The sequence below is a fragment of the Burkholderia cepacia genome (assembly GCF_001039005.1).
Classification (GTDB): Bacteria; Pseudomonadota; Gammaproteobacteria; order Burkholderiales; family Burkholderiaceae; genus Burkholderia; species Burkholderia theae.
In genome coordinates this window covers 1-55733 of record NZ_LDWR01000010.1, presented here as the reverse complement: position 1 = coordinate 55733, position 55733 = coordinate 1, and the positions used below count along the sequence as shown (strand labels likewise).

Genomic DNA, 55733 nt, shown 5'->3' with positions numbered 1-55733 from the left:
CCGGACGGGATGACGGGCCTGCTGTCCGAACTGCTCGTCAACGGGCTCGCGCAACGCGACGCGTAACCGCCACGTATCTCGAAATTGCCGTTGACATCGTCGCGCTGCCACGACACACTCGTTCGCATGCCTATGCTCAAGCCCGTCGCCATCGCGCATAAAACACCAGTGAACGCCCATGCAGGGCGATCACCGGTGGCGCTTGTGCGTTAGCATCGAGATTCAGACACGCATGTCACAAGGCCTCGCCGGAAACGGATGAGGCCTTTTTGTTCTGGTGCGCGTCATCCTGCCCGGCTCAACGGATGGAGATGACGATGGACCAAGCAAGCCGCCTGATTGTTTGCCCCGATCGATGCCGCACCGACTCGATCGCGTTGCCGAGCGTCACGATGCGTTTCACGATCGCGCCGCGCAAGGTACTGACGTGGCACGCGCAGCGCGACGCCGAGATCCGTGTGCACGACGCGACGCTGTGGATCACGCGCATCGGCAGCGTCGACGATTACTGGATACGCACCGGCGACGTGCTGCGCGTGCGGCGCGGCGATCGCATCTGGATGAGCACCGACGACGACAGTCCGGCCGAGGCGTCGATCACGACCGCGTACGCGATGAAGCGCGACGCGTGGCGTCAGCGTGCGCTCGAATGGATGCGCGGCATGCTGCGCGGACGATGCCGAAGTCGCGCATGACGAGCGCGTCACTACGCACGCGATCCGGGTGCGCGGCGACATCACGCAACACCGAAGGCGCGCGGCGACGACTCTCCGCGCGTATCTCGAAAATTGTCATTGACAACGCCGCACTGCGGCGACAAACTCGTTCGCATGCCTACGTACAAGCTCATCGCCATCGCGAATCATTGCCCGGTGAACATTCGAAAGAATGGATCACGGGAGGCACTTGTGCGTTAGCATCCAAGCAGTACTCGCATGTCACACAAGGCCTCACCGGAAACGGATGAGGTCTTTTTGTTCTGGTGCGCGCCATCCGTCCTCCGGCTCAATCAATGGAGAAGACGATGGACCAGGCAAGTTCGCTGTTTGACCGTCCCGATCGGCGCCGCGCCGGCACGATCGCGTTACCGACTGTCGTGATCCGTTTCGCGGTCGCACCGCGCACGACGATGACCTGGCGCGCGCCGCAAGACGCGGAGATTCGCGCGCACAACGCGGCGCTGTGGATCACGCGTCCGCCGAGCGTCGACGATTACTGGGTGCGGCCCGGCGACGTGCTGCGCATCGCACGCGGCGACCGCATCTGGCTCGGCACCGATGGCGACGGACCGGCCGAAGCGTCGATCACGACCGCCTACGTGCGGCGCGGCGAGCGGTTCAGACGCACGCTCGCGCAAGTGCAACGTTTGCTCGTCGGGGTATGGCGAAGAAGTGGATAAGCAAGTGAATGCGCGACGCGCCGTCACGCACGCGAGACGCAGAACGATCGCGACCGGAAACGGACGCACCCGCGGCGCAACGCGCCGCAGGTGCGCATCGAATGACGCGGCACGCCGGTGCGTGCCGCGAGCGATCGCGCGCCGTGCGCAGCCACCGGATACAGCAGGTGCATCAGGTGCTGGCGGCGAGACGCGGGCCCGTGCTTCGGGGAGTTGAATCGAGCTCGGGTCGTTGCGAAGCCTGCGAGGTCACCCACGGATCGATGCCCTGCTTCTGCACCTCTTCGAGAAATGACACACGTGCGCGCCAGTAATCCGCCTGTAATTTCGCATCGATGACGCGCTGTTCGGCTGAGAACAGTTCCATGCGCGCCGCCACAAGCATCGACGCAGCGGTTTTTTCCGGCGTGGGGGCGTGTCGCATCGCCCAACGGCTGATCCAGTTCAACATGCTGACCTCCGTGATTACGGACGAACCCGCATCGGGCAATCGCAATCGGCCGTGCCTGCCCGAACGCGCAACGGCCTTGACCGCCATTCACCGCCTGGCCTGCACGGACTGCGACTCCCCCGCGTCGGCAATTACCGGCCGGCGTGTGCATGCGCGGTGTATCTATCCTAGAAAGACTTGCCGGTTTACGCGATGGGGTCTTGCAATCTTTTACACAGAAACCACAGTCGCCCGCGCATCGCGATATGACAGTTGCGGACGGAACGGCTTCGGCGCACGATAGCCCGATATCTGAAACCGCCTGGACTGACGAATGGCCGCTGCAAGGCGCTGTGCATCCGCACCGGCCACGCATGCGCGTTCGCACGCACGCGATGACTGCACCGCGTTCGTGCAGCATGCGGGCGCTCCGTTTCAGTCCGATGTCATTGCCCACCCGCCACGCGCGACGCGGCCGACACGCCGTTGCGCACGCATCGGCCGGCTTCGCCCGTTTCTCCCGCTCCCCTTCCTGCCGTTTCTACCGTTTCCGACGGCCCGTTCCGTCCGAACCGGTAAAATGCGCGCCTTCGCCGCGCGACCGGGCTGCCAGACCGTTCGCGCGCAGGCAGCCGATCATGCCCCAACTATATCGTCCGAGCTATCCGCGCTATTACAATCCGCCGATAGCCGGGCAATAGTGGCTGGTTACAGTTAGCCGGCCGCGCGCTGCCTTTACAACAATTCGGCACAACAAGCAACACGACAACCCGACCGGAGAAACGCCTTCATGGAATCCATCAAGCGGTATTTCGGCTTCGCTGAAGCCGGCACCGACTTCCGCACCGAAATACTCGCGGGCGTCACCACGTTCCTGACGATGGCCTACATCATCTTCGTCAACCCCGCGATCCTCGGCGACGCCGGCATGCCGAAGGAATCCGTGTTCGTCGCGACGTGCCTCGTCGCGGCGTTGGCGTCGATCATCATGGGGCTGTACGCGAACTACCCGATCGCCTGCGCGCCCGGCATGGGCCTGAACGCGTATTTCGCGTACACGGTGGTCAAGGGGATGGGCTTCACGTGGCAGGCCGCGCTCGGCGCCGTGTTCATCTCGGGCTGCCTGTTCCTGCTCGTCACGCTGTTCCGCGTGCGCGAGGCGATCGTCAACGGCATTCCGAAATCGCTGCGGATTTCCATCACTGCGGGTATCGGCCTGTTCCTCGGCATCATCTCGCTGAAGACATCCGGCGTGATCGTCGGCAGCCCGGCCACGCTCGTCACGCTCGGCGACCTGCACAAGCACGACACGATCCTTGCGATCGTCGGCTTCTTCACGATCGTCACGCTCGACCACCTGCGCGTGCGCGGTGCGATCCTGATCGGCATCATCGGCGTCACGGTCCTGTCGTTCTTCTTCGGCGACAACCAGTTCCACGGCGTGTTCTCCGCGCCGCCGTCGATCGACGCGACGCTGTTCAAGCTCGACATCCGCGCCGCGCTGTCGACCGGCATCATCAACGTGATCCTCGTGTTCTTCCTCGTCGAGCTGTTCGACGCGACGGGCACGCTGATGGGCGTCGCGAATCGCGCGGGCCTGCTCGTCGAAGGCAAGATGAACCGCCTGAACAAGGCGCTGCTCGCCGACAGCACGGCGATCGTCGCGGGCTCGGTGCTCGGCACGTCGTCGACCACCGCGTATATCGAAAGCGCATCGGGCGTGCAGGCCGGCGGCCGCACGGGCATGACCGCGCTGACCGTCGCGGTGCTGTTCCTCGCGTGTCTGTTCATCGCGCCGCTCGCCGGCGTCGTGCCGGCGTACGCAACCGCGCCCGCGCTGCTGTACGTGTCGTGCCTGATGCTGCGCGAAATGGTCGAGGTGCCGTGGGACGACGCAACGGAAGCCGTGCCGGCCGCGCTGACCGCGCTGCTGATGCCGTTCACGTACTCGATCGCGAACGGTGTCGCGTTCGGCTTCATCGCGTACGGCGGCCTCAAGCTGCTGACGGGCCAGGCCCGCACGGTCAAGCCGATCGTGTGGGTCATCGCGGCCGTGTTCCTGTTCCGCTTCTTCTATCTCGGCAGCGAGTGATCGAAGCGCTGCACCGCATGACGAACAACGCCACCCCCGGGTGGCGTTTTTTATTGCCGCGTGATTTCTTCCGCGATCCTCACGAACCGGCGTGTCCGATCATGCAGATGCACGAGCAGCCGGCGCGGCCCGCATACGAAAATGCCGCCCGGTTCCGCCGAACGGCATTGCATGGACGGCAACGTCTCCGCGCGCATCGTCCGCGACGCGCGCCGTCAGTCGAGTGTCGTTTCGTCAGCGCCAGTTGGCCTCGTAGAAGCGCACGTAACCGCTGCGCAGCGTCACGCATTGCGCACGTGTTTCCGACAGCAGGCGCCGTGCGGCCGCCTCGATGCGATCGCGGTGCTGGTCGAATGCGCCGACCATGTCCTCGAAACGCGGCGATGCCGCGCCGAAGTGATCTTCCAGCGCCTCGGCGGTGATCTGACATTGGACGCGCTCGCCATTGACCATCGCCGTGAACGCAAGCATCAGGTCGCGCCCCGAATACTCGGGCTTCTCGTTCGTGAAATGGATCTGCATGGAAGCCGCCTCAACCGGTAGAAAACGAATGACCGCGTCCGTCGTCCCCTACCGGCTGGACGAAATGTACGCGGGCTCGCCAGCGGAGGCACGGTCCACGGGGTGGTGGCGCGGACAATGCATGCCGGTTGCTTTCCACTTTAGACGGTTTCGCGCAGGAGACAAATTTTCCGGTGTGCGTCGTTCCGACGCGCATTTCGTCTGATCAGCGCGGCATCCGGCACCCTTTCGGAAACGGGCGTCAGTGCGGATCGGTCGGCCAGACGTTGAGCGCGACCGCGGCCGTCGTGACGCCCACCGCAATCGCGGCCGCCCCGTATCGCACCGCATCGGTCAAATCGAACAGCAACCCGTGGATCGCCACGGCAATGCCGCCCAGCATGATGAATGTGGCGATGGCCGCCAGCACGACTCTCAGTTCCGTCCGAACCATGATGCGTCTCCCGAACGGATGCATGTCGCGTCGCATGCATGTTGCAATGCGGAACACGGCGCGTGCGTGCTCCATTTCCATCATTGCAGGCGGGTGCTTAAAAGCAAGGGGATTTTGTTCGCGGTCGCATATCGCACGTGGCGCTTGTATGATGATGCGTACCCGGATGGTCGGCCTTCGTGCACCGATGGTGCGCCGCAAGCGGAACGTGGATTCCGCAGACGGTTTCGGTGCAAGCGCTTCGGCACGTGGCGACGCACTGGATGGGCCGATCGAGGAGCATGGGGTCCGAGTAAGCGCTGAAGCGCTAACTCCGATCGACAGGAGACAAGTCATGCCGCAACCCTTCGTGCTGCCCGCCACCGCGGGTCGCACCGACCTGCTCGCGCAGGCGCATGCGCGTTCGACCGCGGTCGGCCTGCGCGCGCACGAACGCCCCGATTTCTCGCCGCTGTCGCGCATCGCGCTGCGCGAACTGCTCGACACGAACCACGCGCTGTTCTCGCACGCGCGCCCGGTCATGGAGAACCTCCACGCGCAAATCGCCGATACGCAAAGCCTCGTGCTGCTGACCGACGCCAACGGCGTGATCCTGCACAGCATCGGCGACGCGGACTTCATCGAGAAAGCCAACCGCGTCGCACTGTGCACGGGCGTGTCGTGGGCCGAAGGCGCGCGCGGCACCAACGCGATCGGCACCGCGCTCGCATCGGGCCAGGCCGTCGCGGTGCATGGTTCCGAACACTTCCTGCGCGCCAACCACATCCTCACCTGCTCGTGCGCGCCGATCTTCGATCCGTTCGGCCGCACGCTCGGCACGCTCGACGTCAGCGGCGACCCGCGCGGCTCCAGCCCGCATACGCTTGCGCTCGTGCGGATGTCCGCGCAACTGATCGAGAACCATCTGTTCGCGAACCAGTGCGCGGATGCATTGCGGCTGCGTTTTCATGCTCACGAGGAATGCGTCGACTCGCTGTTCGCCGGGCTCGTCGCGTTCGGCCCCGACGGCGGGCTGATCGCCGCGAACCGCAGCGCACAATTCCAGCTCGGCGCACCGTTCGATGCACTGCAACATCAAGGCAGCGACGCGCTGTTCGGCATGCGCTTCGGCCAGCTCGCGCAGCAGGCGGCGCGCGCGCCCGGCGCGACGTTCCGCCTCACGCTGCCGACCGGCGTACGCGTGCTCGCGCGCTGCGAATTCGCGGAAGCGCACCGGACGGCCATCGCGGTCACGCCGCCCGCGCCGGCCGCACGCGTGCGCGCGCCGGACCCCGACGCGATCACGTTCGCGACGCTCGACACCGGCGATGCGCGGATGGCCGCCGTGCTCGAACGCGTCGCGAAGATCCGCGGGCGCGACCTGCCGCTGCTGATCCTCGGCCAGACCGGCACCGGCAAGGAATGGCTCGCCCGCGCGCTGCACCAGGCATCGCCGCGCGCGGACGGTCCGTTCGTCGCGGTCAACTGCGCGGCGCTGCCCGATTCGCTGATCGAGGCCGAACTGTTCGGTTATGAGGACGGCGCATTCACGGGCGCGCGCAAGCGCGGCAGCCCCGGCAAGATCGTGCAGGCCGACGGCGGCACGCTGTTTCTCGACGAGATCGGCGACATGCCGCTCGCGCAGCAGGTCAGGCTGATGCGCGTGCTGCAGGAGCGCGCGGTAATGCCGCTCGGCGGCGCGCGCGCGGTGCCGGTCGACGTGCGCGTGGTCTGCGCGACCCATCGCGACTTGCGCGCGATGATCGCGGAAGGCACGTTCCGCGAAGACCTGTTCTACCGGATCAACGGGCTCGCGGTCACGCTGCCGGCGCTCGCCGCGCGCACCGACCTGCCCGCGCTAGTCGACCGGATTCTCGCGCGGCTCGCCCGCAGCGAACCGATGCCGCGCCGCCTCGCGCCCGACGTGCTCGACGCGTTCGCGCGCCACCGCTGGCCCGGCAACCTGCGGCAGATGACCAACGTGCTGCGCACGGCCGGCATGCTTGCCGAAGACGAAGCCGAAATCACGCTCGCGCATTTGCCCGACGATTTCTGGCTCGACTGCGCCGACGCACCGGCGGCGACAACCCCCGCCGCATCGGCCGACACGCGCGAAGGGACGACGCTGCAAAGCCATCAGGCCGCGGTCATCGACGCGGTGCTCGCGCGGCACGGCGGCAACGTGTCGGCGGCCGCGCGCGAGCTTGGTCTCGCACGCAATACCGTGTACCGGTACCTGCGCCGCCATTGACGCCCGCGGCCGGCGGACGCCGGCCGCATGCGGGTTCGGGTATGCTTGGCGCGTATCCGCAGAACCGCCGCCCGCTTCACTCATGACCGATCCAGAACACCCGCCCGTCGTGCGCATCGAGCCGCTCGGCGCGACCTTCGACGCGCCCGATTCGCTGACGCTGCTCGAAGCCGCCGCATTCGCGCGCGTGTCGCTGCCGCGCTCGTGCCGCAACGGCACGTGCCGCAGTTGTCTTTGCCGGATCGTCAGCGGCAGCGTACGCTACACGATCGAATGGCCGGGGCTGAGCCGCGAGGAAAAGGCCGACGGTTATACGCTGCCATGCGTGGCCGTCGCGACGTCGGACATCGTGCTCGACATCCCCGACGCGGTCATGCTCGACTAGACGCGGCGCGCGGTCGTGCGCGCCGTCCTGCAATGGTTGATCCTGCGTGGAGAACGTCATCCGCATGCGCGCATGCCCGTGCTGCGACGTGCGTGGCATAATCCGCTCCATCGTCGCCCACACGCCGCTGCGCATCGCATGCTGAGTCGTCGTCTCCGGAAGTTCGGCAGTCTGATCGGGATGCTCGCCATCCTGATGACGGCGCTCGCGCCGACGATCTCGCAGGCGCTGACGACGCAAGGGCGCGTCGACGCGCTGCTGGCCGGCTACTGCACGGCCGCACCGGCCGCCGCCGGTCACGCAACCGATGCGTCGTCGAAAAGCCTGCAGGCCCATCTCCAGGCATGCGGCTATTGCAGCCTGCTTGCCCATACCCCCGCACTGCCCGCGCCCGAACTGACGTTCGCGGCCAACGTGCGCGTCATCCAGCACCGCGAAGCCACCCGCTTCGAAAGCCTGCGCCGTGCGCAGCCGCTCGCGGCCGCGCAACCGCGCGCCCCTCCGCTCGCGTCCTGAACCGTCGTCGTCACGCGTGATGCCCTAGCGCATCGCGCGATCCGCGCACGCCGCCGGCGTGCGTGACGTGTCACGTTTCGAAGGACGATCATGTCTCACCGTGTTGCGCGCGGCGCCCTGCCGCGCGTGCGGTCGGCCGCTTCCGGTTCGTACCACCGCACCGACATTCGCTCACGGGCGAACGTCCGGCAGCGCACGTCCGTGCCGACGGCAGCCGGCATCGCAGCCGTTGCGATGCCGCTCGCGCATGCGTCCGTCGAATCCGTCTTTCTCCATCCGATTCGCCACTCGCAGATCCAGCCATGAAAACCACCTCGTTCGTTCGCGGCGCACTCGCCGCACTCGGCTTCGTCGTCATCCAGGCCGCCCATGCCCACGCGCATCCGAAGACGCAGGAACCGGCCGCCAACGCCACGCTTTCGAGCGCACCGCACGCGGTCACGATCGATTTCAGCGAAGCGCTCGAACCGGCCTTCAGTTCGATCGCCATCACCGACAGCCACGGGCAGTCGGTCGCCGACGGGAAATCCGCCGTCGACGCCGGCAACCGCAAGCGGATGCACGTCGCGCTGGCCAACCTGACGGCCGGCGCGTACACGGTCGCGTGGATCGCGGTGGCCAGCGACGGCCATCGCACGCAAGGCCACTACACGTTCACGCTGAAGTGATGCACGCGATACTCCCTGTATCCATCCATAAGGAGAACCAACCATGAAACGCTCGATTTCGACCAGCCTGCTCTTCACATTGCTGGCGCTGCAAGCTCCCGTCACGTTCGCCGCGCCCGCCGTGCAGGCCGACGCGTGCTGGATCCGCGCGATGCCGGCGACGGTGCCGTCGTCCGGCTACTTCACGCTGAAGAACGACGGCGACGCACCCGCCACGCTGACGGGCATCGACTCGCCCGTGTACGGGATGGCGATGGTGCACGAAACGCAAACGAACGGCAGCACCGCGAAGATGGTCCACGTCGACGCGGTCGCGGTGCCCGCGCACGGCACGGTAACGTTCAAGCCGAAGAGCTATCACGTGATGCTGGAGCAGCCGCGCCAGGCCGTCGCGCCCGGCGCGAAGGTGCCGCTCCGGCTGCATTTCGCGGGCAGTTCGACCGTGTCCGTGACCTGCGACGCCAAGGCGCCGTCGTATAGCGGCCAGTAGGCCGCATCCACCACGACCGATGGAGACGAACATGAAGAACCGCGTGCCGCTGGCCGACCTGATCGTCCGTTACCGGACGCCGCTCAATATCGCCGTGCTGATCGCGTGCGGGTTATGGGCCGCGTGGATCGCGTGGATGACACGGCCGGCCGCGATCGATACGCCGCCGTCGATCCCCGCGTACTGCATGCGCGACGCAAGCTGACGCGCCGCGACGGCACGGTTCCGGCGGCGGCCCGCGCCATTATTGGCGTGGCATCATCGGCTCATCCCGCCCGCCGGAACCGCCTCTCGGAGCGATGCATGCCGATTCAGACCTGGATGCTGTTTGTCGCAGCGTATCTCGCCACGACACTGTCGCCGGGGCCCAACGTGCTGCTCGTCATCCGCAACACGGTGCGCTACGGCACGCACGGCACCGCCGCGACGATCGCGGGCAATCTCGTTGCGCAGGGCGTGGTCGTGCTGCTCGTCGCGCTCGGCGTCGGCGCGGTGCTGGCCGCGATGCCGCCGCTGTTCGTCGCGATGAAGATCGTCGGCGCCGCGTACCTGATGTTCCTCGGTGTCCGGCAACTGCGCGGCGACCGGAAGACCGCCACGTCGAACCGCGAAACGGAACTCGCCGTGCCCGACCGCCGGAAGCTGTTCCGCGAAGCGCTGTTCGTGTCGGGCAGCAATCCGAAGACGATGATCTTCCTGTCGGCGTTCATGCCGCAGTTCATCGTGCACGATCGCCCGCTCGCGCTGCAGTTCGTCGTGATGTACGCGACGATCGCGTGCACCGTCGTGGTGGTTCACAGCGTCTATTCGGCCGGCGTGCGCCGGTTCCATCGCGGCTTCGGCATGAGCCGCGCGATGCGTGCGCTCAAGCGGGCCAGCGGGCTGCTGTTCGTCGGGCTCGGGATCAAGCTGCTGACTGCGCGTCAAGCGTAAGCAGGCGCGCTCCCTTCACGGCCGGTGCGCGGCCAGCGCGGCCGTGATGTTGTCGAACGACGGCCGGGCGTCGACGTCCTCGTTCAGGCAGGCTGCCGCAAGCGCGTCGAGCGCGCGCCTGCCGGCCCAAGCACGCGGTTCGCAGCGCTCGAGCAACTCGCCGAGCAGATAACCGAACGCCCTTACCTCGAGCCGCTCGAACCGGGCGCCGCGCATGCGGTCATTCGCGTCGTAGAGCGACGCCGCACCGAAATCACCGAGCAGCGCGCCGCCTTCGCCGTCGTGCAGGATATTGTGCGCATACAGGTCGCCATGCATGATGCCGCGTGCGTGCAGATGGCCCGCGACCGACGCGATGCCGTGCGCGATCCGCACGGCTGCCGTCGGGTCGAATCTCGCGTCGGCCGCATACACGTCACGCGTGCAGGTCGCGAAGCTCGGCGGCCCGGCGAGATTCGTGAGCGCGGGATCGACCAGTTCCATCACGAGGCCGTGCGTGCCGTCCGGATGCCCGCGCACCTTGCCGATCACCGGGATCATGTTCAGGTGGCGACCCGCGTGCAGGCACGCTGCCATTTCGCAATCGGACAGCCCGTCGCTCGTCACCGAACCCTTGAACAGCTTGACCGCAACCGTCCGCGGCGCATGGCCTACCGCCGTCCATTGCGCGCGGTAAATCACACCCGATGCGCCTTCGCCCAGCTTCTGCCCGCACGCGAGCGACGCCCAGTCGACGTCCGCCACGTCCGGCCCGGCGGACGCCGCGGCCTCCGGCGCCGCGCCGAACGGATTGCCGGCAGCGGCGAGCCACGCGAGTCGCGGCAGGCGCAGCAACCAGTCCGGCAAGTCGTCCAGCCGGTTCGCCGACAGGCGCACCAGTTCGAGCGAACGGCACGCGGCCATCTCGGCCGGCAGCGCGCGCAGCCGGTTGCCGGCGAGCATGAGCTTCTGCAAGCGCGTGCAGTCGCCGATGTCGACGGGCAAAGCGTCGATTTCGTTGTCGGTCAGAATCAGCCAGCGCAGCGCGCGCGGAAGCGCGCCGCGCGGCACCGTGCGGATCCGGTTCGCCTTGAAGCCGATCATGTCGAGTTGCGGGCACGCGCCGAGCACGTCGGGGAATGCGGTGAAGCGGTTGCCGGACGCGAACAGCACGCGCAGGCGATGCAGCCGCGGCAGGTCGTCCGGCAGTGCGGACAGCGCGTTGCCAGTCAGGTCGAGCACTTCGAGCGTGTCGGCGAGGTCGAAGATCTCGCGCGGAAATTCGGTCAGCCCGCATGCGAGCTTCAGTTGCCGTGCGCCCGACAGTTGTCCGGCCTGCAGTTGTTCGAGGGTAGATATCACGGTGGATAGCGGGTGGCGATTGCGATGGTCGTCGGACCGATCGCACGAATTTTACCGGGATCGCTTTCGCGTACACCGCAATCGTGTCACACCCCCTTCACAAACGCGCAAGGTGGCGCTAGAATTGCGCCCCTTGCAGTGCCGACGTGGTGAAATTGGTAGACACGCTATCTTGAGGGGGTAGTGGCGAAAGCTGTGCGAGTTCGAGTCTCGCCGTCGGCACCAGACGCGGTTTTACCGTGTTTCGAGCCTATTCAAAGACCCGCGACAGCGCACGGCTTCGCGGGTTTTTTGTTGTCATCGCGTTCGATACGATGTCGTTGCAGTCCGGGGTAGAGATGCAATTCGCGCTTACCGCTGCATATCGACGAGGATCTTTGCGTTCGCGCCGGACTCGACGCGCTCGTGGGCCTTCGCGATGTCCGACAGCGGAAAAATCTCGACCTGCGGGTGTTGCAGCACCCCTCGCTCCAGCAGCGGGGTGAGCGCATCGATGGCCGCCTGCCTGACGGCGACCGGCAGGTTGTAGACGATAAAGAATCGCAGATTCGCGAAACCGACGATCATCGGCCTGAACGGAACCTCGATCACGCTGGCGCCCGAGCCGTAAATGATCACGTCGCCGCCAAACTTCAACAGCTCGCCATATTTTCCGGCATTTGCCGCGGCGTCGACTTCGATGATGACGTCCACGCCTTTGCCCGACGTCATCTCGCGCACCGTGGCAGTCACATCCTGCACGTTGCGATTGATGACCCACTCGGCACCGAGCCGGGACGCGAGCCGGCACTTCTCGTCGCTGCCGACTACGCCAATGACCCGCGCGCCCGAAAACGCGGCCAACTGGGTCGCGTAGCCGCCTACCGCGCCGGTCGCACCGTAGACCAGCACCGTCTTGCCGAGCAGCCCGCCGCACGCGTACACCGCATACCAGGCCGTCAGCAGCGGAATGCCCAGCGAGGCGCCCGTCTCGGTCGAAACATTGTCGGGCAATAGCGCAACCTGGTCTTCGGGCAACGCGATCAGCTCCGCTGCCGTACCGAACGGCCGACGCCACTGGCCATTGATCGTCCAGACGCGCCGCCCGATCCACTGTTCCGGGACGCCGGCCCCCACCGCCTCGACAATGCCGGCGCCGTCACTGTGAGGAATGACGCGCGGAAACTCCATCGCAGGGCTCGTCATGCCCGATCGCGATTTGACGTCGGAAGGATTCACGCCCGAGTGCGCAATGCGGACGAGGACTTCGCCCGTGCCAGGGGTGGGATCCGGTTCGTCGCCGACGACGAGAACGTCGCGAGCCGGGCCTTTTGACGAATAGTGGGCAGCCTTCATATCGATCGACCTCCAAGCTGGTTCGGTGAAGCGCAGTCGCATCCCTGCCCTGCGGCTCAATGCAATATTGAGCGCACTGTGTGATCCTTTGCTCGTGGACGCGCTTGCAGAAAATTGACGATACCGGCGATCCGCTCCAGACTCGCCGGCTACGCCACTGTACCAATATTGCGCGTGGCCTCGCGCGCCGGTTCGACGAACTGCGTCACGCGCACGTTCGGATCGCGTCGCGGTTTGATATCAGTGGGAAATGGTTTCGCAGGCTGCGCAGGGCGTTGCCTGACCGCGCATCGCGACGGTCCGGCTCACGTCGAATATATTTCGGATAACGATATATTATGTGACGGAAGCACACGCTGCGTCACGGGTAGTGACGACACGTTTCAGGCGTCGGGCATGCCGGCGCCGATCACCCCCGCGCGGAAAGCATCGTGTCGCCAAGCTTCACTTCGCGACGCTTGCGTGGATCTCGGCGATGTAGCCGCCCGGGAACTGGACGATTGCCGCGTTACGTCCGTCGGACGCGAACGGCGGCACGAGCACGGTGACACCGGCCGCCTTGGCTTCCTCCAGCGTGGCGGACAGGTCCGGCACTTGATAACCGGTCATTTCGTGCCCGAACGGGTAAGGCAGGTGGCCATTGGTCACGAGCACGGTGATCTTGCCGAATCCCGATTCGATCCGGACACGGCGATAAGTGCCGTTTGGCTGCCCGATCTCGATACCGGGTGCGTTGGGCACGTCGGACACGACCTTGCCGTTCGACACGAGCCTGCCGGCCGCCTTCACCAGCAGTTCGAGAATCTCGAATGCCCGCGCGCCGATATACCGGGGCTGCCCGTCGACGCAGACTTCGCGGCATTCAAAGGAAACCGTCATCCGCCCGAACGTGTACATGATTCGCACTCGCTTATGCAAGTTGTTAACCTCGGGCTTCTGAAAAAAAGCCGGCCCGTATCGGGGCCGGCGAAGAGGTTCCGGGCAATCCGGGGAGGATAAGTGCCGGAACCAGGGCAACCGCTTATGATCAAAAATCCACGTTACTGTCGCTGGTCCTGTTTCGTCGCGTTTTTCATACGCATGATCCGTTGAGGGGTCCGTTCCGACATGAATCGCAATACGTCGTCGAGTCGGACGTATCCGGTTCCAGCACGATCGATCTCCGAAAAATGGTCGCTGACCAAGCCCCAGCCAGCAGCCTTGGCTTGCTGCCGCGACAAGAGCCCGTTGGGATTGCCGTTGGTCGCGGCGGTGAATCGTTGCGCGATTTGGCTCTCCACGTCCCGCGTAACGGAGTTTTCCGATTGTTTGGGCGGCTGGACCCAGTCTTCTGGCGGGGGCGGCGGTTTCGGCAAATCGTCATAGGCAAATGCCACGCCGATGCTCGACATTGCGACGACAATGGCCGCCGTGCTGGAAACAAGGAAAGTCACGATTTTCATAGCTATCCTCGCTTCGCTTACAGTAGGGAGCCGTCTGCGATACGCGCCGGCGACTGGTAATAGTTGTCGATCGCCTGTTTCAGTGGCACGCGCGACATCTCCGTGTTGTAAATCATATGCCCGCCTTCGAACCACTTGATGGGGATTCGATCAGCCAGATTGACCCCTTCGAGGTCAAGCTCGGTTTGGAAGCCCGGCGTCGCAAGATCCTCGTAGCCGTGGAGAATCAGCAGTTTGGCGTCCGGGTTGGCGGTCAGCACCGCCTGAATGTCCGTAATACTCTGCGGATTAGAAGATTTGCTTCCCGCCCGCTGCCATGTCCAGTTGCGGATCGTTGCGTTGTTGAGCGGTTCGTAGCTTGACCTGGTCTTGTAGTTGACGAAGTCAGGGAAGTACGTCTTGAGTTCGTTGAGGAAGGCTACGTTAATGTAGTCGTCCGCCTCGAAGCTGTTCCCGTTCGGCACCTTCATGCGGGCATCATAGCGGCCGAGGTTATAGCCCGAAACCAGCGTTCCCCTGAACGGCCCCGGCGTATAGTTGAAGCTGCTGCTCCAGGTCGATGCGGGAATGCCGGTATAGTCCGCAATTCGATTCAGTATCGCCTGGCCCGCAGGACTTGCCGCGTACGCATTCCACTTGCCGTTCGGCTTGCCGTTTGAATTGAAGTACGTTTTGAAGGTAGCCTGGAACGTTGTTTTCGCCAGCGCGCGCAACTCGTTGAGATACTGCTCCTGGGTCTGTCCAGCACGCTTCACGGATTTTTTGAAGTAATCGGCCGTCATCGCGTAGGACGGGATATATCCCTCACAGGTCCCCTTGCCGCCCGTCATTTCGCAATTGGAATTGTAGTCAACGAGCGGCGAGTTGAGGATGAATCCCGCCAGGACTTTGGCTGGCTTACCGGATGGGTCGGAAGCATAACCACTGGTACCCGCCTGCTCCAGCAGGTTGGCGACGATTGGCGTGCGGATGCCACCATAGGATTCGCCGTACAAATACTTTGGCGAACTCTGCCGATTGTATTTGTTCGTATAACTGGTGATGAAATCCGCGACCACCTGTGCGTCGATGTCGGTACCCCACAGGTCACCGTTCTTGAATGGGCCGATCGCTGTGGAAAGACCCGTACCCGGCGGATCGACGAAAACGATATCCGACTGATCGAGCAGGGAAATCGCATTGTCCTCAAACGGGAAACCATCGGGCTGCTTTGTCGGGTCAGCCATGTTTGGCGCGTCAGACTTCAGGCGTTTCGGTCCCCACGAGCCCATGTGCAGCCAGATCGAGGCTGATCCGGGCCCTCCGTTCCATAAAAACGTGACCGGGCGATTCTCCTTGGGCAACGCGTCTCGCGTATACGCCGTATAAAAGATCGCCGCTTCAGCTTTCCTGGCAGTTCCGTTTCCGTGATAGGCGATCAAGTGTCCAGCGCGGGCGACATACGGCAGGACCTTGCCGTTGATCGTAATGGTGTGCCGCTTGACCGACGCGTCCTCGTTGATCGCGGATAGCGCGATCGAACCGCCTCTTTTCGTATCGTAGATGTTGGCATCGTCCAGCACCTTGTCGGCAGGTGCGACCTTCGCAAATACAGCCAGCTCGGATTCCACTGACGCGGTGGTCGGGCTCGGCAGCGCAGTCGTCGGTGATGACGGAGCGACAGGCAGTGTGGTCATGCTGCCCAGGGTCGTAGACGATGTGTCATCGCCACCGCATGCGACCAGTGTTGCGGCTGCAAGCGTTGCGATCACGCTCCATGCCGGCATTCTTTTAGTCATTAATTGATCTCCACAACGATTCGATTTAGTTGAAATCTAATCAGTACTCCAAACTATAAAGATCCTCCTCAAAAACCTTCACCATGAACCCCATCGATTCGAGCGTGCCCGAATCGGTTTCCCCTGAGCCTACTGCCGGTAACGCAACCGAATCTTCCGCTACTTCGCCACCATGACCGCCGCAACGTGCGCCTTCGGCACAACCGGCATCTCGAGCGTCGTGTGCGACAAATCGAGCGTAACGAGTGCTGTGCCCTGATAGCCCTCAAGCTTCAACTTGACCTGACTGCCCGGCATCACCGTGAAATCTCGCGGCATCATCTCCAATGAGAAGCCGTAGTCGGTGTTCGGCGCGATTGTTTGCGCGACGTCCAGGCCCTTGTAGAAGCGCGGGTTCGCCCAGCCATATGTGACGTCATGCCCGTCCACCGACAGCGTTGCCTTGATGTTGGTCACCGCGGGTGTGAAGCGACCGCGCATCACCACCCGGATCGCACCCGCGTAGCGGGTCGCGTTCGCGAGGGGTTTCGTCTCATAAGTCACGGCCGCTGCCTTGCTGAAATCGACCGATACAGCCTGCGTGCCGTCCGTCGTGCTCGGCGTCAGCAATCCGCCTACGCGGCCGTTGTCGTGCAGGTAGTAGGACGTATCGACCGTCTTGGGCCATGCGTCTTCCTTGATGAAAAGTTCGCCCGTCGGAATGCAATCCCTCGTGCTGTGATCCGGGTTGTAACAGTGCCCAATCAGTGAATTGCTTGTGTCGCCTGGTTGGGGATTCAGTGTCGCGCCGGACGGGATGTCGCCAGCCGGTGTTTCACGCACGTAGGTGGGTTGCTTCTCGACGCCGTTGTTCACGCCGAACAGATAGCGCGAGTACCACATCAAGATCTGCTTTTGCCACTCCTTCTGCCACGCGGGATCGTTATGATCGCGGCTATGCATCCAAAGCTGAACCGGCTTCCTGGCACGATAGAGCGCGTCGTACAACTGCATCGCGTTCTTCGTCTTCACGTTATTGTCGGCTTGACCCTGCGCGATCAGCGTAGCCGCCTGGATTTGGTCGACGAGCGACAAGGTGTTGCGCAATTTCCAGAAGTCGTTGTACGCGTAAGTGCGGTCGTCGGAATCGGTCACCGCCTTGAGTCGCGCGGGTTCGCAGATCGACGCGCGCGCGGTCGACTGTTGCAGCTGCATGTAGGGACCCAGCTGAATCATGTCCCCCTTGACGCCGTTATAACGGAAATAGTCATAGCCGCTGCTGATGCCGTCCACCGGTACGATGGCCTCGAGCCCCGGCACACCGGTAGCGGCCACCATCGTCGGCAAGGTGCCGCCATAGGAGATCCCTTCCATCGCGACGTGTCCGGTCGACCAGGACGCCGCGACGGGTTGGCCTTGCGCGTCATAGCCCGGTGCAACGGGATCGCCGGTCAACCAGCGCACGACGCTCGCCATTGCCTCGCGCTCGGTGCGATCCATCACTGACCAGCAGCCATCCGATTGGTTGGTGCCGATCGAATCCGCGTAGACGATCGTGAAACCCATCCGCAAGTATTCCGCTTCACCGAGGAATGGCGCACGCTGCTTCGTCGCGTAATCCGGATCAGCGTAATACACCGACGGCCGCACAATGACAGGGGTCTTGAGCCCCTCTGCCACCTCGGCGGGCTGCACGATGCGTAACGCGATCCGGTCCGGCTTGCCATCCTGATCCGTGTCAAACGGCGTTTGCACCATCACGTTCAGCTTGAGCGGCGGGCGCATCGACAGCCAGGGCAGAATCATGCCGTCGTCGACGGTGGGCCCGTCGTGTCCCGGATACAGCGTGGCAAGCTTCGGATAGGGTAGCCCGGTCGGCGAGCGTTCATATTGCGCGCCGACGTCTGCCACCGGCGTAGGTGGCGCAAAGGGTGCCGGCGCGGGTGCCGTCGTCACCGTACCGGGCTGTGTCGTCTGGCTCGGCATGCTTGGCTGATTGACGCCGCTCAACGTGCGCGGCGACGAGGTCTCGTCGTCACCACATCCCGCCAGCTGGACCGCTACCGGTACGAGCAAAATCAGAAGCCGGATGCCACGTATGAAAGATGGATGAATTCCCGCCCGCTGTGTTGTTTCCATATTTTTGTTTAGCGTGTTTATAAGGACTGTTAAATAACATCGATAGAAGCAATGTGAGAATTTGAAGCATTTCAAGAGGAATGAAATGGCATCACATTCGTACGACGCAACCAGCGTCGGCGATGCGTGCCACCAACGTTTCCCGTGCGACGGTGGAGACCCGGATATCGATCTCCTGCATTCCGGCAGTGGCGCGCTGAATGTGGGCAGCTGCGTATATCGGTCACCGCCTTCGTCGCTGCAAGCCCGTCGACGACAGAGCGGAAACCGCGGTACGGCATGCCCGTCCGTGGGTTGAGAGGATTGTAGGAAGCCCAATTCCGCAACGGCGGTAATATTTTGTAATAATATGTCGAGTAACCTTTACCGGATTTCGGAGTGGTCAGTGCAAGTAACGTTCGCGCAAGCGGCTCTCCGCAAACGTTCTTGCCTGAACGACGCCCCGTCAGAGATCCCCGCCGGCGACGCGCCGGATATCGCTCTGAACCATTTCACCCGAACATCGAGCCGTTCGTCGACGACACGATTCCACACTGTCATCCGTTCGCTTTTCCGCTAGTCGGCGATGATTTTCGTGCAGATATGTGCAATGGATGGTGCAAATTTCGTCACATTCCGCCGGAATGTTGCGCAGTATTATCCACTTCGCTTCGGCTACCACGCGTTCGGACTGGGCCTAACCGCGCGCCATTTTCCTGTATTGCCCCTCGTTGACCGATGCCCATCCGAATCCTGCTTGTCGAAGATGACGTCCGTTTATCCGCGCTGATCGTGGACTATCTGCGCAAGCATCAGTACGAGGTGGACACGCTGTTCGGCGGCGCCAACGCCGTCGCCACGATCGTCGCGAGTTGCCCCGATCTGGTGCTTCTCGACATCAACCTGCCGGGCAAGGACGGCTTCGATATTTGCCGCGAGGCACGCACGCACTATGACGGCACCATCATCATGGTGACGGCGCGCGACGAAAAGTTCGACGAGTTGCTCGGCCTGGAACTCGGCGCAGACGACTTTCTCTATAAGCCGATCGAACCACGCATTCTGCTCGCGCGGATCAAGGCGCAATTTCGACGGCTACGAATGCATCCGGACAGTTGCGCGCCCGAAGCGTCCCAGCGATTGGTGTTCGGCAATTTCTCGATCGACCGGACGGATCGCAAGGTTCGCCTTCCTGACGGCAGCGCGCCTCGCCTGACCTCAACCGAATTCGACCTGCTGTGGGCCCTCGCCAGCCGCGCCGGCGAGGTGGTCAGCCGGGAGGACCTGACGCGGCTGTTGCGCCGCATCGAGTTCGATGGCCTCGATCGCTCGATCGACTGTTACATCTCGAAGCTGCGCCGCAAACTGCGTGATGACGCGCTCGAACCGATGCGAATCAAAACGATCCGCTGCAAGGGCTATCAGTTCAGCAAACACGCGTGGGAATAACGCCGAATGCGTGCTGGCGCGTTGCGTCGCATACCACCGGTGCGGCGCACGGCTGCGCACATCGATCGGCTGTCCACCGGCTGTTGCGCGTGTGCCGCCCCTTCCGCGCCGCCGGTCCGCCATCCTCTGCCCTGTGCTCGTACAACGCAGAGGCCTGGGGGTACTGCAAACTCTCGCGGGCTGGCGGACAATGCACGAGCCGCCGCCCAGACGCGCGCGACCCAGCCCGGCCGACCCCGTATCGAGAGCCGGTTCCGCCCTGCGCCACCCAGCGTGCCACCCGACCGTGACCCAGCTCTTGCGTGACCCGGACGATGCGAATCGAATGGATGCCGACTGGCTCGCGCGCGCCAGCCTGTCGAATGCGGTCCGCTCGGGCGACGTGCTGCGGTTCGACCTGATGGACGCCGCGACGGAGCGCGTGTGGTCCGCGTGCCAGACCGGCTGGGAATTCGATCAGCGCTGCCGGCAATTCGAGCACGAATACGCATTGAACGAGACGCTGGAACCCGCGTGGGCGCTTTTGTCGGTTGCGCTGATCCGCGCCGACGGCCCGGTGCTCGTTTATCCGCGCATGGACGTGCATGCGTTCGACTCGCTGGCGGACGGGCAACTGCCGCTCGACCGCTTTCTCGAAGCGGCGATCCATGCCGCGCGCACGCTCGGGGAACTGCACCGGCGCGGCTGGCTGCATGGCGATCTCCAGCCGGCCAGTTTCGTCACCGCACCGGACGGCACGGTGATGCTCCGCTCGTTCGCCCATGCGCGGGAGCGCCGGACGGGAAAAACCGCGGCAGGCACGATGCGCACGGATTTCGCCGTCTACGCTGCGCCCGAAGTGTCGGAAGGCGCATCCGTCGACGAGCGCTCCGACCTGTACGCGTTCGGCATCACGCTGTTCCGCCTGCTGACGGGCGCGATGCCTTACAAGGCCGCGTCGACGTCCGAGTGGGTTCACGCGCACGTCGCCATGCAACCGTCGCCGCCCGCCGCCTTTCGCGACGACGTGCCCGCGATCCTGAGCGACCTGATCCTGAAGCTGATCGGCCGCGAAATTGAAATACGTCGGCTCGACGACGTGTTGGCGGCCGTATCGCAAACCGGCGCGACGGCCATCGTGCTGATCGACGGGCCGGCCGGCGTCGGCAAGACCGCACTGACCGAGCACTTCACGCGCAATGCGCGCGCGGCGTCGCGCACACGAACGTCTGGGCAATTGAAAGCTTCATGGACGAGCTGGCGCACACCGCCGGCATCGATCCCGTCGAGTCCCGGCTGCGGCACATGCAGGATCACCGCGCGCGCCAGGTGATCCAGCTCGTCGCGACCAAGTTCGGCTGGCCGCGGCCGCCGCGCGAACGCAACCGCGGCGTCGGCTTCGCGTTCGGCCGATACAAGAACCTGATGGCCTACGTCGCGATCGCGATCGACATCTCGGTCGTGCCGGAAACCGACCAGGTGACGCTCGATCACGCGGAAGTCGCGGTCGACGCCGGCCAGGTCGTATCGCCGGACGGCATCCGCAACCAGATCGAAGGCGGCATCGTGCAGGCCGCGAGCTGGACACTGTATGAGGCACTGAAATACGATACGCAGCGCATCCGCAGCTTCGACTGGAGCAGCTATCCGATCCTGCGTTTCGGCGCCGCACCGCAAAGCATCAAGGTGCACCTGATCAACCGGCCGGGCGCACCGTTCCTCGGTGCGGCCGAAGCGTCGATGGGGCCGACCGCGGGTGCGCTGGCCAATGCGGTTTTCGATGCGACCGGCCAGCGGCTGCGCGAAATGCCGTTCGCGGGCGACGGGCTCAGGAAGCGCATCGATGCGTAGCGGCACCTCAAAACAACAGCCGCGCCGGCACGCACCGGCGCCGGCAACCAACAGGCTGGAGATTTCCGAACGATGGATACCTTGCTTTCGATGCGCGTATTTACGCGCATCGTCGAGACGGGCAGCTTCACGCGCGCGTCCGACACGACCGGGCTCACGACGCCGCGCGTGTCCGCGCTGCTGAGCGGACTCGAACAGCATCTCGGCTGCCGGCTGCTGAACCGCACCACGCGCCGGATCTCGCTGACCGAGGACGGGCAGGCGTACTACGAACGCTCGGTCGCGGTGCTGCGCGAGATCGACGACATGGAGGCATCGGTGTCGCAAGCGCGCAATGTGCCGCGCGGCCGCCTGAAAGTGAACCTGCCGCCGGCCATGGCGAAGCAGATCATGATACCGGCCCTGCCCGAGTTTCTCGCCGCCCATCCGGGCATCATGGTCGAGCTCGGCGTGACCGATCGCCAGATCGACCTCGTCGGCGAAGGCGTCGACTGCGTGGTGCGGATCGGCGCGCTCGACGATTCGGGCCTGGTCGCGAAACGGATCGGCAGCCTGACGACCTGCACGTGCGCGTCCTCCACGTATCTCGACCGATACGGCGTGCCCGAAACGGTGGACGATCTCGCGCAGCACGTCGCGGTCAGCCACATCTCGGCCGATACGGGCCGGCCGCGCCCGTGGGACTACGTCGTCGACGGCGAAACGCGCATCGTGCAGATGTGCGGCACGGTCGCGGTCAACGATGCCGACGCCTACATCGCGTGCGGCGTCGCGGGCATCGGCTTGATCAGGACCGCGCTGTACCTGGTCGAGCCGTATCTGCAATCGGGGCGCCTGCGCGAGGTGCTGACCGATTTCAACACGCCGCCGCGGCCGATCTCGATCCTGTATCCGCCCAATCGACATACGCCCGTCAAGCTCAAGGTCTTCGTCGACTGGCTCTCGTCGCTGTTCGCGCAGATTCCGACGCTGCAGGGCAAGCGCAGCTGAAGCGCGCAGTCGGAAGGGTCCCCTTGATTTTGCTGCGTTTTACCGGTGTTCGAAGGTCCAGCGGCGACAACGGTTAACGCCCCCAAGCAAGGGGGTTCCGAGTATCGACAAACCCGACAAGACTCGCGCCTGAATTCTAGTTTGCGATTTCCGGCCGCGCCGTTGCTCGTGAAAAGCGATATTCAGTGACCACCATACCCAGAATAATCAACATTGCTCCAATCAAATTTAGACCACTGAGACGATCTCCCGCCAGAAAATATCCGAACAACCCACCAAATACCGGCTCAAGCACGATAATTAGGGCAATCCTACTGGGCGGAGAAGAAATTTGGGCCTTTGTTTGAACGAAAAACCCCAAAGTGGTCCCCAAAACTCCAATTATAACAATCGCCCAAATAGAGGAGCCTGTTTTGGGAAGCGAAAACTCTCCGAACATTACAGACCAGGCGAGGGATGCCAAACCCACTACCAGTATTTGCACCAACGTGATACGACCCGAATGCGCACTCTTGCTTGCTCTCGAAAGAATCACGATGTGGAGTGCAAATGAAGCCGCACAACCCAGAACCAGAATATCCCCAAAATGAACCGACAAGCCTTTTATTGTCAACAACCCAAGCCCGATCGTAGCTATTACTGCACCTATCAACTGCTGCCTCGTCGGATTCAATCTCAAGATCAGAAATGAAAATAACGGCGTGAACACAACCGCCAGGCCTGTGATAAATGCCGCATTAGATGCGGTAGTATATTTAAGACCTGCCGTCTGAAATGCAAATGCACAAAATAGTGCCAATCCGGCATACAGACCGCCAAAAAACTCCTGCTTCGTGAATTTTCCAAGCACCGGAATGACTATAACAACGAGAACAAAGCTCGCCACCAAGAATCGATAGCTATTGAATGCAGACGCACTCAAAGTAGACAGTGCATCATGGATGGCGACGAACGACCACCCCCAAAGCGCCGTTATCCCCACGAGACTGAGCGCCCAAAATCGCTCACTTGATTTCGTTACCGTTCCGGACATTTTTCGCCTCAAAAAAAGTCGAGGTCATCCAATCGAAACCGAGCAGCTCCGGCGAATCGCCCCCACTCACATGGAAGGCATCAACTTGCGCGGCACCTTCAATTTTCCAGTGGCGCTCAACGCGAAGCGGATCTTGTCGAGTATCGCGGCCGACAACCCCATCCCGTCTACCAGTCGCGCGCCTAACGACCGAGTCAGCTGGCGAAGCCAGGCGTGATAGCGCTCTTGGTCGGCACTGCCACCGCCGAAGGCAATCACGGCTCTTCACGCAGAGGGCAAACATTAATCTACTGTTTTATATAAATATTTATTTGAGGCTGCAAGGCAAATTCTGCCAGGCTGAATGGTGTCTAACCGGAAAAACGCACGGGAATCAAAAGCCCCCTCGAAGCCCGCCGTTGAAACCGATCGTCCGCGCCGCCGCGCACACCACATAAATCAAGTGATTTAAGACGCGGTTTAGGACTATTCAGTCGGCTCGATCGAGACTGCTCTCATGGGGCTTCGCTACCCGCGATATCCGCGCCGGAGGCCCGTTTCGAGAGGCGCATCATGAAGATCGCGATCGCCGGCGGCTCCATCACGGGCCTGGCCGCCGCCGTCACGCTGAATTGCATCGGTCACGAGGTCGTCGTCCATGAGCGCCGCGACCGGCGCGTGCCCGATCACGGCGGCGGGGTCGCGGTCCTGCGCCGCATGACGGCCTTTCTCGACGCGCACGGCGGCCAACGACTGTCGATCGCGACAGTCCCGACGCGCCGCCGGCGCTGGATCGACCGCGCGGGCGGAATCGTCGACGACGCGTGCCAATGGCTGCCGTTCTCGTCGTGGGACATCGTCTATCGCGCGCTGTGCGCAATGCTGCCGGACGGGATGATCCGGTACGACAGCCCCGTGACGGTCGAGAACCGCGACCCGGACGGCGTCGACCTGCAGATCGGCACGACGCGCGAACGGGTGGACCTGCTCGTCGCCGCGGAAGGCGCGGGCTCGCGCATCCGCACGGCGCTGTTTCGCAGCTACACACCGCGCTATGCCGGCTACTTCGCCTGACGCGGCGGCGCCGGGCGCGCCACGCGGGTTCGCTACGCGTCGCGCCGCACGGCTCTCGCCGACGCCGAGGTGAATATCGCGTGCCCGACCATGGCCCTCTGGGGCGAGGATTTCCACGCGGTCGGCGAGATGTTCGACATGAAATCCGTCTGGGAAAGCAAGGCGACGAACCTGCGTGCCGAGCCGATCGCGGAGTGCGGACACCTGCCGCAGGAAGAGCAACCGGCAAAGACCCGCGCGGAAGTTCGCAAGGAACTCATTCAAATCGAAAAGGCGGGTTACAAGCCGTCGATGGCCAGAAGTACGCAGTATCCGGAAAACCTGCAGGCTGCCCAGGCGCGCGCGGCGGCGATGAACAACCCGAACACGGGCAACGGCCCGGCACAATGAGCGGCTCGCCGCAGTCCGGGTGCACCACGCCATCCAATACGCAATAGTCTGACGTTCGGCCCGCGGGTGCTCCCCGCGGCGGCCGAGCCCCTCACAGCAGCGGCAGCTTGAGCCGGATATGCTCGGCGAACGCCGCCGTCAGATGCGACGGCCGTTTCCGGTCAAATTTCAGCGTAATTCCTACAGCCGGTAACGGCGGCAACCGCGGATCGCCGTTGACGATCGCAAGGTCGGCCGGCACCGCCGTCTGCGTCATCACCGCGAACGCCTGCCCCGAGCGCACCAGTGCGATCAGCCCCGCGAGACTGCTGCTCGCATACGCGACACGGTAATCCCGGCCGGCGCGGTTCAATGCTTCGCACGCCGCGATGTGGTCGAGCGTGTCGCGATCGGACAGCGCGAGCGGCAGCGGATCGAAATGCGCGGGCTCCAGCCCCGGATAGCCGATCCAGACCAGTTGCTCGCGGCGAATGATGTCGTCGTTCGCTCCATCGTCCGGCAATGAAATCATCGCGAGATCGACCGCGCGCTTCTCGAGTTGTTCGAGCAGCCGCGGCGTCGGCCCGCAGACGATTTCCACGATCGCCTGCGGATGCTGGATCGAAAACTGCCGCAGCAGCGACGGCAGAAACACCTCGGCGTAATCGTCCGGGCACCCGAACCGGATGGTCCCCGACAATCCCGTGCCGCACAGGTCGGCCATCGCCTCGTCGTGCAGCCGCAGGATGCGCTGCGCATGCACGAGCAGCCGCTCGCCCGGGTGGGTCAGCACCACGCCGCGGCCGGTGCGCTGGAACAGCGGCTGGTCGACGATATCCTCGAGCCGCTTCATCTGCTGACTCAGCGCGGACTGCGTGCGCCCGACGCGCGCGGCCGCGCGACTCAGCGCGCGCACCTCGGCGATCACGACGAACGAGCGCAGCAGGTCGATTTCAAGCGAAAGCCCCAAGGTATTAGCCCCTTTTCTAGCTCGCATAAGAACTATTCGTTTCCATCAAACCAGACGCGCGCCTAGACTGCAAGCGATCCCTGCCCCTTGCCCGGAGAAGCCCGATGTCCCTGAACGACGACGCAACCTTCTGGCACAACGCCAGGCAGCACCTGGTCCGCTACGGCGGCACGTTCGAGCCGCTGATCATCGAGCGCGCGAAAGGCAGCTTCGTCTACGACGCGGACGGCCGCGCGATCCTCGATTTCACGTCGGGGCAGATGAGCGCGGTGCTCGGCCACAGCCATCCGGACATCGTCTCCGTCATCAGCGAATACGCGGGCAAGCTCGACCACCTGTTCAGCGGGATGCTGTCGCGGCCGGTCGTCGACCTCGCGACGCGCCTCGCCGACATCACGCCCGACGGGCTCGACCGCGCGCTGCTGCTCAGCACCGGCGCGGAATCGAACGAAGCGGCGATCCGGATGGCGAAGCTCGTCACCGGCAAGTACGAGATCGTCGGCTTCGCGCAGTCGTGGCACGGGATGACGGGCGCGGCCGCATCGGCCACCTACAGCGCCGGCCGCAAGGGCGTCGGCCCGGCCGCCGTCGGCTCGTTCGCGATTCCGGCGCCGTTCACGTACCGGCCGCGCTTCGAGCGCAACGGCACCTACGACTTTCTTGCCGAACTCGACTACGCATTCGACCTGATCGATCGCCAGTCGAGCGGCAACCTCGCCGCGTTCATCGCGGAGCCGATCCTCAGCTCGGGCGGGATCATCGAGTTGCCGGAAGGCTATATGGCGGCACTCAAGCGCAAGTGCGAGGAACGCGGCATGCTGCTGATCCTCGACGAAGCGCAGACCGGCGTCGGACGCACCGGCACGATGTTCGCGTGCCAGCGCGACGGCGTGACGCCCGACATCCTGACGCTGTCGAAAACGCTGGGCGCCGGGCTGCCGCTCGCGGCCATCGTGACGTCCGCGGCGATCGAGGAACGCGCGCACGAACTCGGCTACCTGTTCTACACGACGCACGTATCGGATCCGCTGCCCGCGGCCGTCGGCCTGCGCGTGCTGGACGTGGTGCAGCGCGACGGGCTCGTCGCACGGGCCAACGTGATGGGCGACCGGCTCCGGCGCGGCCTGCTCGACCTGATGGAACGATTCGACTGCATCGGCGACGTGCGCGGACGCGGGCTGCTGCTCGGCGTCGAGATCGTCAAGGATCGCCGGACGAAGGAACCGGCGGACGGCCTCGGCGCGAAGATCACGCGCGAATGCATGAACCTCGGCCTCAGCATGAACATCGTGCAGTTGCCCGGCATGGGCGGCGTGTTCCGCATCGCGCCGCCGCTGACCGTCAGCGAGGAAGAGATCGACCTCGGCCTGTCGCTGCTGGAACAGGCGATCGCACGCGCGCTGTAACGGCGTGAGGTAACACCCTTCCCCGCATGACGCGATCCGTCGCGCCGGTTTGACCGACCGGCACGACGGAAACGCAAACGTGTCGCCCGGATTCCCGCCCGATCAACGCACCCCAGCCGCCCACGCCTCCGCATCCGCACCGGCCGGAATACGCATCGGGCTCGACGGATCGGTCGCCGCGCGCCACACCGCTTCCGTGACATCCTGCGCATGAGTGACCGGCCCCGACGGATCGAGCATGCGCGCGACCGCCTGCCCGACAAACTCCGCATACGCCTCGTGTTCGAAGCCGTGCATGTGCGCACGCGCGTTGTCGCCGAAGCGCGTGTCGGGCGCACGGCCCGGCAGCACGAGATGCGTGCGCACGCCGAACGGTTCGAGTTCGACCGCCATCGATTCGGTGAACGCGTTGACCGCCGCCTTGCTGGCCCGGTACGCGCTGACCAGCGGCAGCGCCTTCAGCGTGATGCTCGACGTGACGTTCACGACCACGCCGGCCCCGCGCCGGCGAAACTGCGGCAGCACCGCCTGTGTGACCGCGATCGTGCCGATCGTGTTGGTCTCGAACAGCGCGCGCACCGTATCGAGCGGCGTGAGTTCGGCCGGCGCGGCCGCGCCGAAGCCCGCGTTGTTGACGAGCACATCGATCGGGCCGGCCGCGTCGATCGCGGCGCGGATGCTGTCCGCGTTCGTCACGTCGAGCGCCAGCACGCGCAGGCGTTCGGACGGCGGCAGCACGTCCTCGCGCGGCGTGCGCATCGTCGCGACGACCTGCCAGTCGCGGGCCAGGAAATGGCGGGCGATTTCGAGGCCGAAGCCGGAGGAACAGCCGGTAATCAGTACGGTCTTCATGCGAACTCCTGGGATGTGTGGGGCATGTGTCCGTACGATAGATGGCCGGATCCGTATTCGCTACAATTGAAAATCCGCTTTTCTTTTGCGAGAGTCCGGCGATGATCGACCCGCTGACCGAAGTCGTGACGCTGCTGCAACCGGGCGCGCGGCACTCCAAGTCCGTTCAATGCGCGAGCCCGTGGTCCGTCAACCGCGCGGTCGCCGGCGAGCCGTTCTATTGCGCGATCCTCGACGGCGGGTGCCGGATCGCGATCGACGGGCACGCGCCGATCGAGCTGCTGCCCGGTGATTTCATCCTGATCCCGGCGGCCTACGGCATCGCGATGTCGAGCCTCGCGCCGCTGCCGCCGGGGGTCAAAACGGGCCCGCCGCTCATGCTCGACAGCGGCGAACACCGGGTCGGCGATCCGGGCAACCCGGTCGACACGCGGATGATGGTCGGCCACTGCAGCTTCGGCTCGCCCGACGCGGCGCTGCTGGTGTCGCTACTCCCCCAATTCGTGCACGTGCGCGGCGAACCGCGGCTGACCACGCTCGTGCAACTGGTGCGCGACGAATCGCGTGCGCAGCGGCCGGCGCGCGAGATCGTGCTGTCGCGCCTGCTGGAAGTGCTGCTGATCGAGGCGTTGCGGTTCACGGCCGGCACGAACGCGTCGCCCGGCCTCGTGCGCGGGCTCGCCGACAGCCGCCTCGCGGCCGCGATCCGCCGGATGCACGAACGCCCCGCGCATCCGTGGACGATCATCGAGCTGGCGAAGGAAGCGGCACTGTCGCGCTCGACGTTCTTCGAACGCTTCAGCCGCGCGGTCGGCGTCGCGCCGATGGAATACCTGCTCACGTGGCGGATGGCGCTCGCGAAGGATCTGCTCCGCCGCAACGAAGGCCGCATCGCCGAGATTGCGGGGCGCGTCGGCTACAGTTCCGCGAGCACGTTCAGCGTCGCGTTCACGCGGCATGTCGGGCGGCCGCCGGCGCAGTACGCGCGTGACGAGCAGGCGGTGGTGAGCAGCGCGTGACAGACGTCCGGCGCTAGTCGTCCGCCTCTCAGTTCAGCGCACGGCTTTCCCCGCCTCCGTGGCCGACTGCCCGGAAATCGTGGTCGCAACTGAAGACGCTGCGCTGAGCCGAACGTGTCCGGGTGTGAGCCGATTTCGCGTGGCGCATCGCATGGCGACACCTGTTTTCGCCTCGCTGCAATCCGCGCTGCATGTTGGCCGGTATAAACGACAACCCGATACACACGGTTTCGCCAATACCACCAACATGTCAAATCGACGCATCTCCGGTGATGCTTCCGGCCAGTGGCACAACTATGCCGAAGCATCAGGGCCCGCCGAGAGCGGCAACCACCCTGCGCCGTCCTCCAGCCGGCGTACCAACGCCAGCCAGTTTGGCGACCTCGCCCCTTTCCGGGAAGCCATCCAGCATCCGCCAACCCTTCCACCCGGCATGGTGAACGGATCGTCTACCGAATGGCTCCACGCCTACCGGGACTCCGGCGATCCCGGCGAGCGCATGCTGGCCCGCGAGATCGCATCGGCCATTCAGAGTGGCACGTTAAGACTGGGCAATCCCGCATCGCAAAGCGCCACGAGGTCGCAATACGGGCAGAAGCTTCAAACGACACCTGACGATGTCACGATCGTAGCCAACTTCAGACTGCGCGCCGACGGACGCTTCGACCTCATCGCCGCATTCATGCGAGATTCTGCGACCCCGAACAGCAGAGTCACCATCACTGCGCGCCCGAACGCCGCGGATCCCGGAACGTCGGTGGAACGTCAGTCTTCTGACCCGTTGCAACCCGCTGCCCCTGCATTTTCCGCACAGGTCAGCCAAGGCATGAACAGGATCGTGAACGAACTGGCGCGCTGGGACCAGCGGACGGCACGCACCCGGATCGAAACCAAACTCCGCTCCGTACCGGCCGACCAGCAACACATTCTGCTCATGCATTTGAATAAGCAACTCTCCGGAAGTGCGAGCAATGCAAAGCCGTCCATCATCCAGACTTGGGCTGAGAACACGTCAGTCGACACAGTCATAGCGGAGCGCGATATGCGGACTGATCGTGAGCGTGAACTACAAAATGCGATCGCGACCCAGAACAGGGATCCTCGATTCACGAAACCTCGTGATGAAATACTGGCCATGCTGTCTCCTGCCGAAAGGAAAGCGGCAGCAGCGACCTCGATAAACGGACGAACAAAGTACCGTAGCCCGTTGTATTTTGGCGTTTTTCGCGACAGCCGGGGGCCGGTGGCTGCGATCAACGATATCCGCGCGTTGATCGAGACAATTCCCGAATATCAACGCCTCCAGGCCATCGTTGATTGGGATCCTAAATAAAATGGCATGACATCAGATGATGAGGGCGAGAGGGTCATTGAACCGTCGATTCAGCGGTGAACCAGCACGTTGACGAGCTTGCCGAACGGATCGCGCACGTAGAACCGCCGCACGCCCCACGGCTCATCGACCGGGCCGTATTCGACGGAAATGCCCGCCTCATGCACACGCGCGAGCGCTTCGTCGAGATCGTCGACCTCGATCGACAGGTCGGGCGTCGGCGTGCCCGACCCGCCTTGCGATGCAAAGCTGATCTGCACGTCCATCTGCTCGGCATTGCCGTAGGTCGCGATCCAGCCGTGGTCCATCAGCAAGTCGAGACCGAATATCTGCTGATAGAAACGCTTTGCGTCGTCGACTGATCGTGTGTCGATATTGGCGACGATCCGTTTGACTTTCATCGGGTTCCTCCGCGAGCCGGGTCGTATCGCGAAGCTACACCGGAACCGCCCGCGCAACCAGCGGCTCAGCGCCCGGCCGCCTCCATTTCCGCGCGCCGGGCTCGCGTGGCCCGCTCGCCCGGCTTGCTGGCCAGCCACACGCCGATCGCGACAACAACGATGCCGAGGTAAGTCGACAGCTGGATGCTGTCACCGAACATCCACGCGGCCCAGGTCAGCGTCACGGGCGGTTCGAGATAGACGAGGGTCGCCACGCGCGTCGCGGGCATGCGCTTGAGCAGTGCCCACAACGTCAGGTACGCCATGAAGGTCGAGAATACCGTCAACCACACGACGGACACCCAGACATTCGGCTGGGTCGGCACGTGCAGGTCACCCGTGACGATCCCGCACACCGCGAACAGGACGAGGCTGACGCCCCCCTGCACGAACAGCGGCAGAAACAGCCCGTCCTCGTTGCTGCGCGCGGCCGTCAGCGCGCGCCGCCGCTGATAGATCGTCGCGACCGACAGCCCCAGCGCGGAAACCAGCGGCAGGATGTACATGACGATGCTGACCGACCCGGTCGGCAGCGCGTATTGCCCGCTGATCACGATGCCCACGCCGACGAATCCGGCGACGAGCCCGACCCACTGTCGCACCCCGCTGCGCTCGCTGCCCTCCAGCGTCGTCATCGCCGCCGTGATGAGCGGTTGCAATGCGGCGATGACCGCCGCGATGCCCGGCGGCAGGCCATGCTGAATGGCCACGTAGACGCAGCTCAGATACAGGAACTGCGACAGGAAGCCGATCACCGCGTGATAGCGGATTTTTTCCAGCGTCAGGCGCCCGAGCTGCCGGTTGAGGACGATCGCCAGGCACAGCGTCACGAGCAGGAAACGCCAGAACAACAGGTTGAACGCGCCGGCCGTCTCCGCGCCGAGCTTCGCGCCGATGAAGCCCGAACTCCACGACAACACGAAAACAAGCTGGATCAGGAATAGCTGCATGGGCGAAGGCGCTCAGGATGTTGCCATGGACAAGCGGGTGTCTTTCAGGTCCTCGGCCCGGATCGGTGCGAGCCCGAGGCGGTGGTACTGCATCTCGGCGTCGTCCCTGAGGCTGCGCCGCAGGGCCAGCCAGTTGACGATGGTGCGCGGAATGCCGTCGTCCGACGCGAGATGCCAGAAGCCGTTATCGTCCTCGCGCGTGTACGGGCAATGGAACGACAGCACCAGCGACATGCGACGCCCCGCCGTTACCGGTTCGACGCCATGGAACAGCTTGCTGCCGTAGATAAGCAGCGCGTCGCCCGCCCTGTCCAGGCTCGCCGTCTTCACATGCTTGCGCGCCTGGTCATGCCGGTCGAACGTCTCGGCAGTCGATTCGTAGAACAGAAAGTTGCCGCCGGCATAGTCGGATCGATCCGACAGCACGATATTCAGCACGAAGCTGGTGCCGTCCGTGTGCCACATGCCCACCTGTTCCTTGCCGTCGTGCTGCGCCGTCGGATAGTAATAGTTGAACTGCGACCGCGCATTGACCATCGGATACGGGATCAGCGGCGCGCCGGCGAGACGCGACAGCCTCAACAGGAACGCGCGGTCGTGCATCATGTCGTCGATGAACCGTGAGCGGTTCGTCACCGCGCGTACCCGCTTCGAGATGATCCAGTTGCTGCTCGACGCGCTGCCTTCCAGCGCCCGGCCGATCTCGCGCAACGCGGCGATCGCCTCGTCGGTGAACAGCCCGCGCAGGCTGCACACCGCATTGAGCGCGCTCGTGCGCGTGCCGCGCATCGGCTCGTCGCCGTAGCCGAGATCGTCGAGGTTGCGGCGATATCGCAACTCGTAGCCGTCGCGCAGGCAATCGCTCGTCCAGCGCATCGGTTCCGTCGACGCGTCCAGCGTGCCGTCGACATTCGCGCCGCCGGCGAGCGAGGTCTGCCACGCAAGCCTCACCCGGTCGAACCCGCGCGCAAACACCGGCAATGCATTCCCCTTGTTCATCGTGTGCCTCGCTTTCGCCGTTGCGGCGTTCAGCCCTTGAACTGGGCGATCTGGTACACGACGCTGCCATCCCCGCTGCGCAGCTCGTCGATCACGCGGCAATTGCCGTGACTGGCACGCACGTGGCGAAATTGCTCCGGCGTGTATTTCAGGCAGATGTTGGTGATCAGATGCCCGTCGGCGCCGGCTTTCGACACCGGCTGCAACGTGACCGCGACATGGAACTGGTCGCCGAGCAGGTTAAGGCGGACGATCGAAACATGATGCTCGCCGAGCGGCTCGAAGCCCTGCTGCCGGCTGACGATTTCGGAAAACCGCACCATGTTCTCGTTCCGGTAGAAGTTGTAGATCGGCTCTTCGCGGCCATCGACGAGCAGTTGCATCTCCGACACGACGTAGGTCGACTTGCCGCCGAGATTGCGAATCAGCCGGCCGATCGTCACGGGCAATTCATTGCCCTCCTGGAAACCGAGCATCGTGATCAAGGTCACGTCCTGGCCCAGGTCGATGTGATCCCACTGCACGTTCCGATAATCGTCGGCGATGTAGTTGAAGCAGCCGGGCGTCTTCAGGAACGGCATGATCGCGTGCCGCATCGCGTCTTCCGACGACTCGTTGATGTCGACGGCCGTGTAGCGCAAATGGTCCGGCCCGCCGCCGCTGACGGCCTTCATCAGTTCGGTCGTCTTGACCGGCTCCGGCCCGAGTTCGATGTAGTGCACATCACGGCCGCGCGACAACGTCGCAAGACGTTCGCTCAACGCGCCGATCGCTTCCCGCAACGACCCCTTGCCGTCGCGGTCCGCGCACAGCGCCGGACTCCGCACGCCCAGTTCGTTCAGGTTCCGCATCAGCGAAAAGACTTCGCGCCCCGCCTCCCTGCGCCGCGCGCCATCGTCATGCCGCGTCAGCGTCGAATACTTTTCGTGATTCTCGACCGTCCATACCGACTCCGCCTTCAGCTTCCTGTCCCGCACCAGCGCATCTACGACAAAATCATTGATAGACATGAAATCGTTCCCCGGATACGTGTCACGCTTGATCGACCTGCCTGCATTCGTCTGCCTGTTGACCCGAGGATAGGGACGCTTAATAATTCCGTCAATCGACATTACGTGAATCACTAATTCGGAAAATCAGAATCATGCCGCGCACCCTGGACGTCGATCTGCTGCGTACCTTCCACGCCGTCGCGAAGCTCGGCCGCTTCAAGGACGCGGCCGTCTATGTGAACCGCAGTCCGTCGTCGGTCACGGCCCAGATTCAGAAGCTGGAAGAGATGGTTGCGCAGCGCTTGTTCACGCGAAACAACCAGTCGGTCGAACTCACGCAGTACGGCCACAAGCTGCTCGGCGACACCACGGAATTCCTGTTGAGCCACGATCGGCTCGTCGAATCGCTGTCGCCGCAGATGCTGACCGGCAAGCTGCGGCTCGGCATCCCCGATTCGTACGCGGCGCACTTCATGGCCGAGTTCCTGCCGCGCTTTGCCGCCGACCGGCCGTTGCTCGAACTGACGGTCGAAGCGCGCTCCAGCGAGGAACTGCAGTTGCTGTTCGCGCGCGGCCAGCTGGACATCACGATCGCCGTGGTACCGAAGGCGCTGCCGCATGGCGAGCTGCTCAGCAAGACCCATCCGGTCTGGGTGGCCGCGCGGACGTTCAAGTTCAACCCCGACGCGCCGCTGCCGATCGCGGTGCAATTGCAGGGATGCCCGTACCGGGACACTGCGCTGAACGCGCTGAAGAAGGAGCGGATCGCGCACCGGATGCTGCTCGAGAGCGCGAGTTCGCCGGCGGTCGAAGCCTGTATCGCCAACGGCCTCGCGGTCGGCCTGATCGAGCACGATCGCGTGTCCGGCAACCTGACGAGCCACGTCGCGGGCATCGTGCTGCCCGATCTGCCGCCGCACTTGATCTACATCCTGACCGACGACGGCAATCGCGCCGCGCTGCATCTGCGCGACGTGCTGAAGAGCACGTTCAGGATCGGACAATGAAAACAGGGCCTCGAAAGGCCCTGTAATTGGTCAGTTCTGGCGGGACCGTCGAATGTAGCCGATTTGACTACGATCGAAGCCGAATTGGCTACAAACCGCCTGCCGACCACCGTGCCGACATGTCGCCAACACGATGCAAACACATCAGCACCGCCGCCGGCCCGTTGCAGGCCGGCGGCGTCCCTCCATCAACCGCCGAGATAAGCCTGCTTGATCCGGTCGTTCGCGAGCAGGTTCGCGCCCGTATCGGCGAGCACCACGCGCCCCGTTTCGAGCACATACCCGCGATCGGCCACACCCAGCGCCTTGTTCGCGTTCTGCTCAACGAGGAACACCGTCACGCCTTCCTCGCGGATCGTCCGGATGATGTCGAAGATCTGCGCGATCACGAGCGGCGCGAGGCCGAGCGTCGGCTCGTCGAGCAGCAACAAGCGCGGCTTGCTCATCAGCGCGCGCCCAATCGCGAGCATCTGCTGCTCGCCGCCCGACATCGTGCCGGCCCGCTGTGTCGCACGCTCCTTCAAGCGCGGAAACAGCTTGAACACGTGCTCGGTACCTTCGTCGATCTCATGACGACTCGCGAAGAACCCGCCCATCTTCAGGTTCTCGAGCACCGTCAGACTCGGGAACACGCGCCGCCCTTCCGGCGAGATCGCCATCCCCTGCCGCATGATCTGGTGCGTCGACATCGCGGTGATGTCCTTGCCCTCGAACAGCACGCGGCCCGACGATGCGCGCGGCGTGCCGCACACGGTCATCATCAGCGTCGTCTTGCCGGCACCATTGCTGCCGATCAGCGTGACGATCTCGCCCTTGTTCACCTCGATCGACACGCCCGCGAGCGCTTCGACCGCGCCGTAGTGCGTATGGACCTGTTCCAGCTTCAGCATCACTCTTCCCCCAGATACGCCTTGATCACGCGCGGGTCGTTGCGGACCGCTTCCGGCGTGCCGATCACGATCGGCCGGCCGTGCTCCATCACGAGGATGCGGTCCGACACGCCCATCACGAGGCTCATGTCGTGTTCGATCAGCAGCACCGATACGCCGAACTCGCGGCGCAGCTTGTCGATCAGGTGCTGCAGCTCGATCTTCTCCTGCGGGTTGAGACCGGCCGCCGGCTCGTCGAGCATCAGGAGACGCGGTTCGGTGATCATGCAGCGCGCGATCTCCAGACGCCGCTGATGCCCGTACGACAGCGTGCCGGCCGGCCGGTTGGCGACCGACTTCAGCCCCATCCGTTCGAGCCACACGGCCGCGCGTTCGAGCGCGTCCTTCTCGGCGCGGCGATACGCGGGCGTCGAGAACAGGCCGGGCAGCAGCCCTGCCTTCACCTTGCGATGCTGCGCGACGAGCAGGTTCTCGACGACCGTCAGCGACTTGAACAGGCGAATGTTCTGGAACGTGCGCACCAGGCCCTTCAGCGCGATCTTGTGGCTCGGCAGCCCGGCGATCTGGTGGCCGTCGAGTTCAACCGCGCCGGAGGTCGGCTTGTAGAAGCCGCCGACGCAGTTGAACACCGTGGTCTTGCCCGCGCCGTTCGGCCCGATGATCGCGAACACCTCGTCGCGGCGCACGTCGAAATCGATGCCGTCCACCGCGAGCAACCCGCCGAAGCGCATCTGCAGCCCGGCGACCTTCAACAGTTCTGCATTCGCGCTCATTGCGGCAGCTCCACGTGGGGACGGCTCGCGGGCAACAGGCCCTGCGGACGCCACATCATCATCAACACCATCACGAGACCGAAAATCAGCATCCGGTATTCGGCGAAGCCGCGCGCGACTTCCGGCAGCACGGTCAGCAGGATCGCCGCGAGAATCACGCCGAGCTGCGAACCCATCCCGCCGAGTACGACGATCGCGAGGATCAGCGCCGACTCGATGAAGGTGAACGATTCAGGATTCACGAGGCCCTGGCGCGCCGCGAAGAACGCGCCGCCGATACCGGCGAACGACGCGCCGAGCGTGAACGCCGACAGCTTGATGCGCGTCGGGTTCAGGCCGAGCGAACGGCATGCGATCTCGTCGTCGCGCAGCGCTTCCCACGCACGGCCCATCGGCATGCGGATCAGGCGGCTCGTCACGAACAGCGTGAAGCCGACCAGCACCAGCGCGATCAGGTACAGGAAGATCACCATGTGCTCGCCGCTGTATTCCAGCCCGATCAGTTCATGGAAGGTCTTCGCGCCTTCGACGCTCGCCGAGCGCGCCATCTCGAAGCCGAACACCGTCGGCTTCGCGATGCCCGAGATGCCGTCCGGGCCGCCCGTGAGGCTCGTCAGGTTGTTCGCCATCAGGCGGATGATTTCGCCGAAGCCGAGCGTGACGATCGCGAGATAGTCGCCGCGCAGCCGCAGCACCGGGAAGCCGAGCAGGAAGCCGAACGTCGCCGCCGCGATCGCGGCCAGCGGCAGGCATTCCCAGAACGACAGCCCGAAATACTGGTTGAGCATCGCGTACGTATAACCGCCGACCGCGTAGAACCCGACATAACCGAGATCCAGCAGCCCCGCGAAACCGACGACGATGTTCAGCCCGAGGCCGAGGATCACGTAGATCAGCGCGAGCGTCGCGACGTCGACCGCGCCGCGCGAACCGAAGAACGGCCACACGAGCCCGACCGCGAGCAGCACCCACACGACCACGCGCTGCTGCTGCGCGCCCATCGCGGGCACCGCCGGCAGCTTCACCGCCGATTTCGCGCGCATGAGCCACGGCTTGAACAGCTGGAACAGGAACACGGCCGCGACCGCGATCCACACCGGCCGCCAGTGCGGCGTGAGCACGACCTGATAACCGTCGAGCTGCAGCTGCAGGCCGAGCACGGGGATCGTGAGGATCGCCGTCAGGAACGCGGCGGCCACCGCATTTTTCAACGCCTGGCCGAACGATGCATCGGCGGCCGGACGGCGAACGGAAATGACAGTACTCATCTGCGTCTCCCTCAAACCTTTTCGATGTCCGACTTGCCGAGCAGGCCGGTCGGGCGGAAGAGCAGGATCAGCACGAGCAGGCCGAACGCGACGACGTCCTTGTACTCGGCCGGCATGTAGCCTGCCGCGAAGGTTTCCGCGAGGCCGAGCAGCACGCCGCCGAGCATCGCGCCCGGGATGCTGCCGATCCCGCCGAGCACCGCGGCGGTAAACGCCTTGATGCCCGCGACGAAGCCGATGTACGGATTCAGCTTGCCGATCGTCAGCCCGATCAGCACGCCGCCGACGGCGGCCAGCATCGCGCCGAGCACGAACGTGAACGAGATCACGCGGTTCGTGTCGATGCCGAGCAGGTTCGCCATCTTCATGTCCTCGGCACATGCGCGGCACGCACGGCCCATCCGCGAATGCCCGATGAACAGCGTGAGCGCGATCATCAGCACGACCGTCACGCAGACGATCATCAGCCGCGAATACGGGATGGTCACGTCGAAGTCGCCGCCGAGATGGATGTCGAACGCGCCGGAGATCAGCACCGGCACGGACACGTCGCGCGCGCCCTGGCCGATCTGCACGTAGTTCTGCAGGAAGATCGACATGCCGATCGCGGAGATCAGCGGCACGAGGCGCGGGCCGCCGCGCAGCGGCCGATACGCGACGCGCTCGACCGCGAAGCCGTACAGGCCGGTGACGATCACCGACACGATCAGTGCGGCGCCGAGCACGAGCGGCAGCGGATAACCCGCGGAGACGCCGATCGCGGTCAGGGTCACGAGGCCCACGTACGCGCCGATCATGTAGATCTCGCCGTGGGCGAAGTTGATCATGCCGATGATGCCGTAGACCATCGAATAGCCGATGGCGATCAGCGCATAGATCGCACCCAGCGTCAGGCCGTTGACCAGCTGCTGGGCGAATTGAGGAAAGAAGTCAGTCATGTGCGGGAAGCTCCCGTTGGCACTGCGCCGCAGGCCGCAACCGGATCACGGCGCGACCGCGCGCAACGCACGGTGTTCGTCTCGGACCGCCCGTCAGCCGCGGAACGGCCAAATGCGCACGCGCCCTGCCCGGGTGACGGGCAGAGCGGGTGCGCGGGGCGGGTACTCCGTTTTTAGTTGGCGGCGGTCTTCGTCGCGTCCTTGTGCCACGTGTAGACGACGAACTTGAACGCCTTCAGGTCGCCCTGCGCGTCATACGACACCTTGCCGATCGGCGTGTCGAACGTCGTCTTGTGCATGTACGCGGCGACCTTCGTCGGATCGGTCGTCTTTGCGCCAGCGATCGCGTCGGCGATGATCTTCACCGCGGCGTACGACGGCATCTGGAACGGGCCGTTCGCATCGCGCTTCTTGTCCGCGAACGCCTTCACCAGTGCTGCGTTGGCCGGATCGGCCGTGAAGTCGGCCGGCAGCGTGACCAGCATGCCTTCCGAAGCCGGGCCGGCGATTGCCGTCACGTCCTTGTTGCCCACGCCTTCAGGCCCCATGAACGTTGCCTTCACGCCCTGCTCGCGCGCCTGGCGCATCAGCAGGCCCATTTCCGGGTGGTAGCCGCCGAAGTAGACGAAATCGACGCCTTGCGACTTCAGCTTCGTGATGATCGCCGAGTAATCCGAATCGCCGGCGTTGATGCCTTCGAACAGCACGACCGGGATCTTCGCGGCTTCGAGGTCCTTCTTCACCGACGACGCGATGCCCTGGCCGTACGACTGCTTGTCGTGCAGCACCGCGACCTTCTTCGGCTTCACGTTGTTGATGATGTACTTCGCGGCGGCCGGGCCTTGCTGGTCGTCACGGCCGATCGTGCGGAAGATGAAGTGACGCTTCTTGCCTTCGGTCAGCTGCGGCGCGGTGGCCGACGGCGTGACCATCACGATGCCTTCGTTCTCGTAGATGTCGGATGCGGGGATCGTCGAGCCCGAGCACACGTGGCCGATCACGTACTTGATCTTCTGGCTGACGATCTTGTTCGCGACGGCGACGGCCTGCTTCGGTTCGCATGCGTCGTCCATCAACACGACTTCGAACTTGTTGCCGCCCGCACCGCCTGCCGCGTTGATCTGTTCGATCGCGGTCAGCGCGCCGGCCTTCACCATGTCGCCATATTGGGCGACCGAGCCGCTCATCGGACCAGCGATGGCGATCTTCACGGTTTCCGCTTGCGCGGTGGCGGCGCCGGCGGCGAACAGCACGGCGGCGACGGAAATGGACGTAAGACGGGACAGCGTCATCTGGGAGCTCCTCGATGTTGTTTAGTCATACGGGCAAAGGCGGCATGACTTGCGCAATCGAACAGCACCCGGGGCGAGGACATGGGACACGCCCGAGACACATAGAAGACGGAACTCCAGCGGAATGTTGCGTAGCGGGGCCCGGCTCTTGCAGTCCCCGAAGGGGACGTCTGGTTCGGAAAGACATCATCGTGATGCGTCTTGCATTGCGCAAGCGTTTCGCCTGCCCCGCTTGCCAAACCGCTTGATCGGAGGGATGGTCCGACAGCCGTTGGCAAGGCAGTCGAAATTATATGGGCGTTTTTAAATCGTCTGTCAAAAATGCCGGCCGACTGAGGGAAAACACGTAGGGATGAGGTGGGGGTCGGTAGCAATGACGGCGCAACCTTTCGGGTTCGATAACGGTTGACGGGAGTGCAATCTGGTTGCTATTGGAGGGAGTGGTCGGGCGCTGTGCCTTGGTGGGTATGACGTCTGCTGACAGGCGGTCGTGATCGGTGCGCTTCGGGCCGGTAAAGGGCCGTATCGGCGCGGTTCAATCGACTGATGATTGGTTTGACGGGCACCATTGAGGTGCGTTGGATGGAGGCGCTAAAACCTACCGTTAGCCGACGGTTTTCTTGGTTCAGAAAGCTCACAGTTATTAATGTGAAATAATACGGATTCGCCTCTGCAATCCAGCCAGCCTTCCCGCGAAGCGCGTCCGCCGCGCTTCGTCGTCGCTTCAGGGCCGCTTCGACGGCCTTCCGTTGCCCAGCCGCCAGCCAGTGATCTGCCGTTTTTTTCCATGCACATCACCTGATTTGGATCGCTGATGAATCATTCCTTCTGCTTGTCTTCCGCCGCCGCGATTGCGTGTGCGCTTTCTGTTTCCGCAGCCGATGCGTCGGGGCGCGATACGCTGACCGATCGGTCGGCCGGGACCAATGTGTTTCGCGCGGAGCGTCGTGCCGCCGCTCGTGACGATGGGCACGCGGCACGTGCGAATCGTCGCGTGCAGTACGCCGCGCCCGCCAAGCGCGGCCCGTTCGATACGCCCGATACGCGGCCGCTGCGTGTTTCGGGCGATGCGCTTGAGCCGCAGCCCTCTCGTGCGCGTGAATCTGATTGGGACTTGCCGGCAAACCGTGTCGCGCTCGGTGCAGGCGGCAGCGACAGCCTCGGGCGCGCATTGCCCGGAACCGAACAGCGCGCGCAGAACTGGAATGAATATCTGCGGGCTAATGGTTCAAAGCCGGCTGGTAGTGGCGGCTCGTATGCGCCGACGCGGCCGTACGATGCCGCGCGGGGGCCGCATGGTGCGCCGAATCCGTTCGATCCTTCGGTGCCGCAGCCGGAGACGCGCACGTTTTTCGACAACGGCGCGGGCACGCATTGCACAGCGACGGGTGGCGCAGGGACGTCGCGGTCGTCTTGCAATATCGCCTGGTGATGCGTGGCGTCGGGCGGTGGTGACTGCCCGGCGCGCTGCGCGACTTCGCGCAGCGCGGCCGCATCCTGCGGCGTTGCCTGTTACAGCTGCGTGATGACCAGCCTTCCCGGCTCAATCGTGATCTGCACCTTTCGGCCCGGGACAAAACGCGCATCGTTGACGAGCCACATTCCGCCGATCTTCATATACGGATAAAACGTATCCGGCCTGATGTGCATGCGTTTCGGTACACCCCAGGATTCCTGGATCGTCACGAAGCGTTCCGTGATCGGGGGTCGTGCTTTATCATTCGCCTTAGCCATGGGCAACTCCTGGTTAGTTGGCTGTGGTTAGCGGGTCGTGAGTGTTCCTAGCACTTGCGGCCCGCGCTCGTTTACCGCGGTGTGTTGGTGGTTTGGATTCCTCCGTTGTTGGTGGTTCGGTGGAGACCGGGTTTCGATGGGGGATCAGAGCATGCGGCATATCAGTCCGCGCGCGCGATTATCACTGACTGGACATTTCCAATTAGACAGTGTTTGTTGCTTGGGCGCACCCTATCCATTGGTTATAGGCACTCACGGAGATCAATGTTCATGGCCATTGCGAGCGCTGATCGGTGGAAAAAAGCGAACCAGCAGGAATATCTATCTGTCACGGTGAGAAATTGATCGGAGCTTAACGATTCGAAACAGTTCGATTGAATCGGGCGAACTGTACGACTCCATCTCAATACATACACGACTGCCGCTCAATCTTTATTGTCGTGACCGGACACCGGAAACTGCTTGCGGGTGATGTCCGGTTTCAGCATCCCACCCAGACCGCTAAAGACCTACCTCGGCCACTCGAGAGGCCCCATCTGACTGGCGGCTACCGACCCGAAGCGGAAATAGCCGGCAAGCGGAAGCAGACACTCAGGAGCGTTTGGCGTGTGGGGCCGCCTCGGTATTTCACGAAACCTCGAACCTCAAGGTTTGTCGTCAGGTAACTGCGCCGCCGAAAAATCAACCTTGCCTGAATTCTGCATTTCAGTAAGCACCATCAAACGACGGTAATAGGACATCATTAGCTTCAACGAAATTTCCGGGCTCTTCGTGTGAGCATCCAAAGCAGCCACATTTTTAAAACCCAAACCCTTCGCCAATTGTTCCGTGAACGCTTGCATCTGCTTTAATTGCGCCGTCGATGCCGCCATCCCTTCAAGCTTCCTCTTTTGCCTTTCTTGCTTAAGCGCGGTGAGAAATTTTGCCGCTTTTTTGTAAGCGGAGGTTGTCGCATGCGCTACGCCGTAGAAGCTAGAGACTGCCGTCGCGATATTAGAAATTGTCAGATGATTTAAGGCGAGATCCAGCCAGCCTGGAGAGTTCTTTCGAATCCCCAGGAGCATCGGTTTATCTGGCGAAGGCACCTGTCGTTCAAAGAGAGCATAAGCGTTGACGTAGCTAAAACCGCCCTCCCATGGGTAACTAGATAGTACATTATTGATATTCCTCTCAAACGCCCCCGAGTGCTTGGTTTCGAGGCAATAAATAAACGCATAACACTGATCTAGTGCGTGAGAAAATTCAGCCAAATCGGGTAACGACCAGTTGCCAGCCAAACCAATTCTGTAGGTATTTTTTTTGTCCACGTCAACCCCGCTAGTTGCGTTGATTAAATTGGCGAAAATTCTTCATTTCTCTACGAGATCAAAATAAATCATCCCGGATTTCCTAGGCTTCCGAGCATCAAAAGATAGTCCACTTCACACTCAACTGGCGACAGTCGATTGTTCAACTAGATCAACCGCCCTCCAGCCGCCCTCTAAAAAGTGTAACGAGGAGCCTTTGACGTCCCCTGACGAAAGGAAGGAACAAAGGAGGCATTGAGCGAGGGAGAGGCATTTCCTCACGGCTCATCGGTTTAGTGCCTCAGGATATTTTTGAGATATACGATGATACCCCGTTTATGGCCCGGGCTGCACAGCGCGAGGAGCACGGAATTGTCGACAATTTGGCCACTGACATCGACCGCCTGGTATTCGCCGAATCCAGTCGGTTCTCAGTCCGGCGGTCCGCAACTGGCTCAAACCGACCCATCTGAGACATTCGTTGCGCCGGGTTCCGAACAGCGGGTTCGGGGGGGGGGGGGCAACGGTCGTTGGCTATGACCGGGCGAAAGGCCGCTCGGCGACAGAGGCAATCATTAGCGCCGCCAGTCAGTACGTTCGGCTTCGAGCGTGAGTTGAGACGGCTACTGAGTGCATTACAGCCTGTCGAGTTCGATTGCATCAGGCATTCTTTCGAACTGAACGGAACAAGCTTCCAGTCGAATCTCCAGAAATCCGGATTGCCCGCCTCGACGATCGGAGCGAGGCTTCCATTGTGAAAAGTCCATCGGTACCGCGTCAGTCCGGATCTCCGTGCCGGGAGGAAAGGTTGCCATTTTTGAATTCCAGTCGAAAAAGCCTGTCCCGCTGATTCCAACGAGTCGCTCAAGCTTGTCGCAGATTCGCTCTGCACTAAAGGAAATTGCCGTACACAGATATTCTTCGCCCGGACGCACGCTGACTGTCTGCAGTTCTTCAAACTGAACGATGATATTTACTACCCACCCAAGCTCTGTGATTTCGGCCTCCTTGTCCAGCAGGTAGTTTGTGAACCAGTCGAGCACCTTCTTGCCGCGGACAGTCAGTTCATCGGCGCTGAAATGAACGGTGTCTGTAGGTTGATTAGCGAAATGGAGCGTTACAGCGATCCGTCCCCAGCGAGTTATGTCCGCTTCCCAGCGCGTTCCAACGAAGGAATTCTTATTAGCTGGATCGTCGTCTACGAGAGATAGAGGTTGAATTCCATAGTGAGAACACTTTGAGAGGGCCGGCTTCGAGAACCCCTTGCGGGACACAAGGATTTTGAAGTTGGCGTTAACGTCCGACGCCTTGGTGATAAAGCCATCGACCTCAGGGGTCCCCACCTTCTTGTTGAGATCCTTGCATTCGATAACGCCGAGCATCTTCTGTCCAGCAAAGACGCCTCGGACTACGACATCGAACTGGCGCGAATGGCCCAGTCTATCCACGAGCACTTCATTATGGGTGACGCTGGCTGCGGGGTCGAACTGGGCCTGGATAGCCGCCACAACCTTTTCGAACGAAATACCGGGGTGGTCGACGTGATCGCATGTCGATGGGTTCATACACAGCCCCTTCGAACTACACTACGTTCGCCCCGTTCGGCATCGACGTCATAGGCGGTACCGGTGCGATGAACATGTCTCGGCCCGTGGCCAATCAAGCCAATAGGCTTCTGCGTCGCCGTGGCAACCCTCGGCAATGACTTGCTCTCGGTCGCCGCTGTCACGGGGCCGCTTACATCGTACAGAAGCAAGATGACCTCCTTCTCATGGAGAGAATAACCTGCTGTAAATCGGACCAGCCCTCATGAGCCCAAGTGTGTGCGTTCGCCAAAGATACCCGGCGGCCAGAATTTTGGCGGGATCTAGTGCAACCACGTCGGGTAATACGGCCGGTTGTGCTCGCAAAAGCCGACATTCGACGGGCCATTCTACGGAATCGCGAAATGACCGCAGATGGCCAGTAGCCGACGACGACTGGCCGGATGGCGAACTTCAAGCAGCCTCGGTTGGGCCGCTGGTAAACTCGGCCAACCAAAGCAACTTTTCCCGGTCACATGAGCACGCAACCCGCTGCAGCACCTGCACCCGTCACTCCAATGATGCAGCTGAACCTGCACCCTATCTGACAAGGCCCGCAGCACAAAGCTACGCCAAGACCTACGCCGCCCCTTTCAGCGACGGGCCGTCACCGACCCTTCTTGGCCATACAGGCGTTCGCGAACCGAATGGCGGGTTCCGGACTGCACCGGTCGCGGCACTCCACAGCAATCGCCCGACGTTTCGGTGGTCACTGATGATTAGGTCGAGACGTTTCCATTAGATGGCTTAGGCCCAATGTCAACGTCCGCTCGTGGCAGATCCGCTAATTGCACACGATACTTGGAGATTAGCGTTTGCGCTCCCTTCTCGAGAAGGGTTTCGACTTGTTGGCGAAGCGGTGTCGCATCAAGGATCGCGCTCAAGAGTTCAATTATTGGATAGCCAGCTTTCCTGACGAGGACTATCTCGTCGTCCATTACATCACTCGCGTAACCATCCATGCCCGCGTTTTCAGGCAGGCGCTCGGTTTCAATGGCATCTCGGATAATTTTTGCTGATATTATGCATTGGCTCTCCCAAGCCAAGAGGGGATGACAGATTTCGCGGTCGATACGTCGGGAACTATTTTCAAACTTATTTCTATACAGTTTTATAATTCCAGCGAGCTCGTCGAGACTTAACACCGCGACCTGTGCGGCTTCTCTTGTCAGGTCCATCCACATAACTCTGCGTGTGATGAATGAATCGCTAAGCATTTGCCCGACGAGTTCATTGTTGTTTCGTAGAGATCGTAAATCGGGAAGGGAGATGCCAGCGATCTTCAGTGGCCCAAGTCGGATCGTCAACGTGCGCTTCTCCAGGTCGAGGTCGAGATCAAGGAGGTTTTGTAAGCTTGGGATACCCATGATTCAGTCTCCGCACGCATTGTCAATAATTTATTTTTAGGCGATGCACCTTATAAATTGAAGAAAAATCGAATTCTGCCCCAATCGCATCGCGAAATCGGTCGTTCGAACGGCTGCATGAGAGCGATCGCGAACGGCAGAAACTGGCGGGAACTGCCATCCGCTATCACCAGCGACCTGCCGAACGGCAACCTTCGCGCAGGCAGATTCTGGCCCCTGATAAACTCGGGCTACCAAAGCAACTTTTCCCGGTCTCATGAACGCCCAACCCACCGCTGTACCTGAAACCGTCGCTTCAATGATGCAGAGGTCCCTGTACCTTGCCTGATAAGGTTCCTATCGAAAAGCTAGACCGCAGCTTGCACTGACGGATCTCGGGACCGGCCACTACCGACTTGCAGCAGTAGTCAAGCTGACTCGTCTCTACTGGCAACCGCCGAGGTCAAATCGACACATTCCGTGAGAGATACATTGAAGAAAAAATCAACAATTCTGGCGGCTGCAATGCTCGTTTCAATAAATGCCAATGCCGAGGCAGATTGGCGCATTGTTGGTCAGACTGACGGCGCCGAGCATGCGATGCTGTACGACAAGAGTAGCGTCCGTCATATTTCTGGCGGCAAGATTGGACTTTGGACAAGAATGATTTTCAGAGACCACCAAACTTACGCCGATCGAACCTACCAGCAGACGACCACGCACGGCGTTATCGACTGCAGCTCGCTGGATTGGGCCATAGACTACTTTGTCAATTCCGACATCAATGGCGATGTAATCTTTAGTGGGCCATTAAAGCCCCCCGCACAATTGCCGAATCAAGCCGGCTCAATGCAAGAGCAGTTGGGGCACGTGGTATGCGAAGACGGGAAGCAATCAGAGTCGGCAAGCACGATGACCAGCCTGGCCGATCAAAGCGTTGTCGAGGGAATGGCGAAATACTTCATGAATGCCAATCAGCCTTCTCAGCAACACCAGTAGTGTCGGACAACTGCCGACCTCCAGCATAGGTACGTATGCCGACAGCCCCAAGTCACTGGAACTATTTTTAGCAGTCGAGACTGAGCTCGTTTCTTGTGCCAGATATGTGGGGCTCTCGCAGGAAAACTTTGCCGGCTAACCTTGCGCTCAAGCTGACTCTCACGGCCGATCTCTTGGAACCCTCGGTTAGCTCTGGCCCTTTCGTTCCCAGCCGCTGATCGCGGTTCGACTATATCGCTGAGTGTCCCAGTTCTCGTGATTACAAACGGCTGCACGCGGCCGTACCGTGACATTCCCCCTCACCTCGGCGAAACCACAATCGCCGCCCTCCGATTCTGCGTCCTCCCCGCCGGCGTCTTGTTATCCCCAACCGGATCGCTCTTCCCCTTCCCGACAATCACGATCCGCTTCGCATCCAACCCCACATCAACCAGCTCAATCTCCACTACCTCAGCCCGCCGCCTGGACAACTCGAAGTCATAGTCATCCGCCCCTTCTTGATCCGAGTACCCATAAACCCGCACCCCATTAATCCCCACCGACTTGAGCGTCCGCCCGATCCTTTCGACAATCCGCCGCACATCCGGCTTGAGGTTGTACCGATCGAAATCGAACAAAATCGGCCCGGTCGACCCGAATTCGAACCCCTCTCCGGTCTCCTGGAAACCGGCCGATTTGAGCGCCGTGACCTGCGTGTGCGTCAGCCCACGGTGAAGCGGCGGCGTCTTGCAGCCGCTCAGCAGCATGCACAGCAGCAGCGCGCCGCCGATGCACATCCGCCCAATGAACACTGGATACGAGTTTTTCATCTTCGACCCCTTCGAATGCGCCCGCATCGCGCGCGCATTTATTCATTAAACCTCTGCTGCGGCCTCGTCCGCAGGGAAAAACGCTCAACCTCAAGCTGACCCGACAACGCCTTCAGCCAACTGCCACGACCCCGGCCGCGCACGCTTGGCGCGGTACATCGCGGCATCCGCCGCGCGCAGCAAGCCGCTCGCGTCCGACGCGTGATCGGGATACAGCGCAATACCGGCACTCATCATGGTGGCCACCATGCGGCCGTCGGACAGCTCGATCGACGGCACCATGCCTGACAAAATCTCGTCGGCGACACGGCAGACGCTGCCCGCTTCGCGCACCGCCGACAACATCACCGCGAATTCGTCGCCGCCCAGGCGGGCGACGAGATCGGCCTCGCGCACCTGCGTGCGCAGCCGCGCCGCGATGCCGATCAGCACCGCGTCACCGGCGTCGTGGCCGAGACAATCGTTGATCTCCTTGAAGCGGTCGCAATCCAGATACAGGATGCCGACCCGCTGCCCCGTCACCCCGGCTTCGCGAAGGGCAAGCGCGAGGCGCGACTCGAACTGCACGCGGTTGGGCAGGCCCGTGAGCGCATCGTGCGTCGCCTTGTGTTCGAGCGACGCGTTTTCGTCGCGCAGCGTGTTCTGCCATTCTTCGAATTCGTCGAGCAACGCATTGAAGTCGTCGCCGAGCTCGTTCAGTTCGGCAATCGTGGCAGGCTCAACGCGTTGCGCAAATGCACGCTCGCGTCGCACGGCGTGGGCAACGCCGGCCAGCGCGCGCAGCGGCGAAACGATGTTGCGCAGCAGACGCTTCGAGCTGACATACGCGCCGAGCACGCTGACGGCCAGGCAGCCGAGAATGCCGCTGACGCCGCCGAGCAGGAAGCCGAAGAACTGATGTCCGCGGCCGCGCACGACAACCTGGCCGACGATGATGCCGTCGTGCATCACCGGGACGGCCACGGGCCCGGGCAGCGCAAGGTCGGCAACGCCTCGCTCGAGCCGCGCGAGCTCGCCGCTGGCAGGCAACTGCCACGTTGCGAACGGCTGGCCCTTGCTGTCCGTGACCTCCACCTGCGCCACGTCCTCATCGCTGGCGATCAAGCCGATCGCCTCGTTCGCCGCGACGCGGTCGCCGAACACGAGTGCCGCCTCGACCGTATAACCGAGCGAGCGGGCCAACAGGTTCAGGTTGTTGCCGGCATACGCACGCAATGCGATCACGGCGACCACGATCAACGACACGGCGGCCATCGCGACGGCAACGAACGCAAGGCGCAGGTGCGCGCGGCGCAACACGCTTTGCAGCGTCGGGCGCGGCACGCGCGAAAGGGAAACGGGAGGCGCGTGCCGTGTCATGGTGCCCCCGGCCGTCGAGCAAGATTGAGCACGTTCGGGTGCACGCGCACGCCGCTGCGCGCGACGGCATCGAGATTGATGTCGAACGACACGCGTTCGCCGTCGACGTTGAGACAGAACATGCCGCCTGCGGTGCAGGACGGATCGTGTTCCGAGATCGTCAGGACCGGATGGCCGGCCACCGCGGTTCTCACTCGCGTTCGCTCGTCGTCGCTCAGGGTGCCGAGATAGACGACGTCGCAGGCCATGCCGAGCGACGGATCGTCGAAGCGGACGCGCTGCACGTCGAGCAGCGTCGAGCCGGCCTGCAGCGTGTCAGTCAGGCCACGCGCGTAGTCGGCTCGGCCGGTTACGCACAGATGCAGGCGGACGGGCGTCGTCGGCCAGCGCGTGAAGCTGATGATGCCCAGCACGACCTGACGCACGGCGGAGTCGTGTGACGAAACAGCGGGATCGGTGGAGTTTGCAGGGTTCGCGGCGGCGGCGATGCGCACGGTGTCAGGCGAGTCGTTCACATCGGCAGGCGTCCCGGCGAGCACGCCGGGTGCCGCTCCCAGCGCGCAAACGATTGCGATCAGTGCGTGGCGTAGCGAAGCGACCCGACCGGGCCGGCCGGACGTCGTCCGCGCGGCGATTGCCGCCGCGTCCGTTGGCGTCGTAGCAGTCGCGAAACTGCCAGCCGCCGCGCACACTTTCGCATCCATGATGGCAACTTCCGCTGGTGTTGCCCCCGGCGTTACCCTCTCCCTTCGACCATGCGCGCGCAGGCACGGTATCACGCGCATGATTGCTTCATCTTAGGTAGAAAATCGCATCATCAGCCAGTGGGATACACCCGCGAGAAAGGTTGGAAAGTATGGGGAATTGATGCGGTGGGAGGCGATGCTTGCAAACGTTAAGCAGCCGTCGATCCGGTGTCGGCGCGAGTGGATTGATCAGTGGATTGGATGCCCGGCTATGCCAACCTTCATATGTTCTTCGGGAGAGCCGGGCTGCTTTGCTGCGCATGGGGGCAGCCATCTGCAGCCACCCAGTTAGCGTTGACGGTATACGACGGGCCGAAGCTCGGTTTCACCGTCGCATCGTTCCCACGTCGGCGATCCATCCTTGCTCCCAAACCTGAACGAATCGATGTAGTACTGATCCTTCTGGAACAATCCACGCACCTTCTAACTAACGTAGGCCATCGCCGCCCTGCCCCTTGCTCGCCGCAGCGTCCACCAACCGATAGCCTCGACATCGCCCTCATTCGAAGTAGGCGTGAACACAGAGCCCGGCATCCGCCGGGCTCTGTGTTCAGCTCTTGCGGTCAGACTTGAACCATGGACCGAATTTCTCGGGATCGTCGCTCAGCATCCCGGCATTGCGTAGTGGCTTCGGTAAGTGCTTCACAAACACGATGAACTGAACAATAAACGCGGGCAGCCCAACTCCAAAGACCGAAACCCCATCGCTCCAGCCAAGTAGCAGTCTGCATACCCCGATCACCACAACTGTATTGCAGCCAGCCCCACCCCCAGACGCCAAACAAACTACGAACCATATTTGGAGCGTCGCGTACAACCTGCACCAGTTCATTTTTGGTCCCCCACTGCCTGCCGCACGTCATTGACGACCGCGGCCCCTTTCGAACCGTCACCAAGAAGGAGTGCCCCTGCGTCGCGCCGTAGGGCCACGACTGCTTTAGGAAAGGCAGCCAGTTCACGTTATCAATACGCGGGACCGTCACACCAAACATCGAAACAGGTCGATTGAGACCATCAGCAACACCAACCGGGTCGTTCTCCAACTAATCGCCGACCTTCTGCAACGGCATGTATTCGAACAAACCTACTTCCTTCTGCTGGTTCACCCAATCCAACTGCGGCCTCAACTGCGCAGCCTCGACCTCGCTAATGAAGTTCCTGCTCCGCTCATCGCTTCCCGCCGGATACTCCGCCCAGCACTTCACCGCATAGCACGCCGGGCGCGTCAACTTCTCCTCTCCTGCCTTATCCTTGCCCGCTTTCTCCGCGATCGCCTTCTTCTCCTCGGGATGCAACTACCGATTAAACCGTACCAAAAAATACTATATTAATCCTCGAGTAAGGTCGGAGGTGCGTTACCGCGATCGCCTTTTAAACCATACGATTCCAATTATTGCGATCGCCGATAATGATCCTCGCATCAAGACACTCTTGTAATCCACTGCACCCAAGAGATTATCGATACCTATGTGACTGAGACAGCCAGGCATAAACATGCAATGAACGTATAGACCAAGCAGCCAAATAACAAAGAACCCAACAATGCAAATTCCCCATGCACCAAGACACGCCATTATCCATCGCGTCATTTTTTCTGCCCATTTGACGTTGGTAAATGTTGTGCAGCCGAACCAGAAATTTCTTGCCCAACTCCCCCGGCAGCAGCGCCAATCGCGACCGCAGCGTTATGCGGCCTAAAAATATTCCATCCGTTAACCGACCAGGTTCCGGATGCGGACCAATTTGTTGTGTTGATAGTTGGCTTAAGCGAATTGGTTACCCAAGACTCGCCGACCTTCCCAATACCATAGCCAAGCGAGCTAAATAGCCCACCGGTTGCACCAGCAACAATAACGCTGTCGTTCTTGCCCTGCAGAATGTTGTTGAGCGCCGTCGTCGTCGCACCACCAATCGCATTCACACCAACGTTCCACAGCAATCCATCATACGAACCCGCTGCGCCCGTACCAAACGCGCCTGCCACATCGATCAGGTTAATCTTTCCGTTCTGCACATACTGCGCCCCCGCATTGATCCCCGCACTGATCGCTCCAGTTCCTACTGATGACGCCAGTGCTCCGGAACCAAGCGCACCGCCAGAACTAAAGATCGGTGCTCCCGGCAACGCCGCTATCGGACCACCTACGACAATCACCGCAGCACCAGCCGCCGCGCCAATCGTGCCCTTTGCATAAGCATCGCGATACGTTTGTTCTCGGCTCGTTGAACTTGCAATCGCCGAACCACTCGGCACGTTCGTGCCAACGCCGCCCGGATAGTACTTCGCGTACATCTCCACATTCGCCTTCTGCTCCGGCGCCGTATAGAACATGTAACCCGGTCCACTGCTTCCATCCGAAGGCAACATGCCGTGTGCCTGACTCAGGAAATCATTCGCGCGCTGATTCCATGTGCCCGACGAACCATTCTGCACTTGCAGGTTCGCCTGTGTTGTCAATTCGTTACGCGCCTGCTCCACCGTCAAACCATATTTCTTCGCATACGCCGCTTCATTTTCAGTGATCCACTTCTTCCCCTCCGGATGCAACTACCTATTAAACCGAACACGGCAGCCGCGGGTTCGGCTCTACTGCTTGCGCATATTTAGCCAAGCCAAGAGAACGAACCCGAAAGAAATCACTGCAGAAGTTCGCGCGATTGCTTTCACGTCATACCATCCGGGCGAGTAGCCAACCCCATTAAAATATGAATACATATATGCGCCACCAACCCAAGCAACCGCGCATGCTATAGACCATATGCAAAGCATGCGGACCGCAAGCAAGACCAATCGTTGAATCACTTCCCTTTCCCCTAATTTTGCGGCAAGCCCGGCTTCCGCCGGGCTTGCTGTTTCAACTAAAGAAGACGTTCTTCAACACCACGTACACAATGAAACTCATCATCGCCGCAAAACAGCACCACCAGACGATTTTCTGTGCTCGCGTCTTCGGTGTTTGGCCCGGGAAGCTCATCATAATTACCACCTGACTCCTGTTTTACCCTGATCGACTGTATAACCCATTCCAATCGACGCCGGATTGTAAGTCTTTCCAATATTTGCACCGGCACCAACGCCAATGACCGTCGCGATTCCATTGCCCAGTGAATACACAACTCCGCCACCAACGGCAGAGAATGCAGCCGTTCCATTACCGGCGTACCTCGGCCCAATCCTTCGCGTCCTGCTGATACTGAGCCTTAAGCACCGGATCACTCGTACCATCCGCATTCCTCAGCGCTTCATCGCGCTTCTTGTCCGCATACGATCCGACCTGCTTCGCAATCGTCTCCGCCACCGCCTGCGCCGCATTGATCAGATCCGCCTGATTGCCCAGCACCTGCTGCAAATCCGGCGTCTTGCCGACCGTGCCATTCAGGTTCGACGTATCACGCTCCAGCATCGCCACATCCTGCTTCTGGTTCGCCTGATTCGTAATCGTGATGCTGCCCGCACTGACCGCGCTCTTCGTCGTTGCGCTACTGCTTGTCGCTCTCGCTCACATACAGCGGCAAGACGCCACCCTCGTTCGCCGCAGCGGCCATCAACCGATTGCCATTCGCCGGCAACATATCCAGCGCCGGCTCCGCCGTGGTTGCGTTGCCGGTTGTCCTCATAGAACTTCGCGAAGTCCTTCGCCCACTACCTTTCATCAGAATGCGACAGGACCGCATCCACCACGAGGAACAATTCGCCGCTGAACGACAGCCTCGACATCGCCCTCGTTCAAAGCAGGCGTGAGCACCGAGTCCGGCATCCGCCGGGCTCGGTCATTCAGCTCTTCCGGTCAGACTTGAACCATGGACCGAATTTCTCGGGGTCGTCGCTCAGCATCCCGGCATTGCGTAGTGGCTTCGGTAAGTGCTTCACAAACACGACGAACTGAACAATAAACGCGGGCAGCCCAACTCCAAAGACCGAAACACCATCGCTCCAGCCAAGCAGCTTTCTGCATACCCCGATCACCACAACTGTATTGCAGCCAGCCCCAACCCCAGACGCCAAACAAACTACGAACCATATTTGGAGCGTCGCGTACAACCTGCACCAGTTCATTTTTGATCCCCCACTGCCTGCCGCACGTCATTGACGACCGCGGCCCCTTTCGAACCAACGCCAAGAAGCAACGCTCCCTGTGTCGTGCTATACGGCCAAGGCTGCTTAATGAAGGGAAGTAAGTTCACGTTGTCAACACGCGGAACCGTGACACCAAACATCGAAACAGGACGATTCAGACCATCAGCAACACCAATGTTTAACGACACCGGAGCTTTCAATGCCAGTACGGCCACACCAAAGTTCACCCCATCAAACGCAACATTTCCCCAGCCAGCCGGTAACACCTGATTGAACCCCCAACGCAACGGATTATCACCAGCAGCATTCACACCGTTATAGCGGTTGTACAAGCCACTGCCACCCTCGACCATTTCACTCATCCCGAAAGTCGCCATCCAACCGCCCACCGTACAACCAAGACCTGTCGTGCAAAGCCCAGCCCTCGTCTTCGCCGTCACACCCCCAACCACCACCTTGGCCGCATCCTTCGCCACTCCCACCGGATCGTTCTTCACCGCATCGCCAACCTTCTGCAACGGCGCGTATTCAAACAAACCCGATTCCTTCTGCCGATTCACCCATTCCAGTTGCGGCTGCAACTGCGCTGCCTCGACCTCGCTCACAAAGTTCTTGGTCCGAGCTTCGCTTCCCGCCGGATACTCCGCCCAGCACTTCACCGCATAGCACGCCGCGCGCGTCAACTTCTCCTGCTCAGCCGTATCCTTACCGCTTTCTCCGCGAACGCCTGCTTCTCGTTATCATGCAACTATCGATTAAGGCTATCTTCACGTAGCGTCCATCGACGCCGTTCATCTTCGCGCATCACAACATCGCAAGAAGATACGATCGCCCGAAGGTGAAAGCGGCAGCAAGACCAAAGCTTACTAAAACACCTATCATACTAAACGCAGCCGGTTCGTTGTAAGCAAACCACGCAAACAGAATTGGCGCCATCACCATTGTTGATTTTAGCCAATATAGTAACCTTGCCATAAATGAATCCTCCAAATTTCTTCCGAATAGCAGAAATGTAATTAACAAGACTCCAAGAGAAATTATTACCGCACCAAATTCCATCATCATTTATTCGACCCCTTAAGCTGATCAAAATTATTTCCTAATCCCCACCAAGGATTGGTGGATGGGTCGAAAAATGGGTCTACCGACTGCGCCAACCCAGTTGCATTGCCCAACGGAACACCAATTTGTTTTCCAGCGGCAATCGTTCCCGTCTTGGTCACGAACAGAACCGTCGACTGCATTATCGAGTTTGTGCCGCCTGCCCAAGTACTTAGTGCTTGTGCGTAGACTCCGCCCAGTGCTCCACCATATAATCCGCCGATAGCCTCGGCGGTGGTCAATGGCTTCCCTGACAAAAAACTCAACCCAAGCGTAGTCGTCAATCCAGAAGCGGCCGCTTTACAAGCAGTACCTCCCGATATCAAACAGACCGTCACGGCAATTGCCGCCTTTCCCGTGCGCTCATATGGGAGATTTTTATTGCGCAATTCTGCATCGCTCAACCCTGTTCCGAGCTGCTGCTGTCCCGCGTTGTACGTGTCCTGATTTGACTTGATGTACTGAATGTTGTAATCATGATCCGCGTACTTAGAATCGCTCTTATAACCGTCGCAGTTCAGATTTTGGCACCCCACGATGCTACGAATCTCGTAATCGTGCTTCCCGCCGGACGCCTCCGCCGTCTGCTGGTCGGAATTGCGAAGAATTTCAGCCACGATTCGCCCCTCGGCTTCCTGCGCGCTTATCCCCAGCTTCTCCGCAACAATCTTCGCGCCCTCCTTCGCTCTCGCGTATTCATCCGGATGCAACTGCCGATTAAACCGATCCACCCCCGCCCCGGCCAACG

Annotated in this window: 55 protein-coding genes, 1 tRNA gene and 4 pseudogenes (1 of these 60 running past the window's edge); 25 read left to right on the top strand and 35 right to left on the bottom strand. The window is 62.1% G+C overall.

The window, feature by feature from the left end:
• From VL15_RS04885 to VL15_RS04875, 3 genes are all read left to right on the top strand, one after another.
• Positions 1 to 66, top strand: the end of a protein-coding gene (locus VL15_RS04885; RefSeq protein ID WP_048243557.1) for a hypothetical protein. The gene continues 222 nt to the left of window position 1, outside the view; the window shows 66 of its 288 coding nt (coding positions 223–288); its start codon lies off the left edge, out of view; it ends in the stop codon at positions 64 to 66.
• A 251-nt stretch (positions 67 to 317) separates the two neighbouring features.
• Positions 318 to 695, top strand: a complete 378-nt coding sequence (locus VL15_RS04880) for a DUF2917 domain-containing protein (RefSeq protein ID WP_048243555.1) — start codon at positions 318 to 320, stop codon at positions 693 to 695.
• Between the two features lie 329 nt (positions 696 to 1024).
• The gene (locus VL15_RS04875) at positions 1025 to 1399 is read left to right on the top strand and encodes a DUF2917 domain-containing protein (protein ID WP_048243553.1); all 375 of its coding nucleotides are present in this window, start codon (positions 1025 to 1027) and stop codon (positions 1397 to 1399) included.
• Positions 1400 to 1571: 172 nt separating this feature from the next.
• Here VL15_RS04875 and VL15_RS04870 read toward each other — a convergent pair whose 3' ends face one another.
• Positions 1572 to 1850 (bottom strand): hypothetical protein, encoded by a 279-nt coding sequence (locus VL15_RS04870; RefSeq protein ID WP_048243550.1) that lies wholly within the window; start codon positions 1848 to 1850, stop codon positions 1572 to 1574.
• A gap of 769 nt (positions 1851 to 2619) precedes the next feature.
• Between VL15_RS04870 and VL15_RS04865 the strand changes: the two genes are divergently transcribed.
• A complete protein-coding gene (locus VL15_RS04865) occupies positions 2620 to 3921 on the top strand; it encodes an NCS2 family permease (protein ID WP_048243544.1) in 1302 nt (433 codons plus the stop codon).
• 234 nt (positions 3922 to 4155) lie between these two features.
• On the opposite strand, the gene VL15_RS04860 is transcribed toward VL15_RS04865, so the two are convergent.
• Together VL15_RS04860 and VL15_RS04855 are read right to left on the bottom strand one after the other, a co-directional pair.
• Positions 4156 to 4443 (bottom strand): DUF1488 domain-containing protein, encoded by a 288-nt coding sequence (locus VL15_RS04860; protein WP_048243539.1) that lies wholly within the window; start codon positions 4441 to 4443, stop codon positions 4156 to 4158.
• 241 nt (positions 4444 to 4684) lie between these two features.
• Positions 4685 to 4960: a DUF2964 family protein gene (locus VL15_RS04855; RefSeq protein ID WP_226800497.1), complete on the bottom strand. Its 276-nt coding sequence runs from the start codon at positions 4958 to 4960 to the stop codon at positions 4685 to 4687.
• Positions 4961 to 5210: 250 nt separating this feature from the next.
• On the opposite strand from VL15_RS04855, the gene VL15_RS04850 reads away from it, so the two are divergent.
• The 7 genes from VL15_RS04850 to VL15_RS04815 all read left to right on the top strand — a co-directional run bounded on the left by VL15_RS04850 (position 5211) and on the right by VL15_RS04815 (position 10098).
• Positions 5211 to 7106: a sigma-54-dependent Fis family transcriptional regulator gene (locus VL15_RS04850; protein WP_048243537.1), complete on the top strand. Its 1896-nt coding sequence runs from the start codon at positions 5211 to 5213 to the stop codon at positions 7104 to 7106.
• Positions 7107 to 7188: 82 nt separating this feature from the next.
• Positions 7189 to 7491, top strand: a complete 303-nt coding sequence (locus VL15_RS04845; protein WP_048243534.1) for a 2Fe-2S iron-sulfur cluster-binding protein — start codon at positions 7189 to 7191, stop codon at positions 7489 to 7491.
• 138 nt (positions 7492 to 7629) lie between these two features.
• Positions 7630 to 8007, top strand: a complete 378-nt coding sequence (locus VL15_RS04840) for a DUF2946 domain-containing protein (RefSeq protein ID WP_048243530.1) — start codon at positions 7630 to 7632, stop codon at positions 8005 to 8007.
• Positions 8008 to 8309: 302 nt separating this feature from the next.
• Positions 8310 to 8675, top strand: coding sequence for a copper homeostasis periplasmic binding protein CopC (gene copC, locus VL15_RS04830; RefSeq protein ID WP_048243523.1), 366 nt, complete (start codon positions 8310 to 8312; stop codon positions 8673 to 8675).
• A 43-nt stretch (positions 8676 to 8718) separates the two neighbouring features.
• A complete protein-coding gene (locus tag VL15_RS04825) occupies positions 8719 to 9165 on the top strand; it encodes a copper chaperone PCu(A)C (RefSeq protein ID WP_048243520.1) in 447 nt (148 codons plus the stop codon).
• A 31-nt stretch (positions 9166 to 9196) separates the two neighbouring features.
• A complete protein-coding gene (locus VL15_RS42605) occupies positions 9197 to 9370 on the top strand; it encodes a hypothetical protein (protein ID WP_196319542.1) in 174 nt (57 codons plus the stop codon).
• A 98-nt stretch (positions 9371 to 9468) separates the two neighbouring features.
• The gene (locus VL15_RS04815; RefSeq protein WP_048243512.1) at positions 9469 to 10098 is read left to right on the top strand and encodes a LysE family translocator; all 630 of its coding nucleotides are present in this window, start codon (positions 9469 to 9471) and stop codon (positions 10096 to 10098) included.
• A 15-nt stretch (positions 10099 to 10113) separates the two neighbouring features.
• On the opposite strand, the gene VL15_RS04810 is transcribed toward VL15_RS04815, so the two are convergent.
• Complete coding sequence (locus tag VL15_RS04810; RefSeq protein ID WP_048243509.1) at positions 10114 to 11439, bottom strand: leucine-rich repeat-containing protein kinase family protein; 1326 nt, start codon at positions 11437 to 11439, stop codon at positions 10114 to 10116.
• Positions 11440 to 11579: 140 nt separating this feature from the next.
• Between VL15_RS04810 and VL15_RS04805 the strand changes: the two genes are divergently transcribed.
• Positions 11580 to 11664: transfer RNA gene (locus VL15_RS04805), tRNA-Leu, on the top strand.
• Between the two features lie 126 nt (positions 11665 to 11790).
• Here the strand turns inward: VL15_RS04805 and VL15_RS04800 are convergent.
• The 5 genes and pseudogenes from VL15_RS04800 to VL15_RS04780 all read right to left on the bottom strand — a co-directional run bounded on the left by VL15_RS04800 (position 11791) and on the right by VL15_RS04780 (position 18112).
• Positions 11791 to 12774 carry an NADPH:quinone reductase gene (locus VL15_RS04800; RefSeq protein WP_048243503.1) on the bottom strand — a complete coding sequence of 328 codons (984 nt, stop codon included), beginning with the start codon at positions 12772 to 12774 and terminating at the stop codon, positions 11791 to 11793.
• Between the two features lie 444 nt (positions 12775 to 13218).
• A pseudogene (locus VL15_RS04795) lies at positions 13219 to 13539 on the bottom strand (glyoxalase); the annotation flags it as partial.
• 275 nt (positions 13540 to 13814) lie between these two features.
• Complete coding sequence (locus VL15_RS04790; protein WP_048243497.1) at positions 13815 to 14216, bottom strand: hypothetical protein; 402 nt, start codon at positions 14214 to 14216, stop codon at positions 13815 to 13817.
• A gap of 17 nt (positions 14217 to 14233) precedes the next feature.
• Positions 14234 to 15994 carry a S10 family serine carboxypeptidase-like protein gene (locus tag VL15_RS04785; protein ID WP_048243489.1) on the bottom strand — a complete coding sequence of 587 codons (1761 nt, stop codon included), beginning with the start codon at positions 15992 to 15994 and terminating at the stop codon, positions 14234 to 14236.
• Positions 15995 to 16153: 159 nt separating this feature from the next.
• Positions 16154 to 18112, bottom strand: a complete 1959-nt coding sequence (locus VL15_RS04780; RefSeq protein ID WP_080970719.1) for a Xaa-Pro dipeptidyl-peptidase — start codon at positions 18110 to 18112, stop codon at positions 16154 to 16156.
• A 717-nt stretch (positions 18113 to 18829) separates the two neighbouring features.
• On the opposite strand from VL15_RS04780, the gene VL15_RS04775 reads away from it, so the two are divergent.
• The 4 genes and pseudogenes from VL15_RS04775 to VL15_RS04760 all read left to right on the top strand — a co-directional run bounded on the left by VL15_RS04775 (position 18830) and on the right by VL15_RS04760 (position 22360).
• A complete protein-coding gene (locus VL15_RS04775) occupies positions 18830 to 19540 on the top strand; it encodes a response regulator (protein ID WP_048243482.1) in 711 nt (236 codons plus the stop codon).
• Complete coding sequence (locus tag VL15_RS43670) at positions 19464 to 20852, top strand: protein kinase domain-containing protein (protein WP_080970718.1); 1389 nt, start codon at positions 19464 to 19466, stop codon at positions 20850 to 20852. The genes VL15_RS04775 and VL15_RS43670 overlap by 77 nt, the downstream gene beginning before the upstream one ends.
• Positions 20735 to 21370, top strand: a pseudogene (locus VL15_RS04765) (molybdopterin cofactor-binding domain-containing protein); the annotation flags it as partial. The gene VL15_RS43670 and the pseudogene VL15_RS04765, both read left to right, overlap by 118 nt.
• A gap of 72 nt (positions 21371 to 21442) precedes the next feature.
• Positions 21443 to 22360: a LysR family transcriptional regulator gene (locus VL15_RS04760; protein ID WP_048243470.1), complete on the top strand. Its 918-nt coding sequence runs from the start codon at positions 21443 to 21445 to the stop codon at positions 22358 to 22360.
• A gap of 136 nt (positions 22361 to 22496) precedes the next feature.
• Here VL15_RS04760 and VL15_RS39590 read toward each other — a convergent pair whose 3' ends face one another.
• Positions 22497 to 23393: a DMT family transporter gene (locus VL15_RS39590; protein ID WP_080970724.1), complete on the bottom strand. Its 897-nt coding sequence runs from the start codon at positions 23391 to 23393 to the stop codon at positions 22497 to 22499.
• Between the two features lie 19 nt (positions 23394 to 23412).
• Here VL15_RS39590 and VL15_RS39585 point away from each other — a divergent pair.
• The 3 genes and pseudogenes from VL15_RS39585 to VL15_RS04745 all read left to right on the top strand — a co-directional run.
• Positions 23413 to 23610 (top strand): annotated as a pseudogene (locus tag VL15_RS39585) (hypothetical protein); the annotation flags it as partial.
• 335 nt (positions 23611 to 23945) lie between these two features.
• Complete coding sequence (locus VL15_RS04750; protein ID WP_048243645.1) at positions 23946 to 24446, top strand: hypothetical protein; 501 nt, start codon at positions 23946 to 23948, stop codon at positions 24444 to 24446.
• A gap of 90 nt (positions 24447 to 24536) precedes the next feature.
• Complete coding sequence (locus VL15_RS04745) at positions 24537 to 24836, top strand: DUF4148 domain-containing protein (protein ID WP_048243460.1); 300 nt, start codon at positions 24537 to 24539, stop codon at positions 24834 to 24836.
• Between the two features lie 91 nt (positions 24837 to 24927).
• Here the strand turns inward: VL15_RS04745 and VL15_RS04740 are convergent, their stop codons facing one another.
• Positions 24928 to 25812, bottom strand: coding sequence for a LysR family transcriptional regulator (locus tag VL15_RS04740; RefSeq protein WP_196319541.1), 885 nt, complete (start codon positions 25810 to 25812; stop codon positions 24928 to 24930).
• Between the two features lie 77 nt (positions 25813 to 25889).
• On the opposite strand from VL15_RS04740, the gene VL15_RS04735 reads away from it, so the two are divergent.
• Positions 25890 to 27191 (top strand): aspartate aminotransferase family protein, encoded by a 1302-nt coding sequence (locus tag VL15_RS04735; protein ID WP_048243456.1) that lies wholly within the window; start codon positions 25890 to 25892, stop codon positions 27189 to 27191.
• A 102-nt stretch (positions 27192 to 27293) separates the two neighbouring features.
• Here VL15_RS04735 and VL15_RS04730 read toward each other — a convergent pair whose 3' ends face one another.
• Positions 27294 to 28043, bottom strand: coding sequence for an SDR family oxidoreductase (locus tag VL15_RS04730; protein WP_048243454.1), 750 nt, complete (start codon positions 28041 to 28043; stop codon positions 27294 to 27296).
• 41 nt (positions 28044 to 28084) lie between these two features.
• Between VL15_RS04730 and VL15_RS04725 the strand changes: the two genes are divergently transcribed.
• Together VL15_RS04725 and VL15_RS04720 are read left to right on the top strand one after the other, a co-directional pair.
• On the top strand, positions 28085 to 29062 hold the full coding sequence (locus tag VL15_RS04725) for an AraC family transcriptional regulator (RefSeq protein ID WP_048243452.1): 978 nt from the start codon (positions 28085 to 28087) through the stop codon (positions 29060 to 29062).
• 151 nt (positions 29063 to 29213) lie between these two features.
• On the top strand, positions 29214 to 30395 hold the full coding sequence (locus VL15_RS04720) for a hypothetical protein (RefSeq protein WP_155420120.1): 1182 nt from the start codon (positions 29214 to 29216) through the stop codon (positions 30393 to 30395).
• A 50-nt stretch (positions 30396 to 30445) separates the two neighbouring features.
• Here the strand turns inward: VL15_RS04720 and VL15_RS04715 are convergent, their stop codons facing one another.
• From VL15_RS04715 to VL15_RS04700, 4 genes are all read right to left on the bottom strand, one after another.
• On the bottom strand, positions 30446 to 30796 hold the full coding sequence (locus tag VL15_RS04715; RefSeq protein WP_048243447.1) for a VOC family protein: 351 nt from the start codon (positions 30794 to 30796) through the stop codon (positions 30446 to 30448).
• Positions 30797 to 30861: 65 nt separating this feature from the next.
• Entirely contained in the window at positions 30862 to 31785 is a 924-nt protein-coding gene (locus VL15_RS04710; RefSeq protein ID WP_048243445.1) for a DMT family transporter, read from the bottom strand.
• A gap of 12 nt (positions 31786 to 31797) precedes the next feature.
• Positions 31798 to 32784 (bottom strand): 2OG-Fe(II) oxygenase, encoded by a 987-nt coding sequence (locus tag VL15_RS04705; RefSeq protein ID WP_048243444.1) that lies wholly within the window; start codon positions 32782 to 32784, stop codon positions 31798 to 31800.
• 29 nt (positions 32785 to 32813) lie between these two features.
• Entirely contained in the window at positions 32814 to 33794 is a 981-nt protein-coding gene (locus VL15_RS04700) for a hypothetical protein (protein ID WP_048243441.1), read from the bottom strand.
• A gap of 134 nt (positions 33795 to 33928) precedes the next feature.
• On the opposite strand from VL15_RS04700, the gene VL15_RS04695 reads away from it, so the two are divergent.
• The gene (locus VL15_RS04695; RefSeq protein ID WP_048243439.1) at positions 33929 to 34783 is read left to right on the top strand and encodes a LysR substrate-binding domain-containing protein; all 855 of its coding nucleotides are present in this window, start codon (positions 33929 to 33931) and stop codon (positions 34781 to 34783) included.
• Positions 34784 to 34971: 188 nt separating this feature from the next.
• On the opposite strand, the gene VL15_RS04690 is transcribed toward VL15_RS04695, so the two are convergent.
• The 5 genes from VL15_RS04690 to VL15_RS04670 all read right to left on the bottom strand — a co-directional run bounded on the left by VL15_RS04690 (position 34972) and on the right by VL15_RS04670 (position 39944).
• Positions 34972 to 35673 (bottom strand): ABC transporter ATP-binding protein, encoded by a 702-nt coding sequence (locus VL15_RS04690; RefSeq protein ID WP_048243438.1) that lies wholly within the window; start codon positions 35671 to 35673, stop codon positions 34972 to 34974.
• A complete protein-coding gene (livG, locus tag VL15_RS04685; RefSeq protein WP_048243436.1) occupies positions 35673 to 36446 on the bottom strand; it encodes a high-affinity branched-chain amino acid ABC transporter ATP-binding protein LivG in 774 nt (257 codons plus the stop codon). Before livG ends, VL15_RS04690 begins: the two co-directional genes overlap by 1 nt.
• Entirely contained in the window at positions 36443 to 37714 is a 1272-nt protein-coding gene (locus tag VL15_RS04680) for a high-affinity branched-chain amino acid ABC transporter permease LivM (protein WP_048243434.1), read from the bottom strand. Before VL15_RS04680 ends, livG begins: the two co-directional genes overlap by 4 nt.
• A gap of 11 nt (positions 37715 to 37725) precedes the next feature.
• Positions 37726 to 38652 (bottom strand): high-affinity branched-chain amino acid ABC transporter permease LivH, encoded by a 927-nt coding sequence (livH, locus tag VL15_RS04675; RefSeq protein ID WP_048243432.1) that lies wholly within the window; start codon positions 38650 to 38652, stop codon positions 37726 to 37728.
• 173 nt (positions 38653 to 38825) lie between these two features.
• Positions 38826 to 39944 carry a branched-chain amino acid ABC transporter substrate-binding protein gene (locus VL15_RS04670; RefSeq protein WP_048243430.1) on the bottom strand — a complete coding sequence of 373 codons (1119 nt, stop codon included), beginning with the start codon at positions 39942 to 39944 and terminating at the stop codon, positions 38826 to 38828.
• A gap of 994 nt (positions 39945 to 40938) precedes the next feature.
• Between VL15_RS04670 and VL15_RS39580 the strand changes: the two genes are divergently transcribed.
• Positions 40939 to 41376, top strand: a complete 438-nt coding sequence (locus VL15_RS39580) for a hypothetical protein (RefSeq protein WP_230684339.1) — start codon at positions 40939 to 40941, stop codon at positions 41374 to 41376.
• Positions 41377 to 41456: 80 nt separating this feature from the next.
• Here the strand turns inward: VL15_RS39580 and VL15_RS04665 are convergent, their stop codons facing one another.
• The 4 genes from VL15_RS04665 to VL15_RS41725 all read right to left on the bottom strand — a co-directional run bounded on the left by VL15_RS04665 (position 41457) and on the right by VL15_RS41725 (position 45914).
• Positions 41457 to 41678 carry a hypothetical protein gene (locus VL15_RS04665; protein WP_048243428.1) on the bottom strand — a complete coding sequence of 74 codons (222 nt, stop codon included), beginning with the start codon at positions 41676 to 41678 and terminating at the stop codon, positions 41457 to 41459.
• Positions 41679 to 42322: 644 nt separating this feature from the next.
• A complete protein-coding gene (locus VL15_RS41730; RefSeq protein WP_155420119.1) occupies positions 42323 to 42985 on the bottom strand; it encodes a hypothetical protein in 663 nt (220 codons plus the stop codon).
• Between the two features lie 614 nt (positions 42986 to 43599).
• Positions 43600 to 44529: a restriction endonuclease gene (locus VL15_RS04655; RefSeq protein ID WP_048243425.1), complete on the bottom strand. Its 930-nt coding sequence runs from the start codon at positions 44527 to 44529 to the stop codon at positions 43600 to 43602.
• A gap of 737 nt (positions 44530 to 45266) precedes the next feature.
• Positions 45267 to 45914 carry a hypothetical protein gene (locus VL15_RS41725; protein WP_155420118.1) on the bottom strand — a complete coding sequence of 216 codons (648 nt, stop codon included), beginning with the start codon at positions 45912 to 45914 and terminating at the stop codon, positions 45267 to 45269.
• Between the two features lie 459 nt (positions 45915 to 46373).
• Between VL15_RS41725 and VL15_RS04645 the strand changes: the two genes are divergently transcribed.
• Positions 46374 to 46892: a surface-adhesin E family protein gene (locus VL15_RS04645; RefSeq protein ID WP_155420117.1), complete on the top strand. Its 519-nt coding sequence runs from the start codon at positions 46374 to 46376 to the stop codon at positions 46890 to 46892.
• Positions 46893 to 47191: 299 nt separating this feature from the next.
• On the opposite strand, the gene VL15_RS04640 is transcribed toward VL15_RS04645, so the two are convergent.
• The 10 genes and pseudogenes from VL15_RS04640 to VL15_RS42600 all read right to left on the bottom strand — a co-directional run.
• Entirely contained in the window at positions 47192 to 47701 is a 510-nt protein-coding gene (locus VL15_RS04640) for an OmpA family protein (RefSeq protein ID WP_048243643.1), read from the bottom strand.
• A 90-nt stretch (positions 47702 to 47791) separates the two neighbouring features.
• The gene (locus tag VL15_RS04635; RefSeq protein ID WP_048243422.1) at positions 47792 to 49060 is read right to left on the bottom strand and encodes a diguanylate cyclase domain-containing protein; all 1269 of its coding nucleotides are present in this window, start codon (positions 49058 to 49060) and stop codon (positions 47792 to 47794) included.
• On the bottom strand, positions 49057 to 49764 hold the full coding sequence (locus VL15_RS04630; RefSeq protein WP_048243421.1) for a YfiR family protein: 708 nt from the start codon (positions 49762 to 49764) through the stop codon (positions 49057 to 49059). The genes VL15_RS04635 and VL15_RS04630 overlap by 4 nt, the downstream gene beginning before the upstream one ends.
• Positions 49765 to 50849: 1085 nt before the next feature.
• Entirely contained in the window at positions 50850 to 51101 is a 252-nt protein-coding gene (locus VL15_RS41720) for a hypothetical protein (RefSeq protein ID WP_048243419.1), read from the bottom strand.
• Positions 51102 to 51391: 290 nt separating this feature from the next.
• Entirely contained in the window at positions 51392 to 52354 is a 963-nt protein-coding gene (locus VL15_RS39570) for a hypothetical protein (RefSeq protein ID WP_080970716.1), read from the bottom strand.
• A 311-nt stretch (positions 52355 to 52665) separates the two neighbouring features.
• Positions 52666 to 52959, bottom strand: coding sequence for a hypothetical protein (locus VL15_RS41715; protein WP_155420116.1), 294 nt, complete (start codon positions 52957 to 52959; stop codon positions 52666 to 52668).
• Positions 52959 to 53210: a hypothetical protein gene (locus VL15_RS04620; RefSeq protein WP_048243418.1), complete on the bottom strand. Its 252-nt coding sequence runs from the start codon at positions 53208 to 53210 to the stop codon at positions 52959 to 52961. Before VL15_RS04620 ends, VL15_RS41715 begins: the two co-directional genes overlap by 1 nt.
• A gap of 649 nt (positions 53211 to 53859) precedes the next feature.
• Entirely contained in the window at positions 53860 to 54489 is a 630-nt protein-coding gene (locus tag VL15_RS04615) for a hypothetical protein (protein ID WP_155420115.1), read from the bottom strand.
• A 199-nt stretch (positions 54490 to 54688) separates the two neighbouring features.
• Positions 54689 to 54949 carry a hypothetical protein gene (locus VL15_RS41710; RefSeq protein WP_155420114.1) on the bottom strand — a complete coding sequence of 87 codons (261 nt, stop codon included), beginning with the start codon at positions 54947 to 54949 and terminating at the stop codon, positions 54689 to 54691.
• Positions 54946 to 55733, bottom strand: a pseudogene (locus VL15_RS42600) (hypothetical protein); the annotation flags it as partial. The pseudogene VL15_RS42600 and the gene VL15_RS41710, both read right to left, overlap by 4 nt.

What these genes read in the sequence shown, in the direction of transcription:
- VL15_RS04880 (WP_048243555.1), top strand. Translation starts at nt 318, where the DNA reads ATGGACCAAGCAAGCCGCCTGATTGTTTGCCCCGATCGATGCCGCACC.
- VL15_RS04875 (WP_048243553.1), top strand. Translation starts at nt 1,025, where the DNA reads ATGGACCAGGCAAGTTCGCTGTTTGACCGTCCCGATCGGCGCCGCGCC.
- VL15_RS04870 (WP_048243550.1), bottom strand. Translation starts at nt 1,850, where the DNA reads ATGTTGAACTGGATCAGCCGTTGGGCGATGCGACACGCCCCCACGCCG.
- VL15_RS04865 (WP_048243544.1), top strand. Translation starts at nt 2,620, where the DNA reads ATGGAATCCATCAAGCGGTATTTCGGCTTCGCTGAAGCCGGCACCGAC.
- VL15_RS04860 (WP_048243539.1), bottom strand. Translation starts at nt 4,443, where the DNA reads ATGCAGATCCATTTCACGAACGAGAAGCCCGAGTATTCGGGGCGCGAC.
- VL15_RS04855 (WP_226800497.1), bottom strand. Translation starts at nt 4,960, where the DNA reads ATGATGGAAATGGAGCACGCACGCGCCGTGTTCCGCATTGCAACATGC.
- VL15_RS04850 (WP_048243537.1), top strand. Translation starts at nt 5,211, where the DNA reads ATGCCGCAACCCTTCGTGCTGCCCGCCACCGCGGGTCGCACCGACCTG.
- VL15_RS04845 (WP_048243534.1), top strand. Translation starts at nt 7,189, where the DNA reads ATGACCGATCCAGAACACCCGCCCGTCGTGCGCATCGAGCCGCTCGGC.
- VL15_RS04840 (WP_048243530.1), top strand. Translation starts at nt 7,630, where the DNA reads ATGCTGAGTCGTCGTCTCCGGAAGTTCGGCAGTCTGATCGGGATGCTC.
- copC (WP_048243523.1), top strand. Translation starts at nt 8,310, where the DNA reads ATGAAAACCACCTCGTTCGTTCGCGGCGCACTCGCCGCACTCGGCTTC.
- VL15_RS04825 (WP_048243520.1), top strand. Translation starts at nt 8,719, where the DNA reads ATGAAACGCTCGATTTCGACCAGCCTGCTCTTCACATTGCTGGCGCTG.
- VL15_RS42605 (WP_196319542.1), top strand. Translation starts at nt 9,197, where the DNA reads ATGAAGAACCGCGTGCCGCTGGCCGACCTGATCGTCCGTTACCGGACG.
- VL15_RS04815 (WP_048243512.1), top strand. Translation starts at nt 9,469, where the DNA reads ATGCCGATTCAGACCTGGATGCTGTTTGTCGCAGCGTATCTCGCCACG.
- VL15_RS04800 (WP_048243503.1), bottom strand. Translation starts at nt 12,774, where the DNA reads ATGAAGGCTGCCCACTATTCGTCAAAAGGCCCGGCTCGCGACGTTCTC.
- VL15_RS04790 (WP_048243497.1), bottom strand. Translation starts at nt 14,216, where the DNA reads ATGAAAATCGTGACTTTCCTTGTTTCCAGCACGGCGGCCATTGTCGTC.
- VL15_RS04785 (WP_048243489.1), bottom strand. Translation starts at nt 15,994, where the DNA reads ATGACTAAAAGAATGCCGGCATGGAGCGTGATCGCAACGCTTGCAGCC.
- VL15_RS04780 (WP_080970719.1), bottom strand. Translation starts at nt 18,112, where the DNA reads ATGGAAACAACACAGCGGGCGGGAATTCATCCATCTTTCATACGTGGC.
- VL15_RS04775 (WP_048243482.1), top strand. Translation starts at nt 18,830, where the DNA reads ATGCCCATCCGAATCCTGCTTGTCGAAGATGACGTCCGTTTATCCGCG.
- VL15_RS43670 (WP_080970718.1), top strand. Translation starts at nt 19,464, where the DNA reads ATGACGCGCTCGAACCGATGCGAATCAAAACGATCCGCTGCAAGGGCT.
- VL15_RS04760 (WP_048243470.1), top strand. Translation starts at nt 21,443, where the DNA reads ATGGATACCTTGCTTTCGATGCGCGTATTTACGCGCATCGTCGAGACG.
- VL15_RS39590 (WP_080970724.1), bottom strand. Translation starts at nt 23,393, where the DNA reads ATGTCCGGAACGGTAACGAAATCAAGTGAGCGATTTTGGGCGCTCAGT.
- VL15_RS04750 (WP_048243645.1), top strand. Translation starts at nt 23,946, where the DNA reads ATGAAGATCGCGATCGCCGGCGGCTCCATCACGGGCCTGGCCGCCGCC.
- VL15_RS04745 (WP_048243460.1), top strand. Translation starts at nt 24,537, where the DNA reads ATGGCCCTCTGGGGCGAGGATTTCCACGCGGTCGGCGAGATGTTCGAC.
- VL15_RS04740 (WP_196319541.1), bottom strand. Translation starts at nt 25,812, where the DNA reads ATGCGAGCTAGAAAAGGGGCTAATACCTTGGGGCTTTCGCTTGAAATC.
- VL15_RS04735 (WP_048243456.1), top strand. Translation starts at nt 25,890, where the DNA reads ATGTCCCTGAACGACGACGCAACCTTCTGGCACAACGCCAGGCAGCAC.
- VL15_RS04730 (WP_048243454.1), bottom strand. Translation starts at nt 28,043, where the DNA reads ATGAAGACCGTACTGATTACCGGCTGTTCCTCCGGCTTCGGCCTCGAA.
- VL15_RS04725 (WP_048243452.1), top strand. Translation starts at nt 28,085, where the DNA reads ATGGCCGGATCCGTATTCGCTACAATTGAAAATCCGCTTTTCTTTTGC.
- VL15_RS04720 (WP_155420120.1), top strand. Translation starts at nt 29,214, where the DNA reads ATGGCGACACCTGTTTTCGCCTCGCTGCAATCCGCGCTGCATGTTGGC.
- VL15_RS04715 (WP_048243447.1), bottom strand. Translation starts at nt 30,796, where the DNA reads ATGAAAGTCAAACGGATCGTCGCCAATATCGACACACGATCAGTCGAC.
- VL15_RS04710 (WP_048243445.1), bottom strand. Translation starts at nt 31,785, where the DNA reads ATGCAGCTATTCCTGATCCAGCTTGTTTTCGTGTTGTCGTGGAGTTCG.
- VL15_RS04705 (WP_048243444.1), bottom strand. Translation starts at nt 32,784, where the DNA reads ATGAACAAGGGGAATGCATTGCCGGTGTTTGCGCGCGGGTTCGACCGG.
- VL15_RS04700 (WP_048243441.1), bottom strand. Translation starts at nt 33,794, where the DNA reads ATGTCTATCAATGATTTTGTCGTAGATGCGCTGGTGCGGGACAGGAAG.
- VL15_RS04695 (WP_048243439.1), top strand. Translation starts at nt 33,929, where the DNA reads ATGCCGCGCACCCTGGACGTCGATCTGCTGCGTACCTTCCACGCCGTC.
- VL15_RS04690 (WP_048243438.1), bottom strand. Translation starts at nt 35,673, where the DNA reads ATGCTGAAGCTGGAACAGGTCCATACGCACTACGGCGCGGTCGAAGCG.
- livG (WP_048243436.1), bottom strand. Translation starts at nt 36,446, where the DNA reads ATGAGCGCGAATGCAGAACTGTTGAAGGTCGCCGGGCTGCAGATGCGC.
- VL15_RS04680 (WP_048243434.1), bottom strand. Translation starts at nt 37,714, where the DNA reads ATGAGTACTGTCATTTCCGTTCGCCGTCCGGCCGCCGATGCATCGTTC.
- livH (WP_048243432.1), bottom strand. Translation starts at nt 38,652, where the DNA reads ATGACTGACTTCTTTCCTCAATTCGCCCAGCAGCTGGTCAACGGCCTG.
- VL15_RS04670 (WP_048243430.1), bottom strand. Translation starts at nt 39,944, where the DNA reads ATGACGCTGTCCCGTCTTACGTCCATTTCCGTCGCCGCCGTGCTGTTC.
- VL15_RS04665 (WP_048243428.1), bottom strand. Translation starts at nt 41,678, where the DNA reads ATGGCTAAGGCGAATGATAAAGCACGACCCCCGATCACGGAACGCTTC.
- VL15_RS04655 (WP_048243425.1), bottom strand. Translation starts at nt 44,529, where the DNA reads ATGAACCCATCGACATGCGATCACGTCGACCACCCCGGTATTTCGTTC.
- VL15_RS41725 (WP_155420118.1), bottom strand. Translation starts at nt 45,914, where the DNA reads ATGGGTATCCCAAGCTTACAAAACCTCCTTGATCTCGACCTCGACCTG.
- VL15_RS04640 (WP_048243643.1), bottom strand. Translation starts at nt 47,701, where the DNA reads ATGAAAAACTCGTATCCAGTGTTCATTGGGCGGATGTGCATCGGCGGC.
- VL15_RS04635 (WP_048243422.1), bottom strand. Translation starts at nt 49,060, where the DNA reads ATGACACGGCACGCGCCTCCCGTTTCCCTTTCGCGCGTGCCGCGCCCG.
- VL15_RS04630 (WP_048243421.1), bottom strand. Translation starts at nt 49,764, where the DNA reads ATGGATGCGAAAGTGTGCGCGGCGGCTGGCAGTTTCGCGACTGCTACG.
- VL15_RS41715 (WP_155420116.1), bottom strand. Translation starts at nt 52,959, where the DNA reads ATGGAACGGCTGCATTCTCTGCCGTTGGTGGCGGAGTTGTGTATTCAC.
- VL15_RS04620 (WP_048243418.1), bottom strand. Translation starts at nt 53,210, where the DNA reads ATGCTGGAGCGTGATACGTCGAACCTGAATGGCACGGTCGGCAAGACG.
- VL15_RS41710 (WP_155420114.1), bottom strand. Translation starts at nt 54,949, where the DNA reads ATGATGATGGAATTTGGTGCGGTAATAATTTCTCTTGGAGTCTTGTTA.